Here is a 57,671-nt window from a genome sequence, read left to right as displayed (position 1 = left end):
GATGACCTGCCGCGCGACGGCCGCGCGGCAGTCCTCGATGAGGGCGGCGGCGGACTGGTACGGCGAGGCGGCGAGGGCGAGCTTCTCCTGGCTCGTCAGGTGCTCCTGCACGTACGACGAGGGGGAGGGGACGCCGAGCAGCACGAGCCGCAGCACGCCGTCGCGGGTGGCGGCGGCCGCGGCATCCGGGGTCGATTCGACGCGCACCGACACGGTCTTGCCCTGGTCGACGATCGCCGGGTAGCCGCGCACGACGCCGCCGGCGACACGCGTGTCGAGCACCTCGGGCAGGTCGCCGAAGGTCCACGCCGTGAGGCCGGTCTGTTCGATCGGTGCGGCAGCGACGCGCTCGGCACCACTGCGCTCAGCGCCGTTGCGGGCACCCTTGGCGCCGGACTTCGGCGGCGCAGCGATCGATCGCGCCACGCTGCTGCGCGCCCGGTCGGAGAGCTGCGCCTGTAGTGCCCGCAGGTCGCGACCCGAGCCGACCACCCGGCCGCGCTCGTCGACCGCGCGGAAGTTCATGCGCAGGTGTGGCGGCACGCGCTCGTCGTCGAAGTCGGCGGCGGACACGAGCTGGTTGGCGAGCGGCTGGATGAGCCGGGCCAGTGCCTCCTTGAGCGTGCGCGGCGGCAGGCCGCCGTGCGACTCCGGCCCCTGCTCGGCCAGCTCGGCACCGAATTTCTCGGCCCAGTCGGCGGCGGGCACGACATGGCGGCGGATGGCCTTGGGCAGGGCGCGCAGCAGCCCGGTGACGAGCTCGGCACGCAGGCCCGGAACCTGCCAGTCGAAGCCGCGGTCCTCGAGCTGCGCGAGCAGTGGCAGCGGCACGACCACGCTCACACCGTCGTCGTCGGCACCCGGTTCGAACCGGTACGCGAGGCCCAGCACCTGGTCGCCCTGCGTCCACCGCGTCGGGAACTCGCGCTGATCGGCGCGCTCCTCGTCGTCGATCAGGTCGCTCTCGCGCATGACGAGCAGCTTCGGCGTCGCGGCCATCGCCTCGCGCCACCAGCTCTCGAACGACCGCACGTCGAACACGTCGGCGGGAATGCGCTCGTCGTAGAACCGGAACACGGCCTCGTCGCCGGCGAGGATGTCGCGGCGGCGCTCGCGCTCCTCCAGCTTCTCGAGGCGCTTGCGCAGCTCGGCGTTGCTGCGCCAGAACGCGCTCACCCGCTTGTCGATCCGCGTCGGGTCCCACTCGCCCTCGACGAGTGCATGGCGCACGAAGAGCTCGCGCGAGGCGGCCCGGTCGATGCGCGCGAACTGCACACGGCGGCGCGGGATGATCTCGAGCCCGAACAGCGTGACCTTCTCGAAAGCGACGGCGGCGCCGGCATCCTTCGACCAGTGCGGCTCGGTCACCTGACGCTTGGCGAGGTCGCCGGCGAGGGGCTCGGCCCACGCCGGGTCGACCGCGGCGACCGTGCGCGCGAACGTGCGGGAGGTCTCCACGATCTCGGCCGCGATCACCGCGCGCGGACTCTTCTTGCGCAGTCCCGAGCCGGGGAAGATCGAGAAGCGGATACCGCGGGCGCCGCGGTACTCGGCGATGCGACGGCCCTTCGGCTCTTTCGCGGGGGAGTGCGACTTGCCCGCCGGGGCGGTGCGCTCGTCGAGGAGGCCGATCTGCGACAGGAGTCCCGACAGCAGGGCGCGGTGGATGGCGTCCGGGTCGCTCGTGCCGGTGTCGTCGCCGGTGCGGTCGGGCGTCTTCACGAGCGTGCGCAGCTGGCGGTGCACGTCGAACCACTCGCGCACCCGCACGTAGTTGAGGTGCTCCGAGCGGCACAGGCGACGGAACGCGCTCGAGCCGAGTTCGCGCTGCTGCTCGCGCAGGTGGTTCCAGAGGTTCAGCAGGGTCAGGAAGTCGCTGGTCGGGTCGACGAAGCGGGCATGCAGGCGGTCGGCCTCCTCGCGGCGCTCCTCCGGACGCTCCCGCACATCCTGGATCGTCATACCCGACACGATCGCGAGCACGTCACGGGTCACAGTGCCGACCGAGCCCCCGCGCCCCGCCTCGATCAGCATCCGCGCGAACCGCGGGTCGATCGGCATCCGCGAGATGTCGCGTCCGATGCGGGTGAGGTGCGGAGCGCCGTCGCGGCGGGACGGTTCGACCGCGCCGAGCTCGGTGAGCAGGTCGAACGCCGCCTTCACACCCCGCGAGTCGGGCGGGGTGAGGAAGGGGAATGCGGTGATGTCGCCGAAGCCGAGCGACAGCATCTGCAGGATCACGGAGGCGAGCGAGGTGCGCAGGATCTCGGGCTCGGTGTACTCCGGGCGCCGGTCGTAGTCCTCTTCCGAGTAGAGGCGGATCGCGATGCCGTCGCTGGTGCGGCCGGCGCGGCCGGATCGCTGGTTCGCCGAGGCCTGCGAGACGGCCTCGATCGGCAGCCGCTGCACCTTGGACCGGTTGCTGTAGCGCGAGATGCGTGCGGTGCCGGTGTCGATCACGTACTTGATGCCGGGCACCGTGAGGCTCGTCTCGGCGACGTTCGTGGCGAGGATGACGCGGCGGCGGACGCCCGCCGCCCTGCTGCGCTCGAACACGCGGTGCTGGTCGGCGGCGGAGAGCCGGCCGAACAGCGGCAGCACCTCGGTGGGGGCGCGGTCGTTCGCGTAGGCGCCGCGCACGGCGTCGGCCGCGTCCCGGATCTCGGCCTCGCCGGGGAGGAACACGAGCACATCGCCCGGCGCCTCGCGGTCGAGCTCGCGCAGGGCGGCGACGATGGCCGAGACCTCGTCCTCCGGCTCGGCCGGTGCGTCCTCGTCGTCCCCGTCTTCGACCTGTCCGCGGTAGCGGATCTCGACCGGATACGTGCGACCGGATACCTCGATGATCGGCGCCGGTGTGCCATCCGCTGCGGCGAAGTGCTTCGCGAAGCTCTCCGGGTCGATGGTCGCCGAGGTGATGATCACCTTGAGGTCGGGGCGCTCCGGCAGGATGCGGGCCAGGTAGCCGAGCAGGAAGTCGACGTTGAGGGAGCGTTCGTGCGCCTCGTCGATGATGATCGTGTCGTACCGGGTGAGCAGCCGGTCGCGGTGGATCTCGTTGAGCAGGATGCCGTCGGTCATCAGCGCGATGCGCGTGGCGTCGGACACCTTGTCGGTGAAGCGCACCTTGTAGCCGACGAGCGTGCCGAGCTCGACCTGGAGCTCTTCGGCGACCCGCTCGGCGATCGTCCGGGCGGCGAGGCGACGCGGTTGGGTGTGCGCGATGCGCTCCCGCCCGAGCTCGAGCGCGATCTTCGGCAGCTGGGTGGTCTTGCCCGACCCGGTGGCACCCGCGACGATCACGACCTGGTGGTCGCGGATGGCGTCGCCGATCTCGACCCGGGCAGCGCTGACGGGCAGCTCCGGGGGATAGGAGATCACGGGGGAGGACATAGCCCTCCATCGTATGACGGGAATCGCCCCCTACGATCATCTGGTGATCACCGCCGCAGCCCCCGTCCGCTGGTTCCGCGAGTTCGGGCGCCCGCCGCGCATCCTCGGTCTCGACGTCGCTCGCGGGCTGGCGATCCTCGGCATGGCCGGCGCGCACATCGGCGAGACCGAGGCGTTCGAGTGGACGAACCCGGCGACGTGGACCGACCTCGTGCACGGGCGGTCGTCGATCCTCTTCGCGCTGCTCGCCGGAGTGTCCATCGCGCTGATGACCGGACGCAGCGCGCTTCCGGAGCGCGAGCGCCTCCCGAGCATCCGCCTGAACCTCGTCGGGCGCGGGGCCGTGATCTTCCTCATCGGACTGGCGCTGGAGATGCTGAACACCCCGATCGCCGTGATCCTCACGCTCTACGGCATCCTCTATGTCGCGGTGATCCCGTTCCTCCGGTGGCGGCCGTGGCGGCTGCTGCTCGCCGCCGCCGCGCTCGCCCTGCTCGGCCCGGCGCTGCTGGCGTTCCTCGGAGCCGTGATGTTGCATCCCTTCGGCACCGGGATCGGCTTCGTGCTCTACGGCACCTACCCGATCACGGTGTGGCTGGCTCTCGTGCTCGGTGGCATGGCGCTGGGGCGGATGCACGTCGAGCGAGTCCGCACAGCCGTGATCGCGCTCGCGGTCGGCATCGTGCTCGCGGTGGTCGGCTACGGCCTCGGCGGCATCGGTCAGGCTGCGGGCCTCAGCACACCGGCGGAATACAGCAGCTCCTCGTTCGTCGACGGCTCGTCGTTCAGCGAAAGCTCCTTCGACGGGTCGTTCCCCGAGAGCGATGGCGGCGCGGTCTCGATGCCCAGCGGGTGGGAGGGGTATCCGCAGGCGCTGGAAGCGTCCGATCCGCTGGGCTCCGTGCTCGCGGCGGTGTTCGCGGTCGAGCCGCACAGCGGTGGCACGGCCGAGGTACTCGGCTCCGGCGGCTTCGCGCTGACCGTCATCGCCCTGTGCCTGCTGCTCAGCCGACCGCTGCGCTGGGTGCTGCTGCCGCTGGGCGCGCTGGGCTCCATGCCGCTGACGGCATACAGTGCGCACGTGCTGTCGATCGTCCTGTTCGGTGGGCCCGGCGGAATCTTCTCCAGCAACGAGTTCTGGGCCGCGACCGCCATCGGGCTGCTGGTGGTGACGACGCTCTGGTCGATGTTCTTCGGTCGAGGACCGCTGGAACGGCTGGTCGGCCGTGGGGCGGCCGCGATGGCACTTGTTTCCTCATCCCCGGCCTCGACGTCGGATGCCGGTCATAGGCTGGAGGGATGAGCATTCCTGCACTCGAACTGAACGACGGCAACTCCATCCCGCAGCTCGGCTACGGCGTCTTCAAGGTGCCGCCGGCAGAGACCGAGCGCGCGGTGAGCGAGGCGCTCGAGATCGGCTATCGGCACATCGACACCGCCGCCATCTACGGCAACGAAGAGGGCGTCGGCGCCGCGATCGCCGCGTCCGGCATCGCCCGCGACGAGCTGTTCATCACGACCAAGCTCTGGAACGACCGTCACCACGGCGACGAGCCGCGTGCGGCCATCGGCGAGAGCCTCGACAAGCTCGGCCTCGAGAAGGTCGACCTGTACCTGGTGCACTGGCCGGCCCCCGCGATCGGCGACTACCTGCACGCGTTCACGAAGCTCATCGAGCTGCGTGAGGCGGGTCTCACCCGCAGCATCGGCGTCTCGAACTTCCTGGTGCCGCACCTCGAGCGCGTGGTGAAAGAGACCGGCGTGGTGCCGGCCGTGAACCAGATCGAGCTGCACCCGGCCTACCAGCAGCGCGACGTGGTCGCCTGGGCCGGCGAGCACGGCATCAAGATCGAGGCCTGGGGTCCGCTCGGGCAGGGCAAGTACGACCTGTTCGGCACCCCGGCGGTGGCAGATGCCGCGGCCGCGCACGGGGTCACCCCCGCGCAGGCCGTGCTGCGCTGGCACCTGCAGAAGGGGATCATCGTGTTCCCGAAGTCGGTGCGCGCCGAGCGCCTGCGCGAGAACCTCGACGTCTTCGGCTTCGAGCTGACCGACGCCGAGATCGCCGCGATCGACGCCCTCGACCCGCTCGACGGCTCGGGCCGCGTCGGCTCGCACCCGGACGAGGTCAACTGACCCGGGTGATCGGATCGGGCCCCCGGCCTACATGACGCCCCGTGTCGCTCCGCGCGACATGGGGCGTCGTCGTGAGTAGCTTCGAGGCATGACAGCTCCGTTCCGCGTCGTGGCCGTGTCGGGATCCCTGCACGAGCCGAGCAAGACGACCGCCCTCGTCCGCGCGATCACGGCCGCCGTCGCCGAGCGCGCCGAGGTCGAGTCGCAGCTCATCGAGCTCACGCAGATCGGCCCGGGCCTCGCGGGCGCGCTCCAGCGCGACCAGCTGCCGCCGGAGGTCGAGGCGCAGCTGCAGGCGATCGAGTCTGCCGACCTGCTGATCGTGGGCAGCCCCGTCTATCGGGCCTCGTTCACCGGTCTTTTCAAGCACCTCTTCGACTTCGTCGGCCAGTACGACCTGGTGGGCAAGCCCGTGCTGCTCGCGGCGACCGGCGGCGGCGAGAAGCACGCGCTGATCATCGAGCACCAGCTGCGGCCGCTGTTCGCATTCTTCCAGGCGCTCACCCTCCCGGTCGGCGTCTACGCGAGCAGCACCGACTTCGACGGCTACGAGATCGCCTCGGATGTGCTGCAGGCGCGCATCTCTCTCGCCGCCGAGCGTGCCCTGCCGCTCGTGGGTTACGCGGCTTCGCGCCCCGTCGAGCTCCTGGTCGGCTGACCGCGCACGTTCTGCGCGGCGTAGCGTGAGGGTATGACGAACCGGCTCGCCGACACGCTCAGTCCGTACCTCCGCCAGCACGCCGAAAACCCGGTCGACTGGTACCCGTGGGGCGAAGAGGCGTTCGCGGAGGCCGAGCGCCGCGACGTGCCGCTGCTGATCTCGATCGGCTACTCGACCTGCCACTGGTGCCACGTGATGGCGCGGGAGTCCTTCGCCGATCCGGATACTGCCGCCCTCATCAACGACGGCTTCGTCGCGGTGAAGGTCGACCGCGAGGAGCATCCGCAGGTCGATGGCGCCTATATGGCCGCAGCCTCCGCCTTCACGCAGAACCTCGGCTGGCCGCTCACGGTCTTCACCACGCCCCGAGGACGCACGTTCTACGCCGGCACCTACTGGCCGCCGGAGGCCCGCGGCCAGATGCCCGGCTTCCGCGATGTGCTCGCCGCAGTGCGCGAGGCATGGGCCGTGCGGCGGGAACAGGCCGAGGAGTCGGCGGATGCCGTGACCGACGCCCTCGCCCGCGCAGCGGAGTCCACGCCGTCGGACCTGCCCGACGTGGTGGCGATCGCGACGGCGGCCGAGACGATCGCGCAACGGGAGGACCGCGTCTACGGAGGTTTCGGCGGCGCCCCGAAGTTCCCCGTCGCCACGACGCTGCGGTTCCTGCAGCATCCGCTGGTGCGGGAGGGCGCTCCGCAGGCCGCGGCTTCGGCAGCACGGGCGCTCGCCGCGATGGCGGGTTCCGACCTCCGCGATGCCGACGGCGGCTTCTTCCGATACGCCACCCAGCGCGACTGGACGGTGCCGCACTACGAGCGGATGCTCACCGACAACGCACAGCTGCTCGACATCGCGCTGGCGGCGGGGGACGACTCGACTGTGCGCGGGATCGCCGCCTTCCTGATCGACGTGCTCCGTCGCGACGGCGGCGGCTTCGGTGCCGCGCAGGATTCCGAGTCGACGATCGACGGCGCCCGCAGCGAGGGCGGCTACTACCTTCGTCCGGTCGCCGACCGCGCGGACCTGGAGCCGCCGGACGTCGACGGCAAGGTGATCACCGGGTGGAACGGCCTGGCGATCGGCGCGCTGTCCCGGGCGGGTGCGGCATTCGGCGAGCGGGCCTGGATCGATGCCGCCGCTGCTGCCGCCGACCACGTGCTGCGGGTCAACCGGAACGCCGCCGGCGCGCTCGTCCGCACATCGCTCGACGGCCGCGCATCCGCCGCCGTCACGACCCCCGCCGATCTCGGACTCCTCGCCGACGGCCTGTTCGCCCTCGCCCTCGCGACGGGGGCGGCGGAGTGGGCTGTCACGGCACGAGGCATCCTCGACGACGCTCTCGCCGGCACCGGTGGCGACGATCCGCTGCTCTCGGCGCAGGGCATCGCGACCTCGCCCGACCAGACCGACGGCGACCTGCCCTCCGATGCCGCAGCCGTCGCCGGTGCCGCGCTCACCGCCTGGTGGCTGGGCGCGGGGGACCGGTACCGCGAGGCCGCCGCCGCGACCGTGAGCGCCCTCGCGTCGCGTTCGCTGGAGCAGCCGTTCGCCCACGGCACCCTGCTGCGGGTGGCCGCGGGCCTCGCCCTCCCTCCCCGGCAGCTCGTGGTGATCACCGCCGACCGTGACGGTGCGCTCGCCGCCGCCGCCCGGGGTGCGGACGCCGAGGTCATCGCCGTCGTCAGCCCCGCGCAGGCGCAGGCTTTCGCCGAAGCCGGGTTCGAGCTGTTCGAGGGCAAGGATGCGTCCGCCGAACGCGCCTACGACTGCCGCGCGTTCGTGTGCCAGCTGCCCGTGAGCGACCCGGCCGAGGTCTCGATCGCGCGCTGACGTCAGCCACGGTTGCGGGTGCACAATCTGCACAGCAATCGCCTCGCAAAACCCGTCCGGTTGCGCGGGTTGCGCAGCATTCGGTGCACCGATTGCTCAGTGCCGGGCATCCGTTCTACTGTTGCGCGACCCCACCCGCGATCACAGCAAGGATGCTCTGACGATGCCCCTCCCCACCCGTGCCGGACTCGACGCCGTTCCCGCGTACCGTCAGGGGCGCTCCGCTCCGGCCGGTGCCTCCAAGCTCTCCTCGAATGAGTCGCCGCATCCGCCGCTTCCTTCGGTCGCCCAGGCCGTGCGCGATCGGATCGACGGCATCAACCGCTACCCGGACATGAGTGCCGCCGTCCTCCGCGAACGGCTCGCTGCCCGCTATGGCGTCGACCCGGCTGAGGTCACCGTCGGTGCGGGATCGGTCGAGATCGCCTCCCAGCTCATCCACGCGGTGGCCGGTGACGGCGACGAGGTGATCTTCGCCTGGCGTTCATTCGAGGCGTATCCCTCGCTGGTCCGCATCGCCGGGGCCACGCCCGTGGCCGTGCCGCTCGATGCCGATCACGCGCACGACCTCGACGCGATGCTCGCCGCGATCACCCCGCAGACGCGGCTGATCTTCGTGTGCAACCCGAACAACCCGACCGGAACCGTGGTCGGCGCCGACGAGCTGGAGCGCTTCGTCGCCGCCGTGCCGCAGGACGTGCTCGTGGTGATCGACGAGGCGTACGTGCACTTCGACACGACCGAGAGCCGCGGCGCCGGTATCGAGCTGTTCCGTCGGCATCCGCACGTGGCCGTCCTGCACACGTTCTCCAAGGCCTACGGGCTCGCCGGGCTGCGCATCGGCTACGCGATCGCCCCCGTCGCCGTCGCCGAGAACCAGCGCAAGGTCGCCGTGCCGTTCGGTGTGACCGACCTCGCCCAGACGGCCGCCCTCGCCTCGCTGGATGCCGAAGACGAGCTCGCGGTACGCATCGGTGAGGTGATCGAGCAACGCGACCGCCTGCACGACGTGCTCACCGCGGCCGGTTGGCCCGCCGTCCCCTCGCAGGCGAACTTCGTCTGGGTGCCGTCGGGTGACCGCACGGCGGAGCTCGAGGAACTGCTGCAGGCCGGCGGCGTGGTCGCCCGGGCCTTCGCCGGCGAGGGGATCCGCATCTCCTCCGGCTCTCCGACCGACATCGACCGCGTCGAGCAGGCGCTCGCCGCCGCGCGTGTGGAGGTCGGCGCGTGACCGGCGACCGCGCGACAGAACTCCCGCCCACCACGACGACCACCAAGGGTCTGCATCCGGGGTTGACCCGCCGCCAGATCTCGATGATGGGGCTCGGCGGCGCGATCGGCGCCGGCCTGTTCGTCGGTTCGGGCCAGGCGATCAGCATCGCCGGTCCCGCCGTCTTGGTCTCGTATCTCGTGGCCGGTGGCATCGTCGTGCTCGTGATGGCGATGCTCGCCGAGATGGTCGCGGCGCGACCGAGCTCCGGCGCTTTCAGCTCGTACGCGCAGAAGGCGATGGGCCGCAGCGCCGGCAGTGCGGTCGGATGGCTCTACTGGATCCAGCTGGTCGTCGTGATCGCCGCCGAGGCGACGGGTGCCGGGGCGATCGTGGCGAACTGGACCCCCGGCATCCCCGCCTGGGTGTGGGTGCTGATCTTCGTCGTGGCGCTCACCGCCGTGAACCTGTTCGGTGTGCGCAACTACGGCCGCTTCGAGTTCTGGTTCGCGGCCATCAAGGTCGCCGCGATCATCGCCTTCCTGATCGTGGGCGTGTGCGCGATCGTCGGACTCATCCCCGGCGTGCCGGCGACCGGCATCGCGAACCTCGTCGACAACGGCGGCTTCGCCCCGAACGGCATCGCCGGCGTCGCGGGCGCCCTGCTCATCGTGGTGTTCGCGTTCGGAGGCACCGAGGTCGTCGCGATCGCCGCTGCCGAGTCGAACGACCCCGCGCACAACATCCGCCGCATCGTGCGCGAGGTGCTGGTGCGCATCCTTGTCTTCTACGTCGGATCGATCTTCGTGATCGTCGCGGTGCTGCCGTGGAACGATCCCGCGGTCAAGGACGGCCCGTTCTCGGCGGTGCTCGAGACCCTGAATGTGCCCGGCGTCGGTCTCGTGATGGACCTGATCGTGATCATCGCGCTGCTGTCGGCCATGAACGCGAACATCTACGGCGCCTCCCGTATGGCCTACTCGCTGGGGGAGCGCGGACTCGCTCCGCTGGCCGCCACCCGCACGAGCCTCAAGGGTGTGCCGTTCGTCGCCGTGCTGGCCTCGGTCGCCTTCGGCTTCGTGACGGTCGGCCTCAACTGGGCGTTCCCCGACGTCGTCCTCCCCGCGCTCCTGAACGTGGTCGGCTCGACGCTGCTCGTGATCTGGACGGCCACGGCGGTCGCGCAGATCATCCTCCGCACCCGCGCGGATCGCGCGGGCGAGGAGATGCCGATGCGGATGTGGGGCTTCCCATGGTTGTCGTGGCTGTGCCTGGTGCTGCTCGCCGCGGTGATCGCACTCGCGATGATCGACCCGGCCGCGCGCATCCAGCTGCTTTTGACTCTCGCCCTCACCGGTGTGCTCCTCCTCGTCGCCCGTGCGACCAGGGGATACGCGCGGGCCGGCGTGCCGCGGGAGTAGCCGATGCGCATCGATCGCCTCGACGCCCAGCTCATCCGGCTGCTCACCGAGTCGCCGCAGCTGCCGATCCTGGAGGTCGCGCGGCGTCTCGGGATCGCCCGCGGCACCGCGACGAGCCGTCTCGCGCGCCTCCACGAGGGCGGGGTGATCGAGGCGATCGTGCCGCGCGTCGACCCGGCCGGTTTCGGCTACGGCGTGGTCGCCTTCTGCCTGGTCGAGATCGATCAGAAGGTCGGGCACGACGAGGTGGCGACGGCCCTCGCGAACGCGGTGCCCGAGATCGTCGACATGCACACGGTCACGGGCGCCAGCGACATGCAGCTGCGGCTGGTCGCGCGGGATGCCACGCGGCTGCAGGAGGTGCTCGACCGGGTCGCACTGGTGCCCGGCGTCGCCCGGACGGCGTCGTCGATCGCGATGCGCACCCACCTGTCGGGGCGGGTGCTGCCGCTGGTGGACCACGTCGCGACGGACGATCCCGCCTAGCGCCTCACACCCTCACACCCAGCCGGGCAGCCAGTTGTGCAGCAGCCAGAACTCGTACGGCACGCTCATCCCGGTCCACAGCGGCAGGAAGAACGCCGAGACCAGCACGACGAACGTGAGGAAGATGATCACCGTGCGCTCGCCGGACTGCCGCCGGTACAGCGGATCCTCCCGCTTGCCGGCGATGATCCGCAGCGTCATCGCCAGGGCGAGCACGAGGAACGGCATCATCACCACCGTGTAGAACTGGAAGATCGTGCGCTCGGGGAACATCAACCACGGCAGGTAGGTGACCGCGAGGCCCACGAGCGGAACGGTCAGCTCCGGCCCGACCGGCTGCCGCGTGATCCAGCTCCGCACCAGGCGATAGATCAGGTAGACGGCCGCCGCGACCCCGCCGTACCAGATGAGCGGATTGGGGATGGCCGAGATCACGCCGATGCAGTGATCCGTGCCGCAGCCCGAGGGGGAGGGGTCGACCCAGACGGCGGTCGGGCGCAGCAGCAGAGGCCACTCCCACGCGGGGCTCGCGTAGGGGTGCCCGCGGCTCAGGCCGACGTGGAATCCGAGCATCGACTCGTGGTACTTCCACAGCGCGAGCAGGGGGTTGGTGTCGCTCTTGCGGTCATAGCCGCCGGCGGTCACGAGCCAGCCGGTCCAGCTGATGAGGTAGACCGCGAGAGCCGGGAAGACGAGCAGCACGAAGGAGACCGGGCCCTGGCGGAACGCGGCGGCCGTCGGCCACAGCACCACGCCGGCGCGGCGCCGAGCCAGCGCATCGGTGATCACGACGTACAGCCCGAAGCCGGCGAGAACGTAGAGTCCCGACCACTTCACGGCGCACGCCGCGCCCAGGGCGAGTCCCGCGGCGACCAGCCACGGACGGCGCCACAGGACGGGCCCCCAGAACGGGTCCGGCGCGTCGAGGTCGCGTCTCTCGAGCACCGGGATCGTCCGCTGCCGGTCGATCAGCACGAACAGCACGCCCAGCAGGATGAAGAACGTCAGGATGCCGTCGAGCAGGGCGATCCTGCTCATCACGATGCTGAGTCCGTCGATCGCGAGCAGGGTTCCGGCCACGCTCGCGACGACCACCGAACCGCTGAGGCGCCGGGCGATCAGGTACACCAGCAAGACGGATGCCGTGCCGAAGAGGGCCGTGGCCAGCCGCCAGCCGCCGCTGTTCTCCGGGCCGCCGATCGCCATGCCCAGCGCGATCAGCCACTTGCCCAGCGGCGGATGCACGATGAACGCACCCTGGTCGGAGAGCGGAAGATCCTCGCCGGTCGGGAACGCCTGGTTCGCGCCGTCGCCCCAGGTGCCTTCATAGCCCAGGGTCCACAGCGACCAGGCATCCTTGACGTAGTAGGTCTCGTCGAATGCCAGTTCGTGCGGATGGGCGACGCCGATCAGCCGCAGGACCGCGGCCAGGGCGGTGATGACCAGCGGGGCGAGCCAGCGGATCGCCCGCCCCCAGTCGGGGGCGAGGAGCACCCGATCGCGAAGCCGTCCGTAGCGCGTCAGCCGTGCCTCGGGAGCAGGGAGCAGGGGTACGGGCGCGGTCACCGGTCCAGCCTAGACAACGCGCCTAAGCTGGGCGGGTGATCATCCTCGCCGCCACTCCGATCGGAAATCTCGGCGACGCGTCTCGCCGCCTGGTGGAGGTGCTGGAGAACGCCGAGGTCGTCGTCGCGGAAGACACCCGCACCACGGTGCGGCTCCTGAAGGCGCTGCAGATCGAAAACCGTCCACGTCTGATCGCGCTGCACGACCACAACGAGAAGCAGAAGGCGGCAGAACTGGCCGCCCTCGCCGCGGAGACCGACATCGTCGTGATGAGCGACGCCGGGATGCCGACCGTGAGCGACCCGGGTTACGGGCTCGTCGCCGAAGCCGTGGCGCAGGGCGTCACGGTGACGGCGATCCCCGGTCCGAGTGCGGTGCTGATGGCGCTCGCGATCTCGGGCCTCCCCACCGACCGTTTCACGTTCGAGGGCTTCCTGCCGCGCAAGCCGGGGGAGCGCCGCTCGACGCTCCGCGCCCTCGCCGCGGAGCCCCGCACCATGGTGTTCTTCGAGTCCCCGGCCCGCCTCGCGAGTGCGCTCGCCGACATGGGTGCGGCGTTCGGCGACGAGCGGCGGATCGCGGTGTGCCGCGAGCTCACGAAGCTGTACGAGGAGGTGCGTCGCGGCACGGCATCCGAGCTGGTCGCCTGGGCCGAGAACGGCGTCAAGGGTGAGATCGTCGTCGTCGTCGAGGGTGCTTCCCGCCGCGACGCCTCCCCGGAGGACGCGCTCGCCCAGGTGCAGAAACTCGTCGCCGACGGCATCCGCCTGAAGGATGCCGCCTCCGAGGTGGCCGCGCTCACCGGTCTCTCCTCCCGCGACCTCTACCAGGCCGCGTTGGCCGCCCGCTCCGGAGGGGCATGACCGTGAGCAAGGCGGCGACCGTGTACGACGTGGCCGATCGGGCGGGTGTGTCCATCGCCACCGTGTCGCGCGTGCTGCGCTCGCCGGATGCGGTGCGCCCGGTCACCCGGGAGCGCGTGCTCGATGCCGTGTCCGCGCTGGGCTATGTGCCCAGCGGCAGTGCCCGAGGTCTCGCGGAGCGCCGCACCGGGGTGCTCGGGCTGTATTTTCCCGGGTTCGACGCCGCGGAAGACGCTCCGCCGCTGGACGTGCTCTCCGACGCCGATGCGCCGCCGTTCGCGATCGTCCGCGATGACGCGGATGCCGACGACGGCCACACCTCGATGCTCTTCCTCGACGAGGTGCTGCGCGGCGCGGAGCTGGAGGCGTGGAAGCAGGGTTTCGTGCTCATGGTCGGCGTCGGACGCGACGATCCCGACCGGTCGACGGTGCGCGACATGGCCGGCCGCGTCGACGGCCTCATGGTGCTCGCGAGCAGTGTGCCCGACGACGTGCTGGCGCGCCTCGCCCGGCGGATCCCGGTCGTGGTGCTCTCCGGGCCGCCGCGCGGCGACCACTACGACCACGTCACCGTGAGCAACGCCGAGGCGATGGCCGAGCTGACCCGGCACGTCCTTGACCAGGTGGGGGACGGGCGGCTCGCCTTCCTCGCCGGACCGGCGGACTCTCCGGACGGCCTGCAGCGGTGGGAGGGTTTCGCGGCGGCGGTCACGGCTGCCGGCCGCTCCCTCGACGACGTGTCCGTTCTCCGCGGCGACTTCACGCGCGGATCCGGCCGTCGTGCCGCCGAGGAACTCGTCGCATCCGGGGCTCCCGCGGCCCTGATCGCGGCGAACGACCAGATGGCGCTCGGCGCGCTCGATGTGCTGCGCGGCGCCGGCATCCGCGTGCCGGACGACGTTCTCGTGACCGGGTTCGACGGCATCGAGGCGGCGGCGCTGTCCCGCCCCCCGCTCACCACGATCCGCCAGCCCATGATCGACCTGGGGAGGGCAGCGGTGCAGGTGCTCGCCCGCCGCCTGGAGAACGTGGACGCCGAGCCGGTACTGGCCCGTCTGCCGCTGCAGATCATCCTGCGCGAGAGCTCGCAGCGCTCCGTCTGACCCGCGCGTCCCACGCCGGTCTGCCGGTGTCAAGGGGTTGCTTTCCGAAAATGTATGCGCTTACAATCACTGAGGCGGCGCGGGCCGCCAGTCATGACAGAGACGACATGAGGTGGCAGATGTCCGGTGGCAGAACACCGAGAGCGCGGATGATGGGACGCTGGCGCAGAGCCGCGATCGTCGGCCTTGCAGCAGCCGCAGTCGCACTGAGCGGCTGCAGCATCCAGATCACATCGCAACCCGATCCATCGATCGGCGACGACACGATGTTGATCAACGCCGACAAGGGCAACCCGTTCTTCACGAAGAACTTCAACCCGTACCTGACCAACGCGCGCACCGCGTCGAAATGGATCTACGAGCCGCTGATCCTGGTCAACCCGCTCGACGGCACGCTGAACCCCTGGCTCGCGACCGAGTGGACGCAGCCCGACGCCCGCACCATCGTCATGACGATCCGTGACGATGTCGAGTGGAGCGACGGCGAAGACCTGACCCCGGACGATGTGGCCTTCACGTTCCAGCTGCTCAAAGACAACCCCGCGCTCGACATCAAGGGCGCCTGGCAGCACCTGGAGAGCGTCGAGACCGAGGGCGACGACGTGATCATGCACCTCCAGACCGAGGACGCGCCTTCACTGTCGATCCTCGGGCTGACCATGATCGTGCCGGAGCACCTCTGGGCCGATGTGAAGAACGCGGACACCTACCGCAACGAGACGCCGGTCGGGACCGGGCCGTTCGTGCTCGGCAACTACAACGACCAGCAGTACTCGATGGACCGCAACCCCGACTACTGGCAGGCCGACAAGATCGAGATCGAGCACATCATCCTGCCCGCCACCAACTCGCAGCTCGACACCGTGAGCCGCGGGTATGACTGGGCCTACGCGTTCATCTCGGACGTGGAGGGCACCTGGGGTGCGGCGAGCCCGGACAACAACTGGTGGTTCCCGCCGGGCGGCGTGATCGCCCTGATGCCGAACCTCGAGGTCGCCCCGTTCGACGATGTGAACGTGCGGCGCGGCATCGCGCTCGCCCTCGATCGCGACGAGATCGCCGAGACCGCCTCCGAGGGGTACATGAAGCCGGCCGGTCAGACCGGACTCATCCTCCCGAACCAGGAGGAGTACCTCGACCCGAGCATCCCCGACCAGGGCATGATCACGCAGGACACGGATGCCGCACTCGCGGCCTTCGAGAAGGCGGGTTACACCCTCGACGGTGACCGGCTCGTGGACGCCGACGGCGAGCAGCTCGAATTCGCGCTCACCACGGCCAACGGCTTCACCGACTGGACCAGGGCGGCGCAGACCGTGCGCAGCCAGCTGGCCGAGGTCGGTGTGAAGGTCACGCTCAAGCTCCCGCAGCCCGCGGGGTACCAGAGCGCGATCAGCAACGGCGACTTCGAGATGGCGATCGGCGGCATGGGCAACGGTGACGTCTACCAGGCCTACAACAACCTGCTCTCGAGCGAGTTCTACGTGCCATCGGGCGAGACCACGGCCAACAACTTCGAGCGGTACCGCTCGGACGAGGTCGACGCACTGCTGGCCGAGTACCGCGAGACCGTCGACACGACCCGCCACGCGGAGATCGTGAAGGAGCTGCAGGGCATCGTCTACGACGAGCTGCCCGTGATCGGCCTGTACTACGGCGGCATCTGGGGTCTGTTCAACGACGCCAAGTTCACCGGCTGGCCCAGCGAGGAAGACCCGTACATGATCCCGCAGAACTACGACTCCGCGCCGCTGGGCATCTTCACGCGGCTCGAGCGAGTCAAGGAGGACGACAAGTGAAGTACGTGCTCCAGAAGTTCGGCCTGTTCGTCCTCACCCTGTGGGCCGCGGTCACCCTGAACTTCTTCCTCCCGCGCATGATGCCGGGCTCCCCGGCGGATGCCGCCATCGCCAAGCTGTCCCAGAACGGGCCGGTGTCCGACGCCACTCGCGCCGCCATCGAAGCCCAACTGGGTGTGCCGACCGGGTCGTTGTGGGACCAGTACATCGCCTACCTCGGCCAGGTCGTCCGGCTCGACTTCGGCGTCTCGTACACGTTCTATCCCCAGTCGGTGGCGAGCATGGTGTCGACGGCATTGCCGTACACGATCGCTCTCGTCGGCATCGTCACGATCCTCGCGTTCGTGATCGGAACCCTCATCGGCGTCGCGGCCGCCTGGCGTCGAGGTACCTGGCTCGACACGCTGCCGACGCTGACGGGCTCCTTCCTCAGCACGTTCCCCTACTTCTGGACCGCGCTGCTGCTGCTGTTCTTCTTCGGTTACGTGCTGCATTGGTTCCCGACCACGGGCGCCTACTCCGCGACGACGACACCCGGTTTCACCTGGGAGTTCTTCGGCGACCTCTTGAGCCACGCGTTCCTCCCCGCGCTCACGATCCTGCTCACCTCGCTCGGCGGCTGGATCATCGGGATGCGCAACGCCATGATCAACACGCTCGGTGAGGACTACATCACCTTCGGCGAGGCGAACGGGCTGCACGGCCGCACGATCGCCCTCCGCTACGCCGCGCGCAACGCGATCCTGCCGAACCTCACCGGCTTCGGGCTCACACTCGGCGGTGTCGTGGGCGGATCGATTCTCGTCGAGCAGGTCTTCGGGTATCCCGGCATCGGGTACCTGCTGTTCAACGCCGTGATCGGGCAGGACTACCCGCTCATGCAGGCGCTCTTCCTGATGATCACCGTGAGCGTGCTCATCGCCAACTTCCTCGTGGACATCCTCTACGGGGTTCTCGACCCGAGGACACGCCGATGACTTCCACCATGAACGTCAAGATCCCCGCCGAGCGCATCGCCGCGCCCAGCCCGTGGCGCGCCTTCGGGCGCATGGTCGCCACCCTCTGGAGCAACGGCAAGGCCCGACTCGGCCTCTGCATCCTCGCCTTCTTCGTGCTCGTCGCGGTGTTCGCCCCGGTCCTCGCCCCGTACGGTGCGAAGGAGAACGGGTTCGAGCGCAACGCCGACGCGTCCTGGGCGCACTGGCTCGGCACGACCGCCGCGGGGGAGGACGTGCTCAGCCAGCTCATCTACGGCGCGCAGATCAGCCTGCTCGTCGGCTTCGCTGCCGGCATCCTCTCGACGATCGTCGCTGTGCTCATCGGCCTCAGCTGGGGGTACATGCGCGGGTTCCTGGGCGAGGTGGTCGGCTTCATCGTCAACCTCTTCCTCGTGATCCCCGGGCTCCCGCTCATGATCGTGATCGCCGCGTATCTGCAGAACGGCGGGATCCTGATGATCATCGCCGTGATCGTGGTGACCGGCTGGGCGTGGGGTGCTCGTGTGCTCCGCAGCCAGACGCAGTCGCTGCGCGGCAACGACTTCGTCACCTCGGCGCAGTTCTCGGGCGACAGCAGGACGCGCATCGTGTTCCGCGAGATCCTGCCGAACATGACGTCGATCATCGCCGGCACGCTCTTCGGAGCGGCGACGGCCGCGATCCTCGCCGAGGCGGGACTCGAGTTCCTCGGCCTCGGCGACTCCAGCATCGTCAGCTGGGGCACCATGCTCTACTGGGCGCAGAACTCCAACTCCCTGCTCACCGGACAGTGGCTGCTGCTGTTCGCCCCCGGTCTGTGCATCGCACTGCTGGCGCTGAGCCTGACACTGATCAACTTCGGCGTGGACGGCATCTCCAATCCGCGCCTGCGAGAGGGGAAGGGCCGATGACCGCCATGGCACCTGCGACTTCAACCACGGGGAACGACATCCTGCTCGACGTGCAGCGGCTCTCGGTCGAATACGCCTCACCCGGGGCGACGCCGGTCGCCGCGGTCCACGATGTCTCGTTCTCGCTGCGCCGCGGCGAGTTCGTCGGACTGGTCGGTGAGTCGGGATCGGGCAAGTCGACGCTCGGCTTCGCGTTGACGCGGCTGCAGAAGCCGCCGGCGCGCATTAGCGGAGGCCGCATCCTCTTCGGCGGGCGCGACATCCGCGAGCTGGATGCCGAGGAGCTGCGTCGTCAGCGCCAGGGCGGGTTCGCGATGGTGCTGCAGTCGGGCATGAATGCACTGAACCCGGTGCGCACTGTGGGCAACCACTTCCGCGACATCTTCGCCGCCCACGGCCACGTGCCCAAGGGCGACCGGGAGGCCCGGGCCCGCGAGCTCATCGGCAAGGTCGGCCTCGACGCCTCGGTGCTCGCCCGCTACCCCGGGGAGCTCTCCGGCGGTATGCGCCAGCGCGCCTCGATCGCCCTCGCGCTCTCGCTGGAACCGCAGCTCATGGTCTTCGACGAGCCGACCACCGCGCTCGACGTGCTCGTGCAGCACGCCGTCATGGACACGATCAAGGAGCTGCAGCGGGCCGAGCAGTTCACGGCCATCCTCATCAGTCACGACCTCGGCATCGTGCTCGAGGCCACCGACCGGGTGATGGTGATGCACGAGGGGCGCATCGTCGAAGACGCGCCGAGCATCGACATCCTGCAGCGTCCGAAAGACGAGTACACGCGGATGCTGCTCAGCCACTACGCGGACCCGCGGGCGAAGACCCTGTCGATCCCCGGCTTCGTCGATCTCGGTACGCGGCGCAGTGAAGGCCGCTCGCGCACCGACGTCACCGAGACGCTGCCGACCGTGTCGTCGCGGGATGCGCGTCGCGCGGATGCGGCGATCGTGGTCGACGGGGTGTCGAAGCACTACCCGGCCCCGCGCCGTGGACAGGATGCCGTGACGGCCGTCGACGACGTGTCGTTCCGGCTCGAACCGGGGGAAGCGCTCGCGCTCGTCGGAGCCTCGGGCTCGGGCAAGTCGACCATCGCCAAGATGCTCACCGGTGTCGAGAAGCCGACCTCCGGTACCGTCCGCTTCGGCGATGTCGACGTGGCGACGCTCAAGCGCCGCGGTCTGCGCGACCTGCGCAAGGACGTGCAGATGGTGTTCCAAGACCCGTATGCGGCGCTGAACCCGCTGCACACGGTCGAGTACGCCCTGACGCGCCCGGTCATGAACTACACGAAGCTGCGCGGGCCGGAAGCCAGGGCGCGGGTGCTCGAGCTGCTCGAGACCGTGGGCCTCACGCCCGTCGAGCAGTTCGCGGCGAAGCTGCCGCATCAGCTCTCGGGTGGGCAGCGGCAGCGCGTCGTGATCGCCCGGGCGCTCGCGAGCGACCCACAGGTGCTCATCGCCGACGAGCCGGTCTCGATGCTCGACGTATCCCTGCGCGCGGGTGTGCTGGCGCTGCTGGAGGATCTGCGCGAGAGATGGGGCATCAGCATGCTCTACATCACGCACGACCTGCTGAGCGCGCGACTGGTGACCCAGAACATCCTGGTGCTCAACGGCGGCCGGGTCGTCGAGCGCGGCGAGACCGCCGAGGTGCTGCAGCATCCGGAGGACCCGTACACGATCCAGCTGCTGGATGCCGTGCCCAACCCCGCACGACTTCGCTGACCCACGACTTCATCACAGAGAGAGGAGAGCATTCGTGCTCGCATTCCCCGACGGCTTCCTGTGGGGCGCCGCGACAGCAGCCCACCAGGTGGAGGGCAACAACACCACGAGCAACTGGTGGGCGATGGAACACGCCCCCGGCTCGCCCATGGTCGAGCCCTCCGGCGACGCGGCCGACCATTTCCACCGCTACCCGGAGGACATGCGGCTGCTGGCCGCCGCCGGGCTGAACTCCTACCGGTTCTCGGTGGAGTGGGCGCGGATCGAGCCCGAGCGCGGCTTCGTCTCCCGGGCCATGCTCGACCACTACCGCCGCATGATCGACACGGCGCGCGAGAACGGGCTCGACCCGACGGTCACGCTCATGCACTTCACGGTGCCGCAGTGGTTCCAGAAGGATGGCTTCTGGCGTGCCGAGGACGCGGTCGACCTGTTCGCCCGCTACGTCGAGACCGTGCTGCCGATCCTCGACGGCGTCGAGTACGTCTGCACCATCAACGAGCCGAACATCGCCGCGATGCTGGCCGGGGGAGAGGATGCCGCGAACCTCGTGGCGTTCGGCCTCCCGAACCCCGACCTCGCCGTGGCCGACACCCTGCTCGATGCGCACCACCGCGCCTCCGAGATCCTGCACTCGGTGCCCGGGGTCAAGGCCGGCTGGACCATCGCCACGCAGGCGTTCCACTCCACCGGTGAGCCGGGTGCCGACGAGATGCTGGCCGAGTACGGCGACCCGCGCGACCACTGGTACCTGGATCAGTCGGCCGGCGACGACTTCGTGGGCGTGCAGGCGTACACGCGCACGTTCATCGGGCCGGAGGGTCCGCTCCCGGTGTCGTCCGACGTGGAGACCACGCTCACCGGCTGGGAGTTCTTCCCCGAGGCGCTCGAGCTCGGCGTGCGCAGCGCGTGGGAGCGCAGCGGCGGCGTGCCCGTGCTCGTGACCGAGAACGGTATCGCGACCTCCGACGACACCCGTCGCATCGCCTACACGCAGGGTGCGCTCGAGGGACTGCACCGCGCGATCTCCGACGGCATCGACGTGCGGGCGTACCAGCACTGGAGCGCGCTGGACAACTACGAGTGGGCCAGCGGCTTCGCCCCCACCTTCGGGCTGATCGGCTTCGACCGCGAGACGTTCGTGCGCACCCCGAAGCCCTCGCTGGCCTGGCTCGGGGAGGTCGCGCGCCGCAACGCGCTCTGACTTCGGGGGCTACGCTCAGGTCATGACGCACGCGATGCCCGCGACGCGGCAGGACCGGATCCGATCCGCAGCCGCGGGCCTGAGCGCGGCCGTCGTCGCCGTCGGCCTGGCCGAACTCGTCGCGGCGATCGTGGAGCCGAGCGCGAGCCCGTTCGCCGTGATCGGGAGCGGACTCATCGACCTCGCGCCGAGCTGGGCGAAAGACGCGGCCATCGCGCTGTTCGGCACCGGCGACAAGGTGGCGCTGATCGTGGGGGTCGCCATCGTCCTCGCGGTCGTCGCCGCGCTCGCCGGCGTCCTGGAGCTGCGGCGCCCTCCGATCGGGGCCGTGATCCTCGCCGCCCTCGGCGCGCTCGCCGTCGTGGCCGCGATGATCCGCCCCGGTGCGGGGCCGTTCGCCTGGCTCCCCGGCCTCGTCGCCGGTCTCGTCGCGGTGATCGTCGTGCGGATGCTGGTGCAGCGGCTCCGGCCCGTCGCTGGAATCGCCCCCGACGACGTCGACCGGCGCCGATTCTTGGTCTGGACGACCGGTGCCGCGGCCGCCGGACTCGTGCTCCTGATCGTCGGGAACGTCGCACGTGGGGCGAGCCGCTCGATCGAGGTGGTCCGTGACGCGCTGCGGCTGCCCAAGCCGGCGCGAGCGGCGGCGCCGGTCCCTGTCGGCGCCGACCTGGAGATCCCCGGCCTCGCTCCCGTCGTCACCCCGAACGCCGAGTTCTACCGCATCGACACCGCACTGATCGTGCCTCGGATCGACCCGGCCGACTGGTCGCTGCGCATCCACGGGATGGTCGACCGCGAGGTGCGCCTCACGTGGGACGAGCTGGTCGCGCTGCCGATGCAGGAGTCCGACGTGACTCTCGCGTGCGTGTCGAACGAGGTCGGCGGATCGCTGATCGGCAACGCCCGCTGGCTGGGCGTTCCGGTGCGCGAGCTGCTCGCGCGCGCGGGTGTGGAGCCCGACGCCGACATGGTGCTGTCGACCTCGTCCGACGGCTTCACGGCGTCCACTCCGATCGAGGCGCTCACCGACGACCGCGACGCGCTGCTGGCCGTCGGCATGAACGGCGAGCCGTTGCCGATCGAACACGGGTTCCCGGCGCGACTCGTGGTCCCCGGGCTGTACGGATACGTGTCCGCCACGAAGTGGGTCACGCAGCTGGAGGTCACCCGTTTCGACCGGGCCACCGCGTACTGGACCACACGGGGATGGTCCGAGCGCGGCCCGATCAAGCTGCAGTCCCGCATCGACGTGCCGCGTCGAGGCCAGTCCGTTCCGGCCGGCGACACCGTGATCGCGGGGATGGCGTGGCAGCAGCAGGTCGGCATCGCCGGGGTCGAGGTGCGCATCGACGACGGGCCGTGGCAGCGTGCCGAGCTCGCAACCGCCATCTCGGCCGACACGTGGGTGCAGTGGAGTCTGGCGTGGACCGCGGAGAGTGGATCGCACACCGTCGAATGCCGGGCGCTCAGCGTCGAGGGGGAGACCCAGACATCGGATCCGGCGCCGCCGGCACCCGACGGCGCGCAGGGATGGCACCGCATCGACGTCTCGGTGGCCTGAGCGCGTAACCTCCGGTGCCCGGACACCTAGAATTGCTCCATGCCCGCAGGCGAATCCTTCTACATCACCACGCCCATCTACTACCCCTCCGACGTGCCGCACATCGGTCATGGGTACACGACGGTGGCCGTCGACACGCTCGCACGGTGGCACCGCCAGGCGGGGGATGACACCTGGATGCTCACCGGCACCGATGAGCACGGCCAGAAGATGCTGCGCGCCGCGGCGGCCAACAACGTGACGCCGCAGGAGTGGGTCGACAAGCTCGTCACCGAGAGCTGGTTCCCGCTGCTGACGACGCTCGACGTCGCCAACGACGACTTCATCCGCACCACGCAGGAGCGCCACGAGACGAACGTGCAGACGTTCTTCCAGCGGCTCTACGACCGCGGCTACATCTACGCCGGCGAGTACGAGGCGCTCTACTGTGTGGGCTGCGAGGAGTTCAAGCCCGAGTCGGAGATCGTCGACGGCACCGGTCCCTTCGAGGGGCTGAAGGTCTGCGCCATCCACTCGAAGCCGCTGGAGCTGCTGCAGGAGAAGAACTACTTCTTCAAGCTGAGCGAGTTCCAGGATCGTCTGCTCGAGCTCTACAAGACACAGCCCGATTTCGTGCGCCCGGATTCCGCGCGCAACGAGGTCGTGTCGTTCGTGAGCCAGGGCCTGAAGGATCTGTCGATCTCGCGTTCGACCTTCGACTGGGGCATCCCGCTGCCGTGGGACGAGTCGCACGTCATCTACGTGTGGGTCGACGCCCTGCTCAACTACGCCACGGCCGTCGGCTACGGCTCCGACGAGGAGACGTTCGAGCGCCGTTGGCCCGCGTACCACGTGGTGGGCAAGGACATCCTGCGCTTCCACGCGGTGATCTGGCCCGCCCTCCTGATGGCCGCCGGCCTCGAAGTGCCCCAGGGCGTCTTCGCGCACGGCTGGCTGCTCGTCGGCGGCGAGAAGATGTCGAAGTCGAAGCTCACCGGCATCGCGCCGACCGAGATCACCGACGTGTTCGGCTCCGACGCATACCGCTTCTACTTCCTCTCCGCGATCGCGTTCGGTCAGGACGGGTCGTTCTCGTGGGAAGACCTGTCGGCCCGCTACCAGGCCGAGCTCGCGAACGGCTTCGGCAACCTCGCCTCGCGCACCACGGCGATGATCGAGAAGTACTTCGAAGGCGTCGTGCCGCCCGCGGCCGAATACACCGAGAAGGATCTCGCGATCCAGAAGATCGTGGCGGATGCGGCGTCGAACGCGGATGCCGCGGTCGCGCAGTTCCGCATCGACGAGGCCATCTCGTCGATCTGGACGATCGTCGACGCGCTCAACGGCTACATCACCGAGAACGAGCCGTGGGCGCTCGCTCGCGACGAGGCTCAGCGCGGTCGCCTCGGCACCGTGCTGTACACCTGCGCCGAGGGACTGCGTGCGCTCGCGGTGCTGCTCTCGCCCGTGATGCCGCAGTCGACCGAGAAGCTCTGGGTCGCACTCGGTGCCGCCGAGACCCTGGGCCGTCTGCAGGACCAGCCGATCCGCGAGGCGGGAGCCTGGGGCGTGCTGCGCCCCGGCACCAGCGTCAACGGTCTCGCGCCGCTGTTCCCCCGGGTGGAGTCCACGGCCTGAACCATGTCGGGGACGTATGTGCAGCGCCGTGACAATGACGGTCGCAAGGATCTGAAGTATCCGGCGGCCCCCGAGCCGCTCACGGTCCCGGTGTACGACAACCACGCGCACCTGGAGATCGTCGACGGTGATGACCCGTTGTCGTTGACCGAGCAGCTCGATCGGGCGGCGGCGGTGGGCATCGCCGGGGTCGTGCAGGCGTCGGGCGACATCGAGTCGTCGCGGTGGGCGGTCGAGGCCGCAGCATCCGATCCGCGCGTGCTCGCGGCCGTCGCCATCCATCCGAACGACGCGCCGACCTATGCGGAGGAGGGCCGCCTCGATGAGGCTCTCGCGGTGATCGACGAGCTCGCCGCCCACCCGCGCACCCGGGCGATCGGCGAGACGGGGCTCGACTTCTTCCGCACCGAGCCCGAGCGGCAGGCGCCGCAGTTCGCCTCGTTCGAGGCGCACATCGCGCTGGCGAAGAAGCACGGCATCGCCATGCAGATCCACGACCGCGACGCGCACGATGCGGTGTTGGAGACCCTGACCCGGGTCGGCGCCCCCGAGCGCACGGTGTTCCACTGCTTCTCGGGCGACGACGCGATGGCGCGCGTGTGCGCCGATGCCGGGTATCACCTGTCGTTCGCGGGAAACGTGACGTTCAAGAACGCCCAGAACCTGCGGGATGCGTTGAAGGTCACCCCGCTCGATCGCATCCTGGTCGAGACGGACGCGCCGTTCCTCACTCCGGTGCCGCTGCGGGGTCGTCCGAATGCGCCCTACCTCGTGCCGATCACGGTGCGCTTCATGGCGGCCGAGCTCGGCATCGAGGTCGATGAGCTGTGCGCCCAGCTGGCCGAGAACACCCTGCGGGTCTACGGCTCGTTCGCCGACTGACTCGCCGGATCGGCGACGGGCTTCGCCGACACGATCTGCGAGATCGGCTTCCACACCAGCAGCAGCGTGAGGGCCGCGCCCACGAACGCGAACCACCACGGTGCCGTGAGACCCCACACCTGGGCGATCACGCCGCCGAGCGCCTGGCCGACGACCATGCCGCCGAATACCCCGACCATGTTCACCGAGGCCACGCGCCCCTGCAGCTCGGCGGGGACCAGCCGCTGCCGCACGGTCGTGGAGATCGTGCCCCACACGAACGCGTAGGCGCCGAAGAAGAACATGATGATCAGCGCCACCCAGCCCGTGGTGGTGAGCGCGAACGACAGGTGCATGAGCACCTCGAGCGAGAGCACCACCCGCATCAGGGTCGCGAACGACACGTGCCGCTCCAGCCAGCCGAAGCTGAGCGTGGCGAGGATGCCGCCCGCCGCGGATGCGGTCGTGAGCGCTCCGTAGCCGACCGCGCCCATGTGCAGGTGCTCGGTGGCGTAGAGCACGAGCACGCCCCAGGGGGCGGCCCAGGTGATGTTGAAGACCAGGATGATGAGCACCAGCATGCGCACCGGCGGATTGCGCCACAGCCAGCGGATGCCCTCGGCGATGTCGGTGTGCACGGGCGGATGCGTGTCGGTCTCGCGCGGAGGGACGGGCGTCTTCGCCATGCGCGAGATGAGCACGACCGCGAAGCTCACGCACACGACCTCGAGCAGGAACGGCCAGGCGGTGCCCGCGGCGAACAGGAAGGCGCCCAGCGGCGGGCCGGCGAACTGATTCGCGACGAGGTATCCGGCCTGCAGGCGGGCGTTGCCGATGCCGAGGTCGGCGGGCTTCACCAGCATCGGCAGCAGCGTGCTGCCCGCCGTGTCGACGAAGACCTCGGCCGTGCCGTAGAGGAAGGCCACCGCGAGCACGATCCAGATGTTCGCGACGCCCGTCACGAGGAACGCGCACAGGGCGAGGAGGACCACTGCCCGCGCGGCATTGGCGAACATGACCAGTCGGCGGCGGTCGAAGCGGTCGGCGATCGCACCCGCGTGCAGCCCGAACAGCAGCCACGGGAGGAACTGCAGGATCGCGCCGGATGCCACCAGGATCGGCGACGAGGTCATCGACGCGATCAGCAGGGGAGCGGCCGCGAGTGCCACGCCGTCGCCGATGTTGCTGGTCCACGACGAGGCGAGGAGCCAGCGGAAGTCGCGGCCCATGCGGCGGGGCGCGACGAGTTCACCGAGGGAGGGCACCAGAGAAGACTACTGACGGCGGGGGACATCGGCGGGGGACACCGGGAGAGTAGGGGACAATGGCAGGATGACCGTCACCCTGCTCGGCGCCTCCGAGATCCGCCGACTCGCCGCCGAGCTCGACGTCACTCCGACCAAGAAGCTCGGCCAGAACTTCGTCACCGACGCGAACACCGTCCGCAAGATCGTGCAGGCGGCCCGCGTGCAGCCGCACGAGCGCGTGGTCGAGGTCGGTCCGGGGCTGGGTTCCCTGACCCTCGCGATCCTCGAGACCGGAGCATCCGTCACGGCCGTCGAGATCGATCACCGCCTCGCGGCCCGGCTGGCCCAGACCGCCGCCGAGCACGGCGTCGAGGCCGACCGGCTCACCGTCGTCGATGCGGATGCGCTGCGCATCACCGAACTGCCGGGCGAGCCCACGGTGCTGGTCGCGAACCTGCCCTACAACGTCTCGGTGCCGGTGCTGCTGCATTTCCTCGAGAACTTCGCCTACCTGCAGCGCGGTGTGGTGATGGTGCAGGCCGAGGTCGCCGAGCGTCTGGCCGCGAAGCCGGGGTCGAAGATCTACGGCTCACCCAGCGTCAAGGCTGCCTGGTACGGGGAGTGGAAGCTCTCCGGGAACGTCTCGCGCCAGGTGTTCTGGCCGGTGCCGAACGTCGACAGCCTGCTCGTGGGCTTCGACCGCTCCGAGGGGGAGCGCGGCACCGAAGACGAGCGTCGCCGCACGTTCAAGATCGTGGATGCCGCGTTCAACCAGCGCCGCAAGATGCTCCGCCAGGCACTGTCGGGGATCTTCGGCAGCTCAGCGGTGGCGTCCGAGGTGCTGATCGCCGCCGGCGTCGCCCCCACGGCCCGCGGCGAAGACCTCACGGTCGAGGACTACCAGCGCATCGCTGCACAGGCGCCAGGGACTAATCTGGCACCGTGACCGACTCCCCCCGCTTCCGCCCCGATGTCCCCGAGCTGCACCGTCCGTACGCTGCGGACGAGAGCCGTTATCAGCAGTTCGACTACCGCCAGGTCGGCACGTCCGGTCTGTACCTGCCCCCGATCTCGCTCGGGCTGTGGTGGAACTTCGGCGACAACATCCCGCTCGACAACCAGCGCGCACTGCTGCGCCACGCGTTCGACCGCGGCATCACGCACTTCGACCTGGCGAACAACTACGGCCCGCCCTACGGCTCGGCCGAGAAGAACTTCGGGCGCATCTTCGCCGAGGACCTCCGCCCGTACCGCGACGAGCTGATCATCTCGTCGAAGGCCGGCTGGGACATGTGGCCCGGCCCCTACGGCGACTTCGCGAGCCGCAAGTACATCCTCGCGAGCGCCGAGCAGTCGCTGACCCGCATGGGCCTCGACTACGTCGACATCTTCTACTCGCACCGCGTCGACCCGGTCACCCCGATCGAGGAGACCGTCGGTGCGCTCGACACGCTCGTGCGCCAGGGCAAGGCCCTCTACGTCGGCATCTCCTCGTACAGCGCCGAGCGCACGGCCGAGGCCGTCGCCGTCGCCAAGGACCTCGGCACGCCCTTGGTCATCCACCAGCCCGCGTACTCGATCCTGAACCGCTGGGTCGAAGACGGTCTGACCGACACCCTCGAGCAGTCGGGCCTGGGCGCGATCGCCTTCACCCCGCTCGCGCAGGGGCTGCTCACCGACAAGTACCTCGGCGACGGCACGGCCGAGCGCGCCCAGAAGCGCGGGTCGCTGCCGGATGGGCGACTCACGGATGAGGCCGTACAGACCCTGCGATCGCTGAACGAGGTCGCGCAGAGCCGTGGACAGTCGCTCGCGCAGCTGGCGCTGCAGTGGACGCTGCGCAACCCGGTCGTCGCCTCCGCGCTGATCGGCGCCTCGCGGCCCGAGCAGCTCGATGAGAACATCGCCGCCGTCAACGGTCCGGACTTCACCGCGGAGGAGCTGACCCGCATCGACGAGCTCGCCGGGGCGATCGACGTGAACCTGTGGGCGAAGTCCTCGGAGCTGTGATCCGATCATGAGCCACGCCGCGTTCACCGACTCCGTGCACGTGCGCGCCCCGGGGAAGATCAACGTCTACCTCGGGGTCGGCGGCAAGCACGACGACGGCTATCACGCGCTGGCGACGGTCTTCCAGGCGGTCTCGCTGTATGAAGACGTGATCGCCCGCCCGGCCGACGACTTCTCGGTCACGGTCGCAGGCGTGGAGGACATCGGCTCGGTCCCGCTCGACGACCGCAACCTGGCGATGCGCGCCGCCAAGCTGCTCGCACTCGCTGTCGACCACCAGGGTGGCGTCGCGCTCGAGATCCGCAAGAGCGTTCCCGTCGCCGGCGGCATGGGCGGAGGGTCGGCGGATGCCGCTGCCGCTCTGGTCGCGTGCGACGCGCTGTGGGGGACCGGGCTCTCGCAGGCCCGGCTGCACGACCTCGCCGCCCGTCTCGGCGCCGACGTGCCGTTCGCCCTGCACGGCGGCACCGCGGTCGGCACCGGCCGCGGCGATCAGCTCAATCCGGCGCTCGCGCGCGGACGCTTCGACTGGATCCTGGTGCCGAGCGACAAGGGGCTCTCGACGCCGGTCGTCTACGAGCGCCTCGACATCCTGCGCGAGGAGGAGGGCGCCCTCGCCGACGACCCGCCGCTGTCGCTCGACGTGCCGATCCCGGTGCTGCAGGCGCTGCGGACGGGCGATCCCGCCCAGCTCGCCGAGACCCTGTTCAACGACCTGCAGGCCGCCGCGCTGTTCGAGCGCCCCGACCTCGCCGACACCATCCGACAGGGCGTCGCGGCGGGTGCGCTGCAGGGGATCGTGTCGGGCTCCGGTCCCACCGTCGCCCTACTCTGCCCCGACCCCGAGACGGCGCAGGACGTGCAGTCCTCCCTGCGCGAGATCGGCCTCGACCCGCTCCACGTGCACGGCCCCGTGCCGGGTGCGCGCATCATCGGCTGACACCCGCTTCCCGCGCCTCACCCCGCCTGCAACAACGCACTCACCCGGTAGGGGATGACCTCGCGGAGGAACAGGCTCGTCGAGGTGCGGAGGATGCCGGGGCAGAGGCGCACGACCTCAGCCACGCGGTAGAGGTCGTCGGGGTCCTTGGCCACGACGCGCAGCAGCAGGTCGGTGTCGCCGGCGGGGGCGAAGCACTCCAGCACTTCGGGGACCCGGCTGAGCGCATCGATCGCGGCGGTGATCTGGTGCTGATCGAGCTCGACGAGGATCGAGGCCGCGACGCCGCGCCCCAGCGCCTGCGGGAGGATGCGCGCGCTGTGGGCGCGCAGATACCCGCCGGATTCGAGGCGGTCGAGCCGGGCGTGCACGGTGCCGCGGGCGAGGCCCAGATCCTGGGCGATCAGGGCGACCGGGCGGCGGGGGTCGGTGTCGAGTACTCCGAGGATTCTCCGGTCGGTCTCGTCGAGGTTGGCCATTTCGATCACCATCGCCTTTCTCGCGGGGTCAGGATTGATCGGATCGATCAATCAGAAATCACTCTATGGTCTGAATGCGCGTCTCGTGGTGAGATATCTGTCAGATACGCAGAATGCCTGCCACGAGCGGGCATCACGCGCACTCGACGGAAGGCCACAAGCCGCACACGCCGGGTGGCGACGGCGACCGGCCACGAGCCTCAGCCGCCGATCGGATATCAGTCCCGAGGGAGCAGCAGTCGTAGCTGCACCATGGCCGAGAACCGGGCCTCGGGGTCGGTCAGATCGAGTCCGCTGATCTCCGACAGCCGGCGCAGCCGGTAACGGAACGTGTTGGGGTGGGTGTAGACGCGCGCCGCGGCCACGGCCACATCGCCGAACGCATCCAGCCAGGCCCGCAGCGTCTCCACCAGGTGCGTGCCCTTCTCCCGGTCCTGCGCCAGCAGCTGAGCGACGGGACCGGTGGGTTGGTCGCCACGGGAGCGCACGAGATCCCCGAGTTCGACGAGCAGGGCCTCCATCTGCACCGCCGTGAAGCGGGCGACGGGCTCGTGCGACGGCGCCTGGCGGACCACTCGGAGGGCGCGGTCGGCATTCGCGCGCGATGCGGGGATGCCCGCCGCGCCCTCTGCGACGGTGCCGACGCCGATGCGGATCTCGCGTGCTGCGCCGAGCCGGCCCAGAAAGTCGGTCGCGACGCGGGCGGCGCGGCTGTCGGCGTCGGGGTGCTCCGCGCCCGTCTCGGCGTCGGAATGCTCCGGTCGGATGCCGACGACCGCATACACGACGTTGCCGATCATGGCGACAGCCGAACGGAGGTAGACGGCACCCAGGTGCACGGCGAAGGCATCGGCGATCCGTTGCCGCTCGGCCACACCGCGGGCGCCGGCGGACGGTTCGTCGTCGACGTCTTCCGCGGCGGACAGCGCGAGCACGACGCAGCGATGATCGCTGAGACGCAGCCGCGCGGTGGCATCCGCCGCTCCGGGGCCGCCCTCGAGGATCGTGGCGAGAAGGTCGGCCCGCAGTCGGCGCTCGACGTCGGCGCCGGCCCGCAACCGCAGCATGTGCAGAGCGACCAGCCCGGCGGAGTCCTTGAGCGCCCGCACGCGATCGGGGGACAGTGGCTCTTGCACGGCCGCCCAGATGGAGCCGAGGATCTCGTCGCCGGCGCGGACGGCGAGCGCCACGCGCGGGAACGAGGGGAGTCCTTCGGTGTTGTTCACGGGGCCGACGTCGATCGGGTCGACGCTGCGGTAGAGCTCCTGGAAGACGCCGCGCTCCTCGAGCTGACGTGCGAACCGCTCAGGCACCTGCCGCCCGAGCACCGTCTCGATGCGGGCGGGATCGGCCTCGTGCTGGCGTCCGGAGAAGGCGACGACGCGGGAGTTGCGGTCCTCGATCGTGACCGGCGCGTTCAGCAGGGTGGCGATCGCGTTGGCGAGGGCGAAGAGGTCGCCGGACGGCATCCCGCCGAGTGTCGTGGCCCCCTGTTCGCCGACGTCGCCCTCGGCGATCAACGAGCGCAGCATCGCCGCCAGCTGCGCCCAGGAGGCGCCGCGGGTGAGGGCGAGCACGGGGATGCCGGACGCCTCGGATGCTTCGCGCACCGGCAGCTCGGCTCGCACCGGCGCACGCAGCACCAGGGCGCAGGCCTGCTGCGCGGCGAGCACCCGGAGCAGCTCCGCGATCTCATCCGGATCGCTCAGGCCGACGCCCAGAACGAGCGCGCCTCGCATCGGCATCGCATCGTCGAGGACGTCGTGGATGACGACGGTCTCGATCTCGGCGTCGTCGTCGGCCGCGCCGCTGACCACCTCGAGCAGGGTGTTGCCGAGGTCTTCGATGACCCGGCCGAGGCTGGCGCGGGGCCTTGTCGTCACGGACATGAGCACAGGGCCCAGGCTAGGGGGCGACCACCGGTCGCGGAGCTGTGGGGCACGACGAAATCGTATCGACAGTTGGTCGATCTCGACAGGCTCGTCGTGCCCCGGCGCCTCCGCTCAGAAGGTGATCCACTCCGTGCGCACCGTCACGGCATCCAGCGCATCGGCATCCGGGGTCACGCCGATGCCCGGTCCGGTCGGGACCGTCAGCGTGCCGTCCTCGACGACGAACGGCTCGGTGATGTCGCGTGAGTAGTAGCGGCCGGAGCCCGAGGTGTCGCCGGGGAGGGTGAAGCCCGGGAGAGCGGCGAGGGCGACGTTCGCGGCCCGGCCGATCCCGGTCTCCAGCATCCCGCCGCACCACACCGGGATGTCGTTCGCCACGCACACGTCGTGGATGCGACGGGCCTCGAGGTAGCCGCCGACGCGGCCGGGCTTGATGTTCACGATCGAGCAGGCACCCAGGGCGATGGCATCCGCCGCGGCACGCGCCGACACGATCGACTCGTCGAGGCACACCGGGGTCGTGATGGCCTTCGCGAGCTGGGCATGGCCGAGCAGATCCTCCTCGTCGAGCGGCTGCTCGATCAGGAGCAGGTCGAACGGGTCGAGCTTGGCGAGGTGTCGGGCGTCGCCCCGGTGATAGGCGGTGTTCGCGTCGACCTGCAGCAGCACGTCGTCGCCGAACCGCTCGCGCACGGCACGGACGGGATCGATGTCCCACCCCGGCTCGATCTTGAGCTTGATGCGCACGTAGCCCTCGTCGAGGTAGCCGTCGACCGCGTCGAGGAGCTCGGGGATCGAGTCCATGATGCCGACGGAGACGCCGCAGTCGACCCGGTCGCGCACGGCGCCCAGCTCGCGCGACAGCGGCACGCCCGTGGCCCGCAGCTCGGCGTCGAGGATCGCCAGCTCGACGGCGGCCTTCGACATGCGATGCCCCTTGAACTTCGCGAGAGCCGGAGCCACGCCACCGGCATGCAGGTCCTTCACCTGCGCGAGCGCCGGCAGCAGGAATCGGGTGATGACGTCGACGCTCGCCTCCACGTACTCGGAGGAGTACAGCGGGTCGTTCATCGCGACGCCCTCGCCCCAGCCCTCCGCCTCGTCGGTGACGGCCCGCACGATCAGCGCCTCGCGCACGGTCTGCACGCCGAACGACGTGCGGAACGGCGACACCAACGGCATCTCGATCACACGCAGCTCGAATCCGGTGAGCTTCATCCCTGTTCTCCTCTGTCGATGGTGTACGCGCCGGAGCGATCGAACGAGAGCACGCGCCCTCCGCCCTCCAGCGCAGATCCGAGCGTCTCCCGCAGGGCCAGGCGCCACGCGGTCGCGCGGGCGGGCTCGGCGAGACGCAGCGACTCGATGTCGCGCGGCAGCGCCACACGCACGAGCCGCGCGTCGGTGCGATGCCGGAGTGGCCCGAGGTCATCACCCACGCTGAGCAGCGCCGCACCGTCGTGTCCGCTCGCGGGCACAGGCTCCCCATGACAGGCGGCGACGACCCGCGGATCCCGCACATACCAGGTGACGAGCATCCGGTCGGTGTCGTCCGCACCGTTGAGCGCGTCGGCCATGTGCCCGTAGAAGTTGCGGTGGTACGACGTGGGCGTCGCAGCGAGCTTCACGAGATTGAAGTGGGCGTTGCGGCTGATGAGCGGATCGAACGTCCAGGAGATCTCGTCGAGTCCCTCCTCGAGCGCCCAGGCGCGCTGATGCACCTTGAGCGCGAAGCCGACGCTGCGCCCGCGCATCCGTGCCGAGACTCCGGCGATGTGGCTGTGCAGGGCGCGCTGATCCGGAGCCGCGAAGAAGCCGAAGCAGGCGCCGACGAGCTCGTCGTGCTCGAACGCGCCGCCCACGTAGCTGCCGGCCTTCGACAGGGCACGCAGGGTCTCGACGTTGACCGGCGAGGTCTCGCCCTGCTTGGTCCAGATGCTCTGGAACAGCTCCGCCACCCGGGCGAAGTCCCCCACATCCTCGAGCAACCGGATCTCCACCCCCGCCCTCGACGCGGCGGCGCTCGCCGCGTCGGCGGCTTCCTCCGGCGAGGCGCGGAAAGCTGCGGCATCCGTCATGCTCATGCCCTTACTCCGGAGATCAGTCCCTGCAGCAGCAGGATGCGCTCCGGGATCATCTCCACGATCACGTGTTCGTCATCGGCGTGGGCTCCGCCGCCCACCGCGCCGAGGCCGTCGAGGGTCGGAACCCCCAGCGCCGCGGTGAAGTTGCCGTCGGACGCTCCACCCACCGCGACGCCTTCGAACGGCGTCAGACCGGCCTCCTGGGCGATCGCCACGGCGGCGCGGAACAGGTCCGCAGAGGCCTCGGGCTCCATCGGTCGACGGTTGGGACCGCCCTCCACGCGCACCGTGGCGCCGGGAAGCGTGGCGGGGAGGGCGCGGAGCGCCGCATCCACCCGGTCCTGCTCCGCGACCGTGCGCACCCGCACATCGACGGCGAACTCCGCATCGGCCGGCACCGTGTTCGTGGTGCTGCCGGCGCGCAGGAGCGTGGGCGTGACGCTGGTCCCCGCCGCCGCATCGCCGAGCTCGGAGACCGCGAGGAGGAGGTGCGCGGCCTCCACCGCCGCGTTCACGCCGCGCTCCGGTTCCAATCCGGCATGAGCCGCCCGCCCCGAGACGTGCAGCCGATAGAGCGAGACCCCCTTACGGGCGATCTTCACGGCGCCGCCGTCGGCCGACGCCTCGAGCACGAACACCGCGGCGCAGCCGAGCGCCTCCTGCTCGATCAGCGTGCGCGAGCTGGGGGAGCCGAGTTCCTCGTCGCCCGTGATCAGGATGACGACGCCCGTGCGGTCGCTGAGCGAGGCCACGGCGTGCAGAGCCATCACCACGCCCGTCTTCATGTCGAAGCATCCGGGACCGCGGAGCACGCCGTCATCGATGCGGAACGGATGCCGCCGCAACGAGCCGAGCGGCCACACCGTGTCGTGATGCCCGAGGAGCAGTACCGCGGGATCGCCGAACCGCCACCGCAGATGCGTACGACCGTCGATGACGATGCGTTCCGGCGCGACGCCCAGCAGGCGCTCGCCGAGGGCGGCGACGACATCGGCGCTGTGGGCGACGGCGTCGAGGTCATCGGAGGGCGACTCGCAGGAGACCAGTGTCTCGATGTCGGCGAGGACCAGGTCGAGGTCCACGCCGGCCTGCACCGGCATCACGACACCTTCGGCGCCGCGCGGACGCCGTGGTGCAGATAGCGCTCGCCGCCGGGCAGGGAGTAGAACACCACGGCGTGCCAGGCCTGCTCGCCCTCGGGGCGCATCACGAACTCGCCGCGACGGACGGGCACCAGCGGATGCTCCTGCACCGGGTCGGGAAGCATGGCGGCGAGCGGCCCGTTCAGGGTCGTGCGCATACGCAGGCCGTTCTCGTCGCGGAAGATCTCGGTGCGCACGCCCGAGCGGTCGTAGACGCCCTCGAACTCGGAGAAGTCATCCGAGAACGGCTCCTCGGGCGGAGTGAGGCCGGCCGGCAGCTCCAGCGCCGCCAGCTCGCGGAAGATCTCCCCGAACAGCTCGACGTAGAGATCGTGGGTGTTGCCGCCGTTGGTCAGCAGCGTCACTGCGAGGCCCTCCTCGGGGAGGATGCGCAGGAACGACGCCTGCCCGATCGTGTTCCCGTCGTGCCCGATGAGGCGGTGGCCGTTCCAGTCGAACAGGATCCAGCCCACGCCCCACGCGTCTCCGAGCGTGTACGGGTCGGGCATGTCCACCTCACGCTCCTGCATCCGCGCCACGGCGGCCTCGGACAGCACGCGCGTCCCATCGGCGGCCAGTCCGCCTGCCAGGTGCATGCGGGCGAAGGCGAGCACGTCGGCCGTGGTGGAGTTGATGAGTCCGGCCGGGCCCATCGATCGCGGGAGCATCCAGGCGGGCGCGAGGTGCGGACCGTCTTCGTCGACCACGGTGTGCCCGCTGGCCGCCCGGAACATGATCGCCTCCTCCGGGAGGGTCGAGGAGTGGGTGAGTCCGAGGGGCGTGAACACGAGGTCGCGCATGGCCTGATCCCAGGTCGTTCCGGTGACCTTCTCAATCACGCGCCCGGCCAGCGAGAATCCGGAGTTGCAGTACGACATGGTCGCACCGAGCGGGTGGTTCTGCGCGACGCCGTCCAGGAGCGCGACGTACTTCTCGAGTGTCTCGTCGCCGCGGCCGGTGTCGGTGAAGACGTCGCCGTCGATCCCACTGGTGTGATTCAGGAGGTGGCGCAGCGTCACTGTCCGCGTGATCTCCGGGTCGGAGGACGAGAACTCCGGCACGTACGAGACGACCGGGGCATCGAGGTCGAGGACGCCCTGATCGACGAGGCGCATGATCGCGGTCGTCGTCCACACCTTGCCCATCGAGCCGATCTGGAAGACGGAGTCGTCGGTGGTCTCGATGCCCGTGCGCGCGTTGAGTATGCCGTGGTGCGCATATACCGGCTCCTCGCCGAGACGCAGGATGCCGAGAGTCGCGCCCGGCACCTTGTGCGCTGCGGCCAGCGCGCTCAGTCGCTGCTGCCAATGACGGGCGTCGAGGCGGGCGCGCACGGGTGTGCCGGCCGGCGGCGCGTACTGCTCGACCCAGTCGATCACGCGCTGCGAGTAGTCGGCGCGGTGCGACGGAGGACCGGAGAGCACGAACAGGTGCGAGCCGCCGGGGTAGAGCACCAGGCGCGTGGACACGTCGCGTTCGCGCAGCGCTGTGAACCACTGCTCGGCCTGACCGACCGGGCAGCGGTCATCGGCCGCACCCTGCAGGATCAGAGTCGGGGTGGTGACCCGGTCGACCTGCGTGAACGGGGACTGCGCGGAGAGGCGCTCCTCATCGCGCCAGGGGAGCCCGCCGTTCTCCTTCGCCGAGAGGTAATGCCCGAAGTCGGAGGTGCCGCCCATCGAGAAGAGATCGGTGACCACGCCTCCGCCCACGGCCGCCGCGAAGCGGTCGTCGCGCGACGTGAGGAAGCAGGTCATGAATCCGCCGTAGCTGTATCCGGTCACGGCCAGTCGGGCCGGGTCTGCGATGCCCTCGGCGACGAGCTGGTCGATCGGCTCGAGGAAGTCGTTCGCGTCGTTGACGCCCCACCCGCCGGAGACCGCGGAGAAGAACGCGTCGCCGTAGCCGTCGCTGCCGCGGGGGTTGAGGGTGAGGATCGCCCAGCCGCGGCGCGCCAGCACCTGGTGGTACGGGTGGACGAGGTCGGCGGCACCGTTCCAGGCGTTGTGCGGACCGCCGTGGATGTCGAGCAGCAGGGGGAGCGGACCGGCGGCATCGGGATCGCGGCGCAGCCATCCCGTGACGACCGTGCCGTCGGCGATCGTGAAACGGCGCTCCTCCGCCGGGAGGAGATCGAATGCGGGTGTGCCGTAGTCGGTGAGGACACGCGTGGATCCATCCGTGAGGTCCAGCACCGCGATGTCGCCGAAGGATTCCGGCGTCGCGAGCGTGATCGCCGCGGAGGATGCCGCCACCGAGAGTCCTGACACGTTCGCGGTGCCGTCCACGAGGGCCGTGGCGCCCGAACCGTCCGGGGCGACGCGGTACACGTGCGAGTAGCCGTTGTCGCGGAGGCAGAACACGAGGTCCCCGCCGTCCGTGAACTGCGGCATGCCGCCCGGGTAGCCGGGACCACCCGGCATCACGTTGCGATCGAGACTGCGCGTGATGTTCTGCGGTTCGCCGCCGTCGACCGGGAACAGCAGGAGGTCCGCGTTACCGACCTCGGTGTCGGTGCGTCCGGCGGCGACGACATGGCGGCCGTCCGGCGTCCAGCCCACCGCGGTCGCCTGCACATCGGCGGCGCTGACCTGCACGGCCTCGCTGTTCGGATCGGTGGTGGAGCGGACGAACACGGGGACGCGCATCGTCAGATCCGCGTCATCCTCGACGCTCGCGGAGTAGGCGATCCGCGTGCCGTCGGGCGACCAGAACGGGTCGGAGGCGTGGGAGCGGCCGCGGGTGAGGACCGTCACCTTCCCCGAGTCGACGTCGAGCACGTGCAGCTGCTGCACGAGCGTGCCCAGATTGCCCGCACCATCGGCCTTGTAGCCCAGCCGGTCGGTCGAGGCCGGCGCCGAGCGTCGGGCGAGGATGGTCTCCGCGGTCTCGCCGGGAAGCGCCGCGCTGTCGACCGGGGCGGTGAACGCGATGTGTGCGCCGTCGGGGCTCCAGGCCGGAGCGCCGGCGCCGAGCGGGAGAGTCGTGAGTCCGCGGGCCTCGCCACCGCCGGCCGGGAGCAGCCAGAGCTGCGCCGGGCCGTCCTGCGCGCGTAGGAACGCGAGCTGCGACCCGTCGGGGCTCCAGACCGGGGTCGAGTCGGCCGTCGCGTGCGTGAGCGGGACGGGGTCACCGCCGGTGGTCGGCACCTGCCACAGGGCGCGCGTGTCCCGGTCGCCGTCGCGGTCGGTTGTCCGCAGCACGAAGGCGATGCGGGCGCCGTCGGGTGACAGTGCCGGTTGCTCGGGGGTGCGGACGGCGAGCAGGTCGTCGACGGTGACACGGTTCATGGGAGCTCCAATCGGATGGTCAGTTCACTGTGTCCGCTGAGAGCGGGGTCGGTGTTGTGGTCGCGGCCGAAACCAGGGGGATGCTTTGGGAGATGGGCACAGTCCCGATCGGTGCATCCGCGGGCAGCCCCGCGAAATGACAGGCCGCGCCCGCCGTGCCCGTGGGCAGCGGAGGCTCCGCGATCACGCAGAGCTGCCGGTCGGGGCGAGCGGCAGGACCGATCGGGCACCGCGGGTGGAAGCGGCATCCGCTCGGCGGCGCATGCGGATCGGCGGGCTCCACGTCGACAGGGGCGAGCGGGTCGACCGCCAGCAGGTTCCCGTGCCGGGTCGGCGCCGCCTGGAGCAGGTCCCGCGTGTACGGGTGCTGCGGGTCGGCGAGCACCTGCTCGGTCGGCCCGAACTCGACGATGCGGCCGAGGTACATCACCGCGATGTGGTCACTCAGGTAGCGCACCACGGAGAGGTTGTGCGAGATGAAGAGCATCGTCAGGTCGAGCTCCGCCCGCAGGTCGCGCACGAGGTTGAGCACCGAGCCCTGCACCGAGACGTCGAGCGCGGAGGTGATCTCGTCGGCGATCACGAGCTCGGGGCGGGCGGCGAGAGCCCGCGCCAGGGCGATGCGCTGACGCTGTCCGCCCGAGAGCGCCGACGGGAGCGACTGTGCGCGGTCGGCGTCGAGGCTCACCAGGTCGAGCAGGCGGACGACCTCGGCGCGGCGGGCCCTGGTTCCGCGGATGTCGCGGGGGAGGGCCTCGGCGATCGATTCGCCGATCGTCATGCGCGGGTCGAGCGAGGAGAACGGGTCCTGGAACACCATCTGGATGGGGCGGCGGCGGCGGAAGCTGCGCACGTCCACGCCGTCGAGGGTGATCGAGCCCTCGCTGATGGGCGCGAGGCCGATCGCGGCGCGGGCGAGAGTGGACTTACCCGAACCCGACTCGCCCACGAGTCCCACGACGGATCCCGACGGGACCGTGAGGGTCACGTCGTCGACAGCCGTGAGACCTGCGCGGTGCGTGCCGTAGCGCACGCTGACCCGGTCGAAGCGCAGTTCGCTCATCGCAGCACCGTCTCTTCCTCTTCGGCGGCCGTGGCGATGGTCACCGGAACCGCCGTCTCGCCGCTGACCGGATGCCAGCACGCGACCCGATGGCCTTCGGCATCCGCCACGAGCTCGGGATCGGTCTCCCGGCAGAGCTCGGTGGCGAGCGGGCAACGGGCGGCGAACGCGCAGCCGGTGGGGAACGCGCCCGGTGCCGGGGGACGCCCCGGGATCATCTTCAGCGGCTCGCTGCGATCGGCGTCGATCTCGGGCACGACCTCGAGCAGGGCGCGGGTGTACGGGTGCCGGGCGTCGGTGTGGAGGGTCGCCGCGGGCAGGTCCTCCACGATCCGTCCCGCGTACATCACCAGCACGCGGTCGCAGGTCTGTGCGACGACCGCGATGTCGTGGCTGATGAGCAGGATCGCGGCGTCGGTGTCGCGGCGGACACCGGCGAGGAGCTGCAGCACCTGTCGCTGCACCGTGACGTCGAGAGCCGTGGTCGGCTCGTCCGCGATGATGAGGCGCGGGTGGTTCATGAGCCCCATGGCGATCATCGCCCGCTGCCGCATGCCGCCGGAGAACTCGTGCGGGTACTGGTGGGCGCGTCGTGCCGCGGCGGGCACCCGCACCGACTGCAGGCGCTCGATCGCCCGATCCATCGCCTGCTTTCGGGTGATGTCCTGGTGCTCCGACGCGGCCTCGGCGAGCTGCGATCCGATCCGCCTGGTCGGGTTGAACGAGGTCATCGGATCCTGGAAGACCATGGCGAGCGAGGTGCCGAGCAGGCTCCGCACCGCGCGGTCCGATGTCGTCAGCAGCGGGGTGCCGCAGAAGTCCAGTCGTGCGGCGGTGACATCTCCCGGGCGCTCGATGAGCCGGGCGGCGGCCAACGCGGTGAGGCTCTTGCCGGAGCCCGATTCGCCGACCACGCCGATCGCTTCGCCGCGCGAGACCGTGAACGAGACGCCGCGCACGGGGGTGACCCATCCGCTCGGCGTCGGGAAGGAGACGCGCAGATCGTCGACGAGGAGCACCACTTCTTCGTCGTCGACCTGCGCGGGCTGAGCGGCTCGGGGTCGCACGATGGCGGGGAGGCGGTGGCGTCGGCGATCGGAGCGACCGCCCAGGGCCGCCGCTGCGGTCTCGCCGAGGAGGTTGAACGCGAGTCCGGCGATCACCACGGCCACGGCCGGGCCGAGCGCGGCCGCCGGGTTGAGGTAGATCCGGTTCAGGCCCTCGCCCAGCAGCCGGCCCCAGTCGTACTCGGGCACCTGCACGCCCAGGCCGAGGAAGGAGAGCCCGGCGAAGGCGAGCAGCGCAGATCCCGCGGAGACGGTGGCGTTCACGATGAGCGGTTCGCCGATGTTCGGCAGGATGTGCCGGATGAGGATGCGGAACCGCGAGACCCCGGCGACCCGCGCGGCGTCGATGAAGTCGCGTCCGGCGATCGCCGCGGACAGGGTCTGGGTGAGCCGCGCGAACTGCGGCGCCATCGCGAACCCGATCGCGAGGACGGCGCCCGTGGATCCGACCCCGAAGATGACCGCGAAGAACAGCGCGAGCAGGAGTCCGGGGAAGGCGACCGCGATGTTCACGAAGCCGACGATCGGGCGCCCGATCCAGCGGGGGAGCACGGATGGGGCGGTACCGAGCAGCGTGCCGGCGACGACGCCGATGATCACGGCGATCACCGCGAGCACCACCGAGAGCCGGGTCGCGACCAGCACGCGGGCGAGCACGTCGCGACCGAGGGTGTCGGTGCCCAGCAGGTGCGCGGCGCTCGGTCCCTGGGTGATCTCGGTCGGATTCACCTGCTCGGCCTGCGCGCCCCAGATGATCGGCGCGAAGATCGCGGTGAGCGTGACGAGGAGGACCAGGCTGAGCGCGGTGACCCCCAGCGGTGAGCGGACGATGCCCGACCATGCCGTACGTGCCGACATCATGCCTCCCGGATGGTGGATCGAGGGTCGAGGAGGGCGAGGATCACGTCGACCACCAGGTTCACGATGAGCACTCCGATCCCGTAGACGAGCACGATGCCCTGCACGACCGAGTAGTCCTTGGTGAGGATCGATTGCACGATCATGGTGCCCAGGCCCGGCCAGGCGAACACGTTCTCGACCAGCACGGTGCCGGCGACCATGCCCGTCAGGAGCAGACCGGTGAGGGTGAGGGTCGCGGTCATGGCGTTCGGCAGTGCGTGGCGCGAGTAGATCCGGCGCGGCGCGAGCCGCTTGGCCCGGGCGGTGCGGATGAAGTCCTGGCTGAGGACGGACAGCACCTCGACCCGGATGATGCGCGAGAACACCGCCGTGGGGGCGACGGCGAGGGCGATCACGGGGAGTACGAGGGCGAACGGGGCAGTGTTTCCGGCGACGGGGAACCAGTTGAGAGAGACCGCGAAGAAGTAGACGAGTCCGACGGCGAGGAGGAACTCGGGGATCGCCGCGAGGACGACGGATCCGGTCGCGAAGGCCAGCTCGAGGCCGCGACGCCGTCCGCCGCGGGTCGCGACGGCCATCGTCACCCCGAGCGGGACAGAGACCAGCAGCACCAGCACGACGGCGAGCAGGGCGAGCTGCAGGGTCGCGGGCAGCCGGGTGGAGATGATCTCGGAGACCGGCTGCCCGGTGATCATGGACGTGCCCATGTCGCCGGTGAAGAGGCCGCCGATGTAGTGGAAGTACTGCACGAAGAGCGGCTGGTCGAGCCCGAGCGCCGTGCGACGGGCCTCGACGAGCTCGGCCGGAGCGTTCATCCCGAGCGCGGCACGGACCGGGTCGCCCGGCACCAGGTGGATCATGAGGAAGGCAGCCGTGACCAGCACCCACACCGACAGGACGAACTGCCCTCCGCGCCGGACCAGGAAGGACACCCAGGGGTTGTCCGACCGTGCGGATCTGATCAGTATCGCCTGTGTGGCGGTGGTGCTGGCCATCGGCTGCCTCCGGCTCTCGGGTCTACTCGTACATGCGGATCGAGGCGGGGTCGATGCCGTCGCCCTCGGTGAAGGTCACCTTGTTGCCGAACGTCGTCAGCACATTGTTGGCGTACGGGACGACCGACACCGACGTGTACAGGGCCTTCTCGGCGTCGCCCCAGTCGGCGCATCCTTCGGTGCCCGGCTTCGACGAGGCGGCGGTGACGGCGGCGGTGTAGGCGTCGTCCGCCACCGACGCGAAGTTCGTGCCGTTGGGCGGGGTCGGTCCGGAGTAGAACGGCACCAGCATGCTCGGCAGCGAGACCCCCAGCGGAGCAGCGGAGACGTCCCAGTCGCCCGAGGCGAAGAGGGTCTCGCTCAAGGAGGGCGCATCGACGGTCTTGATCGTCACGTCGACACCGAGCTTCTTCCACGATGCCTGCATGAGCTCCGCCGCGGCGCTGCCGCCGTCGCCGAGCGTCGTGGGAGTGAGGAGAGTGATCGTCATCGTCGTCCCGTCCTTCTCACGGATGCCGTCGGAGCCGGCCTTCCATCCGGCGGCATCGAGGCCCGCGGCGGCCTTCTTCTCGTCGAAGGCGGGGAGCAGATCGCCGACGACATCGGCCTGGCAGGGGTTCGGAGCGATCGTGATGAGGCTCTTCGCCGCCGTGCCCTCTCCGCTCGTGAGAACCTGGCGGAGCTGGGCGAGGTCGAGTGCTTCCGCGAGGGCTTCACGCACTGCCTGATCAGAGCCGGGGTGGCCGTCCGCCTGGTTGAAGAACAGCTGTCCGGCCGCCAGCGGCAGCTCGGAGACGAACAGCCCGGCGTCCTGCAGGCGCTGGCGATCCGGGCCGATCACGAGGGCCGTGTTGACCTCGCCGGAGAGCACGAGGTTCGCCGCGGTCGTCTCGTTCGGGATGACTCGGTAGACGACCTTGTCGGGAATGCCCGGCTGCTTCGGATCCCAGTCGCCGGGCCCCCAGGTGAAGTCGTCGCGACGGGTCAGGGTGTACTGGCTGTTCGGCACGACCTCGGTGAGTGTGAACATCCCGGTCGCGCCTTCGCCGGCGGCTCGGGCGTCGGCGTCGTCGACGACGTTGCCGCACACGATCGAGATGCTTCCGATGTTCTCCACGAGGAAGGCATCGGGCCGTCCGCTCGTGACGGTGACGATGCCGCTGGCGTCGTCGCCCGTCGCGGTGGTGCCCGGCTGCACCTGCACGCCGGCGAGGGGAGAGCCGTTCGCCGGATCGCCGATGAACGAGATGTTCGCGGCGACGTCGGAGGCCGTGAGCGGCGAGCCGTCCTGGCAGGTGATGTCGTCGCGCAGCGTGAAGGTCGCCTGCTCCGTCCCGGCTTCCCATTCGGAGGCGAGGCCGGACAGGATCGTCCCGTCGCTCTGCACCTCGACAAGGCGACCGTACAGGTAGCGATCGATCTGTCGAGCGGTGCCGATGACGGTCGTGAACGGGTCGAGCGTGCCCGGGTCCGTGGCGACGGCGGCGGTGAACGTCTTGCCGTCGGCGAGGACGCCTTCGGCGCTGTCACCGCCTCCGGGGGGAGCGCTCGCGGCACAGGACGTCAGGGCGAGCGCCGCAACGCCCAGCAGCGCGATCAGCGGGGTACGAGAACGCATCAGAAGCCTCCAGCAGTGTTCGGGATGGTGCAGGTGGATGGTGCAGGGGGTGGATGGTGCAGCGGGTGAGACGGTGCAGGTCAGAGGGCGCGCAGGTGCTCGACGGCCGCGAAGCCCGCGCGGCCGATCGAGGCGTCCACCAGAGGCTGTCGTTCGGCCAGCGACGCGGCGCGGGTGAACACGGCCACCGCGTACTGCCGGCCGTCGGGATAGGTCACCACGCCGGCCTCGTTGCGCCAGGTGGGCAGCGTGCCGGTCTTCGCCGCGACGCGCACACCAGAGGGGAAGCCGGAGCTCAGGCGGTGCGGCCAGATCTGCTGCGCCATGATGTCGCGTGCCTGACGGCAGGCCTCGGCCGGTGCCGCGGTGTCGGTCCACAGCGCGTCGAGCAGCGTCGTGACATCCCGCGGAGTGGAGTGCGAGGTCTTGATCGGATGCACCGCGTCGAGTGCGAGGATCTGCTCGGCGCTCGCCCCCTCGAACAGCTCGTCGAGGTCGCTGTCGGGTGTGCCGCCGAGATCGGAGACGACCGAGGCGAACAGGTCTTCGCAGCACCCCACGAGCCGCGTCTGCCGCAGCCCCAGGTCGCTGATGACCCGGTTCACGGCATCGCTCCCGAGCCGGTGGTACACGACGTCGGTCGCGGCGTTGTCGCTCATGGTCATCATGTTCTGCGCGAGGTCGCGCCAACTGGCCTCGACGTCGTCCGAGAACCCCGCGGTGCCCACGCCGCCGATGCGGTAGCGCGCCGTCACGGTGGTCCGCTCGGTCGGGTCGAGTTCACCGGCGGCGACCGCACTGACGTACGCCGTGAGCACGAGGATCTTGAACACCGAGGCGAGCACCACGGGCTCGTCGGCATCGACGCTCACCTCCGGGCCGCCCTCTTCGCCGATCTCCCGCGCGTGCAGGAACCCGGTGGCGCCGGCATCCGCGAAGATCGCCGCCGTCGTGCTCATGCGTCGACCCGGCGGTCGGCTCGTCCGGTGTGCAGGTACAGGGCGCGCCCGGTGCCGTCGTCGCCGACGAAGGCGTGCGGCATGCGCATCCCGTGCTCCTGCTTGCGGGGGAGCAGCGTGTCCGTCGTCCAGCCGACGAGTTCGACCGGCTCCGGTACCGGGCCCAGCTCGGCGAAGATCCCCTTCATCGTGCGCTCGAGCCAGATGCGGCCGTCGTCGTCGAGTCGCACGGTCGAGTCCGAGACCGATGACGAATACGTGCCGAGGATGCGGTCCACGTCGACCTCGACCGGCGTCTCCGGGATCGTGGGCAGCGCGGGCATCGTGACCCCGGCCAGCTCCGCGAGCACCCGGGAGGTGATGGCGTGGTAGGCGTCGACCGTCTGCCCGCCGTTCGTGAGGACCGCCACGGCGACCCCCGCGGAGGGCACCATCCGCAGGAACGCGTTCTGCCCGATCGTGCCGCCGTCGTGGCCGATCACGGGGCCACCGTCCCAGTCGAAGATCTCCCAGCCCAGGCCCCAGGCATCGCCCATGAGGCCGAGCTCGGGGAGCTCGACCTGACGCTCCTGCATCGCGCGGACGCTCTCCTCGGACAGCACACGAGTCCCGTCGGGGGCGACGCCGCCGTCCAGGTGCATGCGGGCGTAGCTCACCAGATCATGCGCGGTCATCGCGAGCATCGACCCGGCGGGTGCGTTGGAGCGCACGAGGTTCCAGACCGGTGCGGGAACCGGCTCGTCGCTGCCCTCTGCCGGGATGTGCCCGAGCGCTGCGCGGAACATGATCGCCTCGGAGGCCGTGGTGGCCACATGCGTCAGGCCCAGCGGACCGGCGAGGTGGGTGCGCAGTGCCTGGTCGTACGACGTGCCGCGCAGGACCTCGACGATGCGGCCGAGCACCACGAAGGCGGCGTTGTTGTACGAGAAGCGCTCGCCGGGGGTGAAGAGCTGCGGAGCGTCGGCGATCGTCGCGAGGTACTTCTCCACGGCGTCGTCGCCGACCCCGGTGTCGTTGAAGAGATCGCCCTCGAAGCCGCTCACATGGCTCAGCAGCTGCCGGGCCGTGATCGTGCTCGCTGCCGCATCGTCGCCGATCGCGAAGGCGGGCACGGTGTCGCGCACCGGGGCGTCGATGTCGAGCAGCCCCTCGTCGACGAGCTGCATGATGAGCGTCGCCGTCCAGGTCTTGGTGATCGAGCCGATCTGGAAGACCGAGTCCACGTCGGCTTCGACACCGGTGTTGCGGTTCAGGATTCCTGCGGCGGTGGTGAAGATCTCACCGTCGGCCAGGATCGCGACGGAGGCCGCGGGGATGTGCGCGTCGGCCAGCATCGCGGGAAGGTTCTCCCGCACCCAGCTGCCGATTTCGTTCAGGTCGGACACGTGCGCTCCTCTGCATCGAGTGGGTCGTCGCATTCGGGGCGACGGCGATGGGGCCGAGACTATTCGCGTGCTCCGCCGGCCCGTTGGTGCCGGGCGACGAGACTTGCGCAGACGTTGGTTCGCCCGGACGAAGGATCGATGCCTCAGGCATTCCCTCTTACGGGGCGCCCCGGAAGGGCCTCGGTCACGATCGCGCCGGCGCGCACGACGGGGGTGCCGTGCACATACAGGTGGCGGATGCCCCGCGAGGGCCGGGTCGGGTCGGAGTACGTCGCCCGGTCGGTCAGGGTCGTCGGATCGAGCACCACGATGTCGGCATCGGCTCCGATGGCCAGATGCCCTTTGCCGCGCATGCCGGAGGAGACCTCATCGAGCACCCGCGCGGGCAGGAAGGCGCAGCGACGGAAGGCTTCGAGCCAGCTCCACGTTCCGCTCTCGACGACCATGAGACGAAGAGACTTCGTGAACGTCCCCGCCGTGCGCGGGTGCGTATGTCCGCCGGAGGGGAGAGGCCAGTCGCGCTGCTCGTACACGGCCCGGCCGTCGGTCTCTGCCCACGAGATCGGCATCGCATCGCTCGCGACGATCGAATCGGGGTAGGCGAGGGCGCGGTGCAGGTGCGCGCGATCGAGGGGGTCCGCTTCGTCGAGGAACGTCACGATGCACGCGGCGCCGGGGTCGGCGGCGCGGACTTCGCGCAGCCGGGCCTCGTCGGCGATGCGCTCGCCGGTATCCACGAGCACGAGCGAGCTCGGGGTGATGCCGAGTCCCTTGAGCTTCTCCGGCGCGAGGAAGAACGCGCCGATCGCCGTGCTGCCCGCGCCGTAGGGATAGGCCTCGACCGTCACGCGGGAGCCCGCCGCGCGGCTGCGGTCCAGCAGCGCCAGCACGCGGTCGATGTGGCGCAGCGACGTGCTGTTCACATGGCAGTGGTGCATGGCGGCGCCGGTCTCGGCGGCCGCGCGGACGAGCTCTTCCGACCCGTCGATCGGCGTGCGGGGGTCGGCTTCGATCAGCTCGCGCACGTGCGTGAACGTCGGGGCATGCGCGGCCGCGGCCAGCCGGGCGAGCTCCAGGTACTCGTCCGGATCGGAGCGGGGCGCGTAGCCCATGAGCACACCGATCCCGAGGGCGCCGGCACCCAGCTCGCCCTCGAGCAGGCTCAACCAGCGGCGGCGTTCGGCGGGGGAGGAGGCGCGCTGCCACTCGGGCTTGCCGAGCAGGTCCATCGACGCGGCGAAGTCGGCGACGGGCACCCGGTCGAGGTGCGCGTACGCCCGTGCCTGCGACCAGGAGGCCGAGAATCCGTAGTTCAGGGGGCGTCCGTCTGCTGCGGCGCGTGCGAGAGCCTCGGCGATCGGCATGAGGCCCGCTTCGAGGTCGAGTGCGGTGGTGACGCCGTCCATCGCCTGCAGACGCTGTCCGGCGATCGAGTGCACGTGGCTGTGCAGGTCGACGAAGCCCGGCCCGACGATGAGACCCGTGGCGTCGACGATGTCCGCATCCACCGGCGCCGTGAGCGCGTCGCCGACGGCGGCCACCCGTCCCTCCGCGATCAGGAGGTCGGCGATCCGGTCGGATCCGGTCTTCGGGTCGATGACGCGCCCGCCGCGCAGCAGAGTGTCCACGTGGTCACGATGCCATGCTGAGGGAGGCCGTTCCGGTGCAGTTCGACGAAACCGGGTGCACGTTCCCGTGCCCCCGCACAACCGGCGACGCGTGGCGACGGTCGGCGAGAGGTGCGTGCGCGCGTCCCAGCAGACATAATGAAGTGACGATGTGACCGTGCACACGCGAGGAGGCTAGTGATGTCCACCGCCTCCGAGCGTGCGCGGCTGCCCAGCATCCGCGACGTCGCGCGGCTCGCCGGGGTCTCGCATCAGACCGTGTCCCGGGTGCTGAACGATCATCCGAGCATCCGTCCCGAGACGAAGGCCAAGGTCCTCGACGCGATCGCCGTGCTCGACTACCGGCCGAATCTCGCGGCCAGGGCGCTGGTCACCAGCAAGTCGAACATGCTGGGGATCCTCTCGGCGACGATCGGGGAGTTCGGTCCGACGTCGTCCATCGCGGGGATCGAGGACGCGGCGCGCGAGGAGGGGTACTCGGTCTCGACCCTGAACCTCCCGGCGACGAGTCCCGAGGCGATCGGCAACGCGGTGCGGCAGCTCTCGCGCGAGCAGGTGGACGGGATCGTGGTGCTCGCACCGCAGGTCCGGGTCTTCCATGTCCTTCGCGGCATGTCCGTCGACATGCCGTTCGTCACGCTGCAGACGGCATCCGGCTCGGACGGGGTGAGCCTGTCCGCCGACCAGGTCGCCGGTGCCAGAGCGGCCACGGAGCACCTGACCTCGCTCGGTCACAGTGACATCCTGCACCTGGCGGGGCCGCAGGACTGGATCGAGGCCGAGTCACGCATGCGCGGCTATCTCGACGGGCTGCGCGAAGCCGATCTGCCGACGTTCCCGCCGATCCGTGGCGACTGGACCGCGGACTTCGGGTACTTCGCGGGCAAGGAGCTCTCGCTCCGGCGCGACTTCACCGCCGTGTTCGCCGCCAACGACCTCATGGCGATCGGGCTGATGCACGGGTTCCGCGACTCGGGGATACGCGTCCCGCACGACGTGAGTGTGATCGGTTTCGATGACATCCCCGTCGCGGCGCATGTGGCTCCGTCGCTCAGTACCGTGCACCAGGACTTCCCCGAGCTCGGGCGCCGCGCCGTGCGCATCCTGCTCGCGCAGATCCGTGGTGAGCAGGTGCCGGAGTTCGGCCCGCTGCAGACGATCCTGCGTGCGCGCGAATCCGCCGCATCACGCTGACCGTCGAGAAACCGCGGTGCATCGCTGCGGCGATGGTGCTGCGCCATGCCTGCGTAATGCCTGCGCATCACGGTAGCGACACGAAATCCCGGCGTGGACTTGACAGCGGTCCGCCAGAAGACGACGATATATCGATGTGAACGGTCACATTGAAGGTGACCGCACGTCGCGAGGAATGATCCGTGAGCACCACTGCAACGTTGCCGACTGTGTCAGGCCCGATCCTGGAGATGCGCAGCATCACCAAGGAGTTCCCGGGGGTCAAGGCGCTGGCCGATGTCTCCATCACCGTCCGCGCCGGCGAGATTCACGCGATCTGCGGTGAGAACGGCGCCGGGAAGTCGACCCTGATGAAGGTCCTCTCCGGGGTGTACCCCTACGGGACCTACGAGGGCGAGATCCTGCTGTACGGCGAGGAGCAGCGCTTCAAGGACATCGTCGCCAGCGAGCAGGCCGGCATCGCGATCATCCACCAGGAGCTCGCGCTGATCCCCGAGCTCTCGGTCACCGAGAACATCTTCCTCGGCAACGAGATCTCCCGCGGCGGCCGCATCGACTGGCAGGCGCAGAAGGAGCGCACGATCGAGCTCCTCGCCCGCGTCGGTCTGAGCGAGGACCCGGACGCGCAGATCAAGACCCTGGGCGTCGGCAAGCAGCAGCTGATCGAGATCGCCAAGGCGCTCAACAAGGAGGTCAAGCTCCTGATCCTCGATGAGCCGACCGCCGCGCTCAACGAGAACGACTCCCAGCACCTGCTCGACCTGATCCTCGGCCTCAAGGCCAAGGGCATCGCGTCGATCATGATCAGCCACAAGCTCAACGAGATCGAGCAGATCGCCGATGAGATCACGATCATCCGCGACGGCCGCACGGTCGAGACGCTCGACATCTCCCGCGGCGAGATCAACGAGGACCGCATCATCCGCGGCATGGTCGGCCGCTCGCTCGAGAGCCGCTACCCCGACCGCACGCCCGAGATCGGCGAGGTGTTCTTCGAGGTCAAGGACTGGTGGGTGCAGCATCCGACCGTCCCGGAACGCATGGTCGTCAAGGGCTCGAACATCAACGTCCGCCGCGGCGAGGTCGTCGGCATCGCCGGGCTCATGGGCGCCGGGCGCACCGAGTTCGCCATGAGCATATTCGGTCGCTCCTACGGCAACTTCCTCTCCGGCACCCTGATCAAGGACGGCCAGGAGGTCGCGCTCCACGACGTGTCATCCGCGATCAAGCACGGCCTGGCGTATGTCAGCGAGGACCGCAAGGTGCTCGGGCTCAACCTGCTCGACACCATCAAGCGCTCGGTCGTCGCCGCCAAGCTCTCCAAGATCGCCAAGCGCGGCGTGGTCGATGCGCGTGCCGAATTCGCCGTGGCGGAGGACTACCGCAAGGCCCTGCGCATCAAGACGCCCTCGGTCGAGGAGGGGGTCGGCAAGCTGTCCGGCGGAAACCAGCAGAAGGTCGTGCTGGCGAAGTGGATGTTCACCGACCCCGACCTGCTGATCCTCGACGAGCCGACCCGCGGCATCGACGTGGGCGCGAAGTACGAGATCTACGCGATCATCAACCAGCTCGCGTCACAGGGCAAGGGCGTCATCGTCATCTCCAGCGAGCTGCCCGAGCTGCTCGGCATCTCCGACCGCATCTACACCGTCTTCGAAGGTCGGGTCACCGACTGCATCCCGGCCGACCAGGCGACACCCGAGGACCTCATGCGCAGCATGACCTCGACGAACCAGAAAGCATCCGCATGACCACCGACACCACCGCAACGAAGCGCGGCTTCCACTTCAAGGACATCACGAAGATGTTCGGGGGCGGCCAGTCGACCCTCCGCCAGTTCGGCATCCTCGGCAGCCTCGTCGTGATCCTGGTCGTCTTCCAGGTGCTGACCTGGATCTTCAAGGGCACCGGCCTCACGCTCTCGTCCGGCAACCTGATCAACGTCGTCAACCAGTACTCGTACATCCTGATCCTCGCGATCGGCATGGTGATGGTCATCATCATGGGTCACATCGACCTGTCGGTCGGCTCGGTCGCCGCGTTCACCGGCATCGTGGTCGCGAAGGCCATGGCCGACTGGAACCTCCCCTGGCCGCTCGGTGTGCTCCTCGGCCTCGGCGTCGGCGTGCTCGTGGGTGCCTGGCAAGGGTTCTGGGTGGCGTATGTCGGTGTACCGGCGTTCATCGTGACGCTGGCGGGCATGCTGTTCTTCCGCGGAGCGAACCAGTGGGTCGGCGACTCGCAGTCGATCCCGGTGCCGCAGGGCTTCAAGGTCATCGGCGCCGGCTACCTGCCCGAGCTGTCGTTCATCCCCGTGCCGTTCAACGTCTTCACCATGCTGCTCGCCCTGCTCGGCGTCGCGTGGATCGTCTTCTGGGAGATCCGCACCCGTCGCATCCAGCACAAGATGGGTGCCGAGATGGCGCCGCTGTGGGTGAGCGTCACCAAGGTCGTGCTGATCTCGGTCGTGATCCTCATCGCGGGCTGGTTGTTCGCCACCGGCCGTGAGGGCACCAGCTTCCCGATCTCGGGCATCATCCTGCTCGCGCTCGTCATCCTCTACTCGTTCATCACGAACAACACCGTGTTCGGTCGCCACATCTACGCGGTCGGTGGCAACCGCCAGGCCGCGCGCCTGTCGGGTGTGAAGGACCGCTGGGTCGACTTCTTCGTGATGATGAACATGTCGGTGCTCGCCTCGCTGGCCGGCATGATCTATGTCGCCAGGGCCACGGCCTCGGGGCCGCAGGACGGCAACGGCTGGGAGCTGGATGCGATCGCCTCGGTCTTCATCGGTGGCGCGGCCGTCTCGGGCGGTATCGGAACCGTGATCGGCTCGATCATCGGTGGTCTCGTGATGGCGTTCCTGAACAACGGTCTCGCGCTGCTGGGCGCCGGTGCCGACGTCGTCTCGATGATCAAGGGCCTCGTGCTCCTGTTCGCCGTCGGTGTCGACGTCTGGAACAAGCAGCAGGGCCGCCCGTCGATCACCGGCTTCCTCACGCGTCGCTTCGGCCGCAAGGAGGACCCGATGACCGACACCTTCGACCCGAAGGCGAACTACCCCACCAGTCAGAAGTACGAAGCCCCCGCCGTCGACGAGACGCGCGGATAGTAGGGGTCTCACTGCGCACGCACACGCGTCGAGACCTACACACACCAGAGAAAGAGATCACATGAAGAAGATGCTTCTTACGGCGACAGCGATCGTCGCCGTGGGCGCTTTCGCCCTCACCGGCTGCTCCTCGGAGCGTGGCGGAGACACCGGCGCCGATGGTGGCGACGAGGCGGCAGCAGGCTTCGCCGCCGACGCCACGATCGGTGTCGCCCTCCCGGACAAGACCTCGGAGAACTGGGTCCTCGCCGGTCAGTTGTTCACCGACGGACTCGAGAAGGCCGGGTTCAAGGCCGACGTACAGTACGCGCCGGCCAGCAACACGGTCGCCGAGCAGCAGAACCAGATCCAGGCGATGGTCACCGGTGGCGCCAAGGTCATCATCATCGGCGCCAAGGACGGCAAGCAGCTCGCGACGCAGGTCGAGGCCGCCCGCGACGCCGGTGTCGCCGTCATCGCGTACGACCGTCTGATCGAGAACACGGAGGCCGTCGACTACTACGTCGCGTTCGACAACTTCGAGGTCGGCAAGCTCCAGGGTCAGGCTCTGCTCGACGGTCTCGCCGAGCGTGCGGGCCACGAGGCTCCGTACAACATCGAGCTGTTCTCGGGCTCACCGGATGACGCGAACTCCGCGGTGTTCTTCAACGGCGCCATGGAGGTCCTCCAGCCGAAGATCGACGACGGCACGCTGAAGGTCGTCTCGGGTCAGACCGAGATCGCCCAGACGGCGACCGAGGGCTGGAAGGCCGAGAACGCGCAGCGCCGTATGGACTCGATCCTCACGTCGACCTACAGCTCTGAGACGCTCGACGGCGTCCTGTCCCCGAACGACACGCTCGCTCGCGCCATCATCACCTCGGTGCAGGGTGCGGGCAAGGATGTCCCGGTCGTCACCGGCCAGGACTCCGAGGTCGAGTCGGTGAAGTCGATCATGGAGGGCATCCAGTACTCCACGATCAACAAGGACACCACGCTCCTCGTCGAGCAGTCGATCAAGATGGTCGGCCAGCTCCAGAAGGGCGAAGAGGTCGACGTGAACGACACCGAGCAGTACGACAACGGTGCGAAGGTCGTTCCCGCGTTCCTGCTGCCTCCGGTCATCGTCACGAAGGAGAACGCGGCCGAGGCGTACGCCAACGTCCCGAGCCTCCTCGAGATCGTGAAGTCGTACCAGTAATCCCGCAGCATCCACGGGCCGTCCGGACCTTCGGGTTCGGGCGGCCCGTTCGCTGTGTCCCGCTTCCGGTCGCCGTTTCCTGCTACCGGTCGCCACCGTTCAGAACGGAGCGGGCACTGTTGAATCGGTGAACGTCACCGTGTTCTGGGGCGGCGGCCGATCGATGTACGTGCGTCCGGTCGGGCTCGTCCACTCCAGCACGCCACCCGCACACTGTTCGACCTGCCAGGGGGAGTGGTGCTTGAGCATGTGATGTCGTCGGCAGAACGCGGCGAGATTCACATCCGTGGTCGCGCCCCCGGTCGAAGCCGCGTGATTGTGGTCGAGATCGCACTTCCGTGCCCCGATCCCGCACCCGGGGAACCGGCACCGCTGATCCCGCGCGCGCAGATGCCGTCGCAACTGCTCGCTCGGCCGGTAGCGGTCGACGGCGAGCAGCGCGCCGGAGATCGGATGCGTCAGCACACGATCCCAGCCCACGGCCGAGCCGGCCAGCCTGCGGGCGGTCGTGATGTCGATCGGCGTCGTGCCGTCGAGCAGGGCTGGCGGCGGTGTCTCGTGTCGAAGGGCGCCGTCGCCGCCGGTGAGAGATGACTCCGAGGAGCGAAGGTCATCGTCCATCAGAGACATCACCGGCACGGAGACCTCGACGCGGGCGCGGATCTCGCCGAGCAGCCCGTCGGTCGTGTCGTGTCCTGCGGGGGTTCCCGTGAGCAGGAGGTCGGCGAGCAGGTCGGCACGCAACTGGTCGATCGTGCGCTCGTCTGCCGGAGGGGCATCGGGGCCGGCATCTCTCGCCGCGTGGGCATTGTCTTTCTTCACCGCGTGCGCCATCTGCGAGAGCCGGTCGAACATGCCGTGGATGAGCGCGGCCGGGCCGCGGGTTGCGAGCTCGGCCATCCCGTCGTCGAGATCTCTCGCCCACACGCGGCGGCCCTTGCGGGCCTCGCGGTGCCGTTCGCTGACCGTGCGCTCCTGGAACCGTTCGGCCAGGCGCCGCGCGAGCCGCCGTAGCCGGTTCGGGGACTCGGTCTCGGCGATCGCCACCGCTTCGGCGGCGTAGGCCTGCCGGTCGGCCGCATCGTCGAGGTGGGCGCCCGCGTCGACGATCACCCGCGCATGCGCACCGCTGATGCGCCCCTCGCCCTGCGCCTCCCACACCGTCGGGAAGCGCTCGACGAGCCAGGAGGCCTCTGCCATCCGTCGCTCGATCGTGCGGTCGCTCAGGTGCTGCGCGGCGCCGATCTCGGCCGCCACCGTGCGGATCGCCATGTCGCCATGATCGGGATGCGCAGCCTCGCGGGCGATGTCGATCGCCAGACGCCCGGCCATCGCGAGCATGCCGTCTCTGGCCGCGTGCATGCTGCTCAGCGTCGCCTCTGCCGCCTCGAGCGACGCCACCAGAATCGGCGAGCATCGCCATCTGGGAGTCGGTCGCGTGGAGCAGTGCTGTCATGACTTCAGTCCATCACGAACCACCGACATTCGAAACTATGTTCACCGAGATTCCGGCATCCGATCGCGACCGTCTCGGGCATCGTCGACGACGGCGAGAGCGAGCTCGCAGAACATCGATTCCGCCCACGAGAACCAGGCGCGGGAGAAGACAGCCGGGTCGTCGATGTCGATGCTCTCGTGGATGTGTCCCGTGCCGGCATCCGAGGCGGCGATCACCGCGAGAGCGCGCGCACGGTCTTCGGGGGAGCCGACGAGCCCTTCGACGGCGAGCGCGATCGGCCAGACCCGGCGATCCCGCGTATGCGGACTCCCGATACCGGTCAGCGCGGTTCCGGAGAACCAGTACGGGTTCGCGGGGCTGAGGATCACCTCGCGTGTGGCCGCCCAGATGTCGCGATCGAGCACATCCGGCGCGATGAGGGGCAGGGACAACAGCGAAGGAGTGTTGGCGTCGTCCATGATGAGCGCACCGCCGAATCCATCGACCTCGTAGGCGTAGATCGCGCGCCCGTCGGCGGACGCGACCACCCCGTGCGCGTGCACGCCGGCCCGCAGCTCGCCGGAGAGTCGTCGGGCATCGGCGGCCAGCGCGGCGTCGGCGAGGACCTCGTCGGCGATTTCCGCGATGTTGCGAAGCGCCTGGGAGGCGAAGAGGTTCGCGGGGATGTTGTAGCCGTAGGTACAGGCATCGTCCGAGGGGCGGAAAGCGCTCCAGGTCATGCCCGTGTCGGCGACAGCCGACCCGCGTCCCCCTCGGGCCAGCGTCTCGGTGGGGATCGCGCCCGGCCGTTCGAACCGGTAGGCAGAGCGGTCGTGGTGCTGTTCTTCGCGCAGTTGCGTCACGATCGAACGCAGCACGGCGGGGGTTCCGTCCTCGACGAGGAACGCGCTGCGCCCGGTGTGGCGCCAGAGCGCGTGCGCCAGCGTGACCGGATAGCAGAGGCTGTCGACCTCGTACTTCTGCTCCCAGACGGCGGGATCGTCGCAGACGTCGTCCGGGTCGTAGTGTGCGCCGGTCGGTCCGTCGTTGAAGGCGTTCGCGTAGGAGTCGTGCGCGATGAACGCCATCTGCCGACGGACCACACGCTCCACCAGGTCGGCCAGCTGCGGGGCGCGGTCGACGAATCGCAGGTACGGCGTGAGCTGGGTCGTCGAATCACGCAGCCACATCGCCGGGATGTCACCGGTGATCACGAACACCCTCCCAGTCGGGTCGATGCCCACGGTGTCGGTGAGGGTGCGCAGCAGCGCGGCTTCGACCAGGTCGCCGATGCGCGTCCCGCACAGCTCCCGGACTTCGTCGGCCGCGTGGCGGAGCAGCCCGCGCGTGTGAGCATCCGGCGTGAACGCGGTCAGCTCTCCCATCCGGTGCGACCCTTCCCATCGGTGATCCGCACGGTGACCGCGTCGGCGGGGGGATCGTGAGTGGATGCCGTCCAGGCGAGCACCTCCGCGGGCGCTGCCTCTGGGCGGCCTGCCGCCCAGGACCCCAGTTCATCCGCGCCGAGGACGAAGGGCAGCACCGCGCCGGACCGCGCCTCGACGCGCACGCGGCGGACGCTGAGCAGCGTGCGTCGGCGCGGCCGCAGTCCGCGCTCGTGTCGTCTGCCGTACAGCGGCACGGCGAGCGAGACGGCCGAGTCGGAGGAGTTGACGATGTCGGCGTGGAGGGTGACCGTGTCGCCGTCGTTCAGCGCGTCGGTCGCGATCCCGGGGTCGGCGGGGCGCAGGGTCACCGTGATCCCGGCCGGCGCTCCGGCACCGAAGAGCTGACCGACGGGGATGCGGGCGTCGACGTACCCGCGTGCCGTCTCCATCCGCTCGTCGTGGGCGACGGGGAGGACACCGTCCACGCGCGGGTGCGTGGCCGGCAGGAGTCCGCCACCGCGGCCGCCGGCGATCACGTCGACGATGGCCGCCCCGCCGGCGGGCCCGGGGAACGGAGACACGATCAGGGCGTCGCAGAGCGGGATCAGCTCGTCGAGCGGTCGAGGGCGACCGTCGATCAGCACCGCGATCACCAGCGGAACGGCGGCGCGGGCGGCGCGGAGCAGGGCGAGCTGCTCGGCGGGCAGGGCCAGGCGGGAGAGATCGACGCCCTCGCCGTTCGTGGTGTCCGGCGCCGGTCCGTCGACAGCGCCGTTGTCCGCGAACTCGTCCTCGTAGCTGCGCCTGCTCGTTCCTCCCAGCACGACGACAGCGGCCGTCGCGCCGGCGAGAGCGTCGTCGACGGCGGCGGTCGCCTCGTCGGAGAGCGCTGTGCGATGGCCCGACCCCTGCGCGTACCTCACGTTGCCGACACCGTGACGCGCCTCGAGAGCGGAGCGGACCGTGGAGACACCCGGATCGTCCTGCGGGCGCGGAGGGGTGTAGTCGCCCAACTGTGCTTCGAGGTCATCGGCGTTGGGGCCGATCACCGCGACGACGGCCGAGGCCGGGAGGGGGAGTGCGTCGTCGTCGTGCACCAGCACGCAGGCCTGGGCCGCCGCGCGAGAGACGAGCGCGATGAACTCACGGGTGGTCGCGGCGTCCGGCTCCGCTGCGTGGTCCCTCGATATCGACCCGTCGAGCAGTCCCACGCGCTCCTTGAGGGCGAGCACCCGATCGGCGGCACGCGTCACGTCGGCCTCATCGAGGATCCCGCGCTGGACCGCCTCCTCCACGTGGGTGAAGGCCTCGTCCCACAGGCTCAGGTCGACACCCGCATGGATGGCGAGCGCGGCGGCGGTGGCCGG

43 protein-coding genes (2 of these 43 running past the window's edge) are annotated in these 57,671 nt (G+C 69.9%); 24 read left to right on the top strand and 19 right to left on the bottom strand.

The features are described from left to right. Positions 1-3,393: the 5' portion of an ATP-dependent RNA helicase HrpA gene (hrpA, locus tag J7E45_RS17375; RefSeq protein ID WP_215070998.1), read on the bottom strand. Its footprint begins 540 nt before the window's first position; only the first 3,393 of its 3,933 coding nucleotides appear in the window; the start codon lies at positions 3,391-3,393; the stop codon falls past the left edge of the window. A 43-nt stretch (positions 3,394-3,436) separates the two neighbouring features. On the opposite strand from hrpA, the gene J7E45_RS17370 reads away from it, so the two are divergent. From J7E45_RS17370 to J7E45_RS17340, 7 genes are all read left to right on the top strand, one after another. After that, positions 3,437-4,696, top strand: coding sequence for a heparan-alpha-glucosaminide N-acetyltransferase domain-containing protein (locus tag J7E45_RS17370; protein ID WP_308162185.1), 1,260 nt, complete (start codon positions 3,437-3,439; stop codon positions 4,694-4,696). Further along, the gene (locus tag J7E45_RS17365; RefSeq protein WP_215070994.1) at positions 4,693-5,529 is read left to right on the top strand and encodes an aldo/keto reductase; all 837 of its coding nucleotides are present in this window, start codon (positions 4,693-4,695) and stop codon (positions 5,527-5,529) included. The genes J7E45_RS17370 and J7E45_RS17365 overlap by 4 nt, the downstream gene beginning before the upstream one ends. Before the next feature lie 88 nt (positions 5,530-5,617). Beyond that, positions 5,618-6,187, top strand: a complete 570-nt coding sequence (gene msuE, locus J7E45_RS17360) for an FMN reductase (protein WP_215070991.1) — start codon at positions 5,618-5,620, stop codon at positions 6,185-6,187. Positions 6,188-6,220: 33 nt separating this feature from the next. Further along, positions 6,221-8,023, top strand: a complete 1,803-nt coding sequence (locus J7E45_RS17355; protein WP_215070989.1) for a DUF255 domain-containing protein — start codon at positions 6,221-6,223, stop codon at positions 8,021-8,023. Positions 8,024-8,186: 163 nt separating this feature from the next. Beyond that, positions 8,187-9,254 carry a histidinol-phosphate transaminase gene (gene hisC, locus J7E45_RS17350; protein WP_215070987.1) on the top strand — a complete coding sequence of 356 codons (1,068 nt, stop codon included), beginning with the start codon at positions 8,187-8,189 and terminating at the stop codon, positions 9,252-9,254. Next, positions 9,251-10,654, top strand: a complete 1,404-nt coding sequence (locus tag J7E45_RS17345) for an amino acid permease (RefSeq protein ID WP_215070985.1) — start codon at positions 9,251-9,253, stop codon at positions 10,652-10,654. Before hisC ends, J7E45_RS17345 begins: the two co-directional genes overlap by 4 nt. Positions 10,655-10,657: 3 nt before the next feature. After that, entirely contained in the window at positions 10,658-11,140 is a 483-nt protein-coding gene (locus J7E45_RS17340; RefSeq protein WP_091031088.1) for an Lrp/AsnC family transcriptional regulator, read from the top strand. Positions 11,141-11,152: 12 nt separating this feature from the next. On the opposite strand, the gene J7E45_RS17335 is transcribed toward J7E45_RS17340, so the two are convergent. Beyond that, entirely contained in the window at positions 11,153-12,706 is a 1,554-nt protein-coding gene (locus J7E45_RS17335) for a dolichyl-phosphate-mannose--protein mannosyltransferase (protein WP_215070983.1), read from the bottom strand. A 35-nt stretch (positions 12,707-12,741) separates the two neighbouring features. Between J7E45_RS17335 and rsmI the strand changes: the two genes are divergently transcribed. From rsmI to J7E45_RS17285, 10 genes are all read left to right on the top strand, one after another. Further along, positions 12,742-13,569 (top strand): 16S rRNA (cytidine(1402)-2'-O)-methyltransferase, encoded by an 828-nt coding sequence (rsmI, locus tag J7E45_RS17330; protein WP_091031082.1) that lies wholly within the window; start codon positions 12,742-12,744, stop codon positions 13,567-13,569. Next, positions 13,566-14,672 carry a LacI family DNA-binding transcriptional regulator gene (locus J7E45_RS17325; RefSeq protein ID WP_215070981.1) on the top strand — a complete coding sequence of 369 codons (1,107 nt, stop codon included), beginning with the start codon at positions 13,566-13,568 and terminating at the stop codon, positions 14,670-14,672. Before rsmI ends, J7E45_RS17325 begins: the two co-directional genes overlap by 4 nt. A gap of 107 nt (positions 14,673-14,779) precedes the next feature. Next, positions 14,780-16,471: an ABC transporter substrate-binding protein gene (locus J7E45_RS17320; protein ID WP_251054557.1), complete on the top strand. Its 1,692-nt coding sequence runs from the start codon at positions 14,780-14,782 to the stop codon at positions 16,469-16,471. Continuing rightward, a complete protein-coding gene (locus J7E45_RS17315) occupies positions 16,468-17,448 on the top strand; it encodes an ABC transporter permease (protein ID WP_091031072.1) in 981 nt (326 codons plus the stop codon). Before J7E45_RS17320 ends, J7E45_RS17315 begins: the two co-directional genes overlap by 4 nt. After that, positions 17,445-18,359 carry an ABC transporter permease gene (locus tag J7E45_RS17310; protein WP_167634521.1) on the top strand — a complete coding sequence of 305 codons (915 nt, stop codon included), beginning with the start codon at positions 17,445-17,447 and terminating at the stop codon, positions 18,357-18,359. Before J7E45_RS17315 ends, J7E45_RS17310 begins: the two co-directional genes overlap by 4 nt. Beyond that, complete coding sequence (locus J7E45_RS17305) at positions 18,356-20,083, top strand: ABC transporter ATP-binding protein (RefSeq protein WP_215070979.1); 1,728 nt, start codon at positions 18,356-18,358, stop codon at positions 20,081-20,083. The genes J7E45_RS17310 and J7E45_RS17305 overlap by 4 nt, the downstream gene beginning before the upstream one ends. A gap of 34 nt (positions 20,084-20,117) precedes the next feature. Continuing rightward, complete coding sequence (locus J7E45_RS17300; protein ID WP_215070977.1) at positions 20,118-21,287, top strand: glycoside hydrolase family 1 protein; 1,170 nt, start codon at positions 20,118-20,120, stop codon at positions 21,285-21,287. Between the two features lie 22 nt (positions 21,288-21,309). Beyond that, positions 21,310-22,851: a molybdopterin-dependent oxidoreductase gene (locus tag J7E45_RS17295; protein WP_251054553.1), complete on the top strand. Its 1,542-nt coding sequence runs from the start codon at positions 21,310-21,312 to the stop codon at positions 22,849-22,851. Between the two features lie 39 nt (positions 22,852-22,890). Next, positions 22,891-24,468: a methionine--tRNA ligase gene (metG, locus tag J7E45_RS17290; RefSeq protein ID WP_215070975.1), complete on the top strand. Its 1,578-nt coding sequence runs from the start codon at positions 22,891-22,893 to the stop codon at positions 24,466-24,468. A gap of 3 nt (positions 24,469-24,471) precedes the next feature. Then, entirely contained in the window at positions 24,472-25,350 is an 879-nt protein-coding gene (locus J7E45_RS17285) for a TatD family hydrolase (RefSeq protein WP_215070972.1), read from the top strand. On the opposite strand, the gene J7E45_RS17280 is transcribed toward J7E45_RS17285, so the two are convergent. Continuing rightward, complete coding sequence (locus J7E45_RS17280) at positions 25,329-26,594, bottom strand: MFS transporter (RefSeq protein WP_308162183.1); 1,266 nt, start codon at positions 26,592-26,594, stop codon at positions 25,329-25,331. The genes J7E45_RS17285 and J7E45_RS17280 overlap by 22 nt on opposite strands. A 67-nt stretch (positions 26,595-26,661) precedes the next feature. Between J7E45_RS17280 and rsmA the strand changes: the two genes are divergently transcribed. Genes rsmA through J7E45_RS17265 form a run of 3 tightly spaced genes read left to right on the top strand, consistent with a single transcriptional unit; the run spans position 26,662 to position 29,526 of the window. Then, entirely contained in the window at positions 26,662-27,522 is an 861-nt protein-coding gene (rsmA, locus tag J7E45_RS17275) for a 16S rRNA (adenine(1518)-N(6)/adenine(1519)-N(6))-dimethyltransferase RsmA (RefSeq protein WP_215070970.1), read from the top strand. Continuing rightward, positions 27,519-28,586, top strand: coding sequence for an L-glyceraldehyde 3-phosphate reductase (mgrA, locus tag J7E45_RS17270; RefSeq protein WP_215070968.1), 1,068 nt, complete (start codon positions 27,519-27,521; stop codon positions 28,584-28,586). Before rsmA ends, mgrA begins: the two co-directional genes overlap by 4 nt. 7 nt (positions 28,587-28,593) lie before the next feature. Then, positions 28,594-29,526: a 4-(cytidine 5'-diphospho)-2-C-methyl-D-erythritol kinase gene (locus J7E45_RS17265; protein ID WP_167634519.1), complete on the top strand. Its 933-nt coding sequence runs from the start codon at positions 28,594-28,596 to the stop codon at positions 29,524-29,526. Between the two features lie 17 nt (positions 29,527-29,543). Here the strand turns inward: J7E45_RS17265 and J7E45_RS17260 are convergent, their stop codons facing one another. The 13 genes from J7E45_RS17260 to J7E45_RS17200 form a co-directional block, all read right to left on the bottom strand. Next, positions 29,544-30,005, bottom strand: a complete 462-nt coding sequence (locus J7E45_RS17260; RefSeq protein WP_091031302.1) for an Lrp/AsnC family transcriptional regulator — start codon at positions 30,003-30,005, stop codon at positions 29,544-29,546. Between the two features lie 218 nt (positions 30,006-30,223). Continuing rightward, complete coding sequence (locus tag J7E45_RS18230; RefSeq protein ID WP_215070966.1) at positions 30,224-31,888, bottom strand: helix-turn-helix domain-containing protein; 1,665 nt, start codon at positions 31,886-31,888, stop codon at positions 30,224-30,226. A 120-nt stretch (positions 31,889-32,008) separates the two neighbouring features. After that, a complete protein-coding gene (gene menC / locus J7E45_RS17250) occupies positions 32,009-33,115 on the bottom strand; it encodes an o-succinylbenzoate synthase (protein WP_091031046.1) in 1,107 nt (368 codons plus the stop codon). After that, entirely contained in the window at positions 33,112-33,981 is an 870-nt protein-coding gene (locus J7E45_RS17245) for a GNAT family N-acetyltransferase (protein ID WP_215070964.1), read from the bottom strand. Before J7E45_RS17245 ends, menC begins: the two co-directional genes overlap by 4 nt. Beyond that, positions 33,978-35,081 carry a M20 family metallopeptidase gene (locus J7E45_RS17240; RefSeq protein WP_215070962.1) on the bottom strand — a complete coding sequence of 368 codons (1,104 nt, stop codon included), beginning with the start codon at positions 35,079-35,081 and terminating at the stop codon, positions 33,978-33,980. Before J7E45_RS17240 ends, J7E45_RS17245 begins: the two co-directional genes overlap by 4 nt. Next, a complete protein-coding gene (locus J7E45_RS17235) occupies positions 35,081-38,413 on the bottom strand; it encodes a serine hydrolase (protein WP_215070960.1) in 3,333 nt (1,110 codons plus the stop codon). The genes J7E45_RS17240 and J7E45_RS17235 overlap by 1 nt, the downstream gene beginning before the upstream one ends. 19 nt (positions 38,414-38,432) lie before the next feature. After that, positions 38,433-39,476, bottom strand: coding sequence for an ABC transporter ATP-binding protein (locus tag J7E45_RS17230; protein WP_215070958.1), 1,044 nt, complete (start codon positions 39,474-39,476; stop codon positions 38,433-38,435). Beyond that, complete coding sequence (locus tag J7E45_RS17225) at positions 39,473-41,404, bottom strand: dipeptide/oligopeptide/nickel ABC transporter permease/ATP-binding protein (protein ID WP_215070956.1); 1,932 nt, start codon at positions 41,402-41,404, stop codon at positions 39,473-39,475. The genes J7E45_RS17230 and J7E45_RS17225 overlap by 4 nt, the downstream gene beginning before the upstream one ends. Next, positions 41,401-42,399: an ABC transporter permease gene (locus J7E45_RS17220; RefSeq protein ID WP_215070954.1), complete on the bottom strand. Its 999-nt coding sequence runs from the start codon at positions 42,397-42,399 to the stop codon at positions 41,401-41,403. The genes J7E45_RS17225 and J7E45_RS17220 overlap by 4 nt, the downstream gene beginning before the upstream one ends. A gap of 22 nt (positions 42,400-42,421) precedes the next feature. Next, entirely contained in the window at positions 42,422-44,017 is a 1,596-nt protein-coding gene (locus J7E45_RS17215) for an ABC transporter substrate-binding protein (RefSeq protein ID WP_215070952.1), read from the bottom strand. Positions 44,018-44,097: 80 nt separating this feature from the next. Then, positions 44,098-44,976 (bottom strand): serine hydrolase, encoded by an 879-nt coding sequence (locus J7E45_RS17210; protein WP_215070950.1) that lies wholly within the window; start codon positions 44,974-44,976, stop codon positions 44,098-44,100. Then, positions 44,973-46,361: a serine hydrolase gene (locus J7E45_RS17205; RefSeq protein WP_215070948.1), complete on the bottom strand. Its 1,389-nt coding sequence runs from the start codon at positions 46,359-46,361 to the stop codon at positions 44,973-44,975. Before J7E45_RS17205 ends, J7E45_RS17210 begins: the two co-directional genes overlap by 4 nt. 143 nt (positions 46,362-46,504) lie before the next feature. Next, positions 46,505-47,989 (bottom strand): amidohydrolase family protein, encoded by a 1,485-nt coding sequence (locus tag J7E45_RS17200; protein ID WP_215070946.1) that lies wholly within the window; start codon positions 47,987-47,989, stop codon positions 46,505-46,507. A 180-nt stretch (positions 47,990-48,169) separates the two neighbouring features. On the opposite strand from J7E45_RS17200, the gene J7E45_RS17195 reads away from it, so the two are divergent. The 4 genes from J7E45_RS17195 to J7E45_RS17180 all read left to right on the top strand — a co-directional run bounded on the left by J7E45_RS17195 (position 48,170) and on the right by J7E45_RS17180 (position 53,478). After that, positions 48,170-49,183: a LacI family DNA-binding transcriptional regulator gene (locus tag J7E45_RS17195; RefSeq protein ID WP_215070944.1), complete on the top strand. Its 1,014-nt coding sequence runs from the start codon at positions 48,170-48,172 to the stop codon at positions 49,181-49,183. A gap of 230 nt (positions 49,184-49,413) precedes the next feature. Next, on the top strand, positions 49,414-50,934 hold the full coding sequence (gene mmsA / locus J7E45_RS17190) for a multiple monosaccharide ABC transporter ATP-binding protein (protein ID WP_251054600.1): 1,521 nt from the start codon (positions 49,414-49,416) through the stop codon (positions 50,932-50,934). Continuing rightward, on the top strand, positions 50,931-52,298 hold the full coding sequence (mmsB, locus tag J7E45_RS17185) for a multiple monosaccharide ABC transporter permease (protein ID WP_091031004.1): 1,368 nt from the start codon (positions 50,931-50,933) through the stop codon (positions 52,296-52,298). The genes mmsA and mmsB overlap by 4 nt, the downstream gene beginning before the upstream one ends. Positions 52,299-52,359: 61 nt before the next feature. Beyond that, on the top strand, positions 52,360-53,478 hold the full coding sequence (locus tag J7E45_RS17180; RefSeq protein WP_091031000.1) for a sugar-binding protein: 1,119 nt from the start codon (positions 52,360-52,362) through the stop codon (positions 53,476-53,478). Between the two features lie 99 nt (positions 53,479-53,577). On the opposite strand, the gene J7E45_RS17175 is transcribed toward J7E45_RS17180, so the two are convergent. The 3 genes from J7E45_RS17175 to J7E45_RS17165 form a co-directional block, all read right to left on the bottom strand. Beyond that, on the bottom strand, positions 53,578-54,879 hold the full coding sequence (locus tag J7E45_RS17175; RefSeq protein WP_308162180.1) for a DUF222 domain-containing protein: 1,302 nt from the start codon (positions 54,877-54,879) through the stop codon (positions 53,578-53,580). A gap of 96 nt (positions 54,880-54,975) precedes the next feature. Beyond that, a complete protein-coding gene (locus J7E45_RS17170; protein WP_215070942.1) occupies positions 54,976-56,301 on the bottom strand; it encodes a glycoside hydrolase family 125 protein in 1,326 nt (441 codons plus the stop codon). Beyond that, positions 56,289-57,671: the 3' portion of a glycoside hydrolase family 3 protein gene (locus J7E45_RS17165; RefSeq protein ID WP_215070940.1), read on the bottom strand. It continues 891 nt past the right edge of the window; only the last 1,383 of its 2,274 coding nucleotides appear in the window; its start codon lies beyond the right edge, outside the window; its stop codon occupies positions 56,289-56,291. Before J7E45_RS17165 ends, J7E45_RS17170 begins: the two co-directional genes overlap by 13 nt.

The organism is Microbacterium sp. ISL-59, from assembly GCF_018613945.1.
GTDB lineage: Bacteria > Actinomycetota > Actinomycetes > Actinomycetales > Microbacteriaceae > Microbacterium > Microbacterium oxydans_B.
The sequence above is the reverse complement of the archived record's forward strand: the minus strand, read 5'-3'. Positions and strand labels throughout refer to the sequence as shown.

Coding starts and splice junctions, on each gene's coding strand:
- J7E45_RS17305 (WP_215070979.1), top strand. CDS start 18,356: ATGACCGCCATGGCACCTGCGACTTCAACCACGGGGAACGACATCCTG.
- J7E45_RS17230 (WP_215070958.1), bottom strand. CDS start 39,476: ATGAGCGAACTGCGCTTCGACCGGGTCAGCGTGCGCTACGGCACGCAC.
- J7E45_RS17240 (WP_215070962.1), bottom strand. CDS start 35,081: ATGCCGGTGCAGGCCGGCGTGGACCTCGACCTGGTCCTCGCCGACATC.
- J7E45_RS17320 (WP_251054557.1), top strand. CDS start 14,780: ATGAGGTGGCAGATGTCCGGTGGCAGAACACCGAGAGCGCGGATGATG.
- metG (WP_215070975.1), top strand. CDS start 22,891: ATGCCCGCAGGCGAATCCTTCTACATCACCACGCCCATCTACTACCCC.
- menC (WP_091031046.1), bottom strand. CDS start 33,115: ATGAAGCTCACCGGATTCGAGCTGCGTGTGATCGAGATGCCGTTGGTG.
- msuE (WP_215070991.1), top strand. CDS start 5,618: ATGACAGCTCCGTTCCGCGTCGTGGCCGTGTCGGGATCCCTGCACGAG.
- J7E45_RS17215 (WP_215070952.1), bottom strand. CDS start 44,017: ATGCGTTCTCGTACCCCGCTGATCGCGCTGCTGGGCGTTGCGGCGCTC.
- J7E45_RS17325 (WP_215070981.1), top strand. CDS start 13,566: ATGACCGTGAGCAAGGCGGCGACCGTGTACGACGTGGCCGATCGGGCG.
- J7E45_RS17225 (WP_215070956.1), bottom strand. CDS start 41,404: ATGATGTCGGCACGTACGGCATGGTCGGGCATCGTCCGCTCACCGCTG.
- J7E45_RS17260 (WP_091031302.1), bottom strand. CDS start 30,005: ATGGCCAACCTCGACGAGACCGACCGGAGAATCCTCGGAGTACTCGAC.
- J7E45_RS17220 (WP_215070954.1), bottom strand. CDS start 42,399: ATGGCCAGCACCACCGCCACACAGGCGATACTGATCAGATCCGCACGG.
- J7E45_RS17310 (WP_167634521.1), top strand. CDS start 17,445: ATGACTTCCACCATGAACGTCAAGATCCCCGCCGAGCGCATCGCCGCG.
- hisC (WP_215070987.1), top strand. CDS start 8,187: ATGCCCCTCCCCACCCGTGCCGGACTCGACGCCGTTCCCGCGTACCGT.
- J7E45_RS17195 (WP_215070944.1), top strand. CDS start 48,170: ATGTCCACCGCCTCCGAGCGTGCGCGGCTGCCCAGCATCCGCGACGTC.
- J7E45_RS17210 (WP_215070950.1), bottom strand. CDS start 44,976: ATGAGCACGACGGCGGCGATCTTCGCGGATGCCGGCGCCACCGGGTTC.
- J7E45_RS17295 (WP_251054553.1), top strand. CDS start 21,310: ATGACGCACGCGATGCCCGCGACGCGGCAGGACCGGATCCGATCCGCA.
- J7E45_RS17340 (WP_091031088.1), top strand. CDS start 10,658: ATGCGCATCGATCGCCTCGACGCCCAGCTCATCCGGCTGCTCACCGAG.
- J7E45_RS17170 (WP_215070942.1), bottom strand. CDS start 56,301: ATGGGAGAGCTGACCGCGTTCACGCCGGATGCTCACACGCGCGGGCTG.
- J7E45_RS17365 (WP_215070994.1), top strand. CDS start 4,693: ATGAGCATTCCTGCACTCGAACTGAACGACGGCAACTCCATCCCGCAG.
- J7E45_RS17355 (WP_215070989.1), top strand. CDS start 6,221: ATGACGAACCGGCTCGCCGACACGCTCAGTCCGTACCTCCGCCAGCAC.
- mmsA (WP_251054600.1), top strand. CDS start 49,414: ATGCGCAGCATCACCAAGGAGTTCCCGGGGGTCAAGGCGCTGGCCGAT.
- J7E45_RS17265 (WP_167634519.1), top strand. CDS start 28,594: ATGAGCCACGCCGCGTTCACCGACTCCGTGCACGTGCGCGCCCCGGGG.
- J7E45_RS17245 (WP_215070964.1), bottom strand. CDS start 33,981: ATGAGCATGACGGATGCCGCAGCTTTCCGCGCCTCGCCGGAGGAAGCC.
- rsmA (WP_215070970.1), top strand. CDS start 26,662: ATGACCGTCACCCTGCTCGGCGCCTCCGAGATCCGCCGACTCGCCGCC.
- mmsB (WP_091031004.1), top strand. CDS start 50,931: ATGACCACCGACACCACCGCAACGAAGCGCGGCTTCCACTTCAAGGAC.
- J7E45_RS17180 (WP_091031000.1), top strand. CDS start 52,360: ATGAAGAAGATGCTTCTTACGGCGACAGCGATCGTCGCCGTGGGCGCT.
- J7E45_RS17285 (WP_215070972.1), top strand. CDS start 24,472: ATGTCGGGGACGTATGTGCAGCGCCGTGACAATGACGGTCGCAAGGAT.
- J7E45_RS17235 (WP_215070960.1), bottom strand. CDS start 38,413: ATGAACCGTGTCACCGTCGACGACCTGCTCGCCGTCCGCACCCCCGAG.